Source organism: Paenirhodobacter sp. (assembly GCF_047600745.1).
Lineage (GTDB): Bacteria > Pseudomonadota > Alphaproteobacteria > Rhodobacterales > Rhodobacteraceae > Rhodobacter.
The window spans coordinates 1,866,605-1,912,500 of the sequence record NZ_JASGKI010000004.1 but is presented as its reverse complement, the minus strand read 5'-3'; the positions used below and the strand labels follow the sequence as shown (position 1 = coordinate 1,912,500).

General features: G+C 66.5%; 46 protein-coding genes, 1 tRNA gene and 2 pseudogenes (2 of these 49 running past the window's edge). 31 read left to right on the top strand and 18 right to left on the bottom strand.

The genetic code is table 11. The annotated features are described in order from the left end of the window. The 3 genes from QM789_RS18125 to QM789_RS18115 all read right to left on the bottom strand — a co-directional run. Positions 1-532, bottom strand: partial view of a GAF domain-containing protein gene (locus tag QM789_RS18125; protein WP_420353216.1) — the 5' portion only. Its footprint begins 437 nt before the window's first position; 532 of the gene's 969 nt are visible here — the first part of the coding sequence; the start codon lies at positions 530-532; its stop codon lies off the left edge, out of view. Between the two features lie 92 nt (positions 533-624). After that, complete coding sequence (locus tag QM789_RS18120; protein ID WP_420353215.1) at positions 625-1,368, bottom strand: RlmE family RNA methyltransferase; 744 nt, start codon at positions 1,366-1,368, stop codon at positions 625-627. Continuing rightward, positions 1,368-2,483 (bottom strand): Ppx/GppA phosphatase family protein, encoded by a 1,116-nt coding sequence (locus QM789_RS18115; RefSeq protein WP_420353214.1) that lies wholly within the window; start codon positions 2,481-2,483, stop codon positions 1,368-1,370. Before QM789_RS18115 ends, QM789_RS18120 begins: the two co-directional genes overlap by 1 nt. A gap of 119 nt (positions 2,484-2,602) precedes the next feature. Here QM789_RS18115 and QM789_RS18110 point away from each other — a divergent pair, with 119 nt between their 5' ends. The 5 genes from QM789_RS18110 (at position 2,603) to QM789_RS18090 (ending at position 7,318) form a co-directional block, all read left to right on the top strand. Continuing rightward, the gene (locus tag QM789_RS18110) at positions 2,603-2,767 is read left to right on the top strand and encodes a hypothetical protein (protein WP_420353213.1); all 165 of its coding nucleotides are present in this window, start codon (positions 2,603-2,605) and stop codon (positions 2,765-2,767) included. 1 nt (position 2,768) lies between these two features. After that, positions 2,769-3,947, top strand: a complete 1,179-nt coding sequence (locus tag QM789_RS18105) for a vWA domain-containing protein (protein ID WP_420353212.1) — start codon at positions 2,769-2,771, stop codon at positions 3,945-3,947. A 39-nt stretch (positions 3,948-3,986) separates the two neighbouring features. Continuing rightward, positions 3,987-4,667 carry a M48 family metallopeptidase gene (locus tag QM789_RS18100; protein WP_420353346.1) on the top strand — a complete coding sequence of 227 codons (681 nt, stop codon included), beginning with the start codon at positions 3,987-3,989 and terminating at the stop codon, positions 4,665-4,667. Between the two features lie 129 nt (positions 4,668-4,796). Continuing rightward, positions 4,797-5,981, top strand: coding sequence for a hypothetical protein (locus QM789_RS18095; RefSeq protein WP_420353211.1), 1,185 nt, complete (start codon positions 4,797-4,799; stop codon positions 5,979-5,981). Then, on the top strand, positions 5,978-7,318 hold the full coding sequence (locus QM789_RS18090; RefSeq protein WP_420353210.1) for a cytochrome P450: 1,341 nt from the start codon (positions 5,978-5,980) through the stop codon (positions 7,316-7,318). Before QM789_RS18095 ends, QM789_RS18090 begins: the two co-directional genes overlap by 4 nt. On the opposite strand, the gene QM789_RS18085 is transcribed toward QM789_RS18090, so the two are convergent. The 4 genes from QM789_RS18085 to QM789_RS18070 all read right to left on the bottom strand — a co-directional run bounded on the left by QM789_RS18085 (position 7,296) and on the right by QM789_RS18070 (position 12,720). Further along, the gene (locus QM789_RS18085) at positions 7,296-8,762 is read right to left on the bottom strand and encodes a carboxypeptidase M32 (protein WP_420353209.1); all 1,467 of its coding nucleotides are present in this window, start codon (positions 8,760-8,762) and stop codon (positions 7,296-7,298) included. The genes QM789_RS18090 and QM789_RS18085 overlap by 23 nt on opposite strands. Continuing rightward, a complete protein-coding gene (ctaA, locus tag QM789_RS18080) occupies positions 8,759-9,907 on the bottom strand; it encodes a heme A synthase (RefSeq protein ID WP_420353208.1) in 1,149 nt (382 codons plus the stop codon). Before ctaA ends, QM789_RS18085 begins: the two co-directional genes overlap by 4 nt. 69 nt (positions 9,908-9,976) lie before the next feature. Beyond that, positions 9,977-11,950 (bottom strand): protein meaA, encoded by a 1,974-nt coding sequence (locus tag QM789_RS18075; RefSeq protein WP_420353207.1) that lies wholly within the window; start codon positions 11,948-11,950, stop codon positions 9,977-9,979. Positions 11,951-12,063: 113 nt separating this feature from the next. Next, positions 12,064-12,720, bottom strand: coding sequence for a LysE family transporter (locus tag QM789_RS18070; RefSeq protein WP_420353206.1), 657 nt, complete (start codon positions 12,718-12,720; stop codon positions 12,064-12,066). 266 nt (positions 12,721-12,986) lie between these two features. Between QM789_RS18070 and ccrA the strand changes: the two genes are divergently transcribed. Beyond that, positions 12,987-14,282, top strand: a complete 1,296-nt coding sequence (gene ccrA / locus QM789_RS18065) for a crotonyl-CoA carboxylase/reductase (protein ID WP_420353205.1) — start codon at positions 12,987-12,989, stop codon at positions 14,280-14,282. A gap of 374 nt (positions 14,283-14,656) precedes the next feature. Here ccrA and QM789_RS18060 read toward each other — a convergent pair whose 3' ends face one another. The 3 genes from QM789_RS18060 to QM789_RS18050 all read right to left on the bottom strand — a co-directional run bounded on the left by QM789_RS18060 (position 14,657) and on the right by QM789_RS18050 (position 16,713). After that, positions 14,657-14,932 carry a DUF6525 family protein gene (locus QM789_RS18060; protein WP_420353204.1) on the bottom strand — a complete coding sequence of 92 codons (276 nt, stop codon included), beginning with the start codon at positions 14,930-14,932 and terminating at the stop codon, positions 14,657-14,659. Between the two features lie 89 nt (positions 14,933-15,021). Beyond that, positions 15,022-16,245, bottom strand: coding sequence for a GTP-binding protein (locus QM789_RS18055; protein ID WP_420353203.1), 1,224 nt, complete (start codon positions 16,243-16,245; stop codon positions 15,022-15,024). 393 nt (positions 16,246-16,638) lie between these two features. Continuing rightward, a tRNA-Gln gene (locus QM789_RS18050) sits at positions 16,639-16,713 on the bottom strand. Between the two features lie 650 nt (positions 16,714-17,363). Here QM789_RS18050 and QM789_RS18045 point away from each other — a divergent pair. Genes QM789_RS18045 through QM789_RS18020 form a run of 6 tightly spaced genes read left to right on the top strand, consistent with a single transcriptional unit; the run spans position 17,364 to position 23,835 of the window. Next, the gene (locus QM789_RS18045) at positions 17,364-18,398 is read left to right on the top strand and encodes a rod shape-determining protein (protein ID WP_420353202.1); all 1,035 of its coding nucleotides are present in this window, start codon (positions 17,364-17,366) and stop codon (positions 18,396-18,398) included. 4 nt (positions 18,399-18,402) lie between these two features. Then, positions 18,403-19,287, top strand: a complete 885-nt coding sequence (gene mreC, locus QM789_RS18040) for a rod shape-determining protein MreC (protein WP_420353201.1) — start codon at positions 18,403-18,405, stop codon at positions 19,285-19,287. Continuing rightward, on the top strand, positions 19,280-19,819 hold the full coding sequence (locus QM789_RS18035) for a rod shape-determining protein MreD (RefSeq protein ID WP_420353200.1): 540 nt from the start codon (positions 19,280-19,282) through the stop codon (positions 19,817-19,819). The genes mreC and QM789_RS18035 overlap by 8 nt, the downstream gene beginning before the upstream one ends. Before the next feature lie 10 nt (positions 19,820-19,829). Next, positions 19,830-21,773, top strand: a complete 1,944-nt coding sequence (gene mrdA, locus QM789_RS18030; protein WP_420353199.1) for a penicillin-binding protein 2 — start codon at positions 19,830-19,832, stop codon at positions 21,771-21,773. Then, positions 21,770-22,909, top strand: a complete 1,140-nt coding sequence (gene rodA, locus QM789_RS18025; protein WP_420353198.1) for a rod shape-determining protein RodA — start codon at positions 21,770-21,772, stop codon at positions 22,907-22,909. Before mrdA ends, rodA begins: the two co-directional genes overlap by 4 nt. Next, the gene (locus tag QM789_RS18020; protein WP_420353197.1) at positions 22,909-23,835 is read left to right on the top strand and encodes a 2-hydroxyacid dehydrogenase; all 927 of its coding nucleotides are present in this window, start codon (positions 22,909-22,911) and stop codon (positions 23,833-23,835) included. The genes rodA and QM789_RS18020 overlap by 1 nt, the downstream gene beginning before the upstream one ends. On the opposite strand, the gene QM789_RS18015 is transcribed toward QM789_RS18020, so the two are convergent. After that, a complete protein-coding gene (locus tag QM789_RS18015) occupies positions 23,836-24,309 on the bottom strand; it encodes an Lrp/AsnC family transcriptional regulator (protein WP_420353196.1) in 474 nt (157 codons plus the stop codon). It abuts the gene before it with no gap. 223 nt (positions 24,310-24,532) lie between these two features. Here QM789_RS18015 and QM789_RS18010 point away from each other — a divergent pair, with 223 nt between their 5' ends. The 6 genes from QM789_RS18010 to QM789_RS17985 all read left to right on the top strand — a co-directional run bounded on the left by QM789_RS18010 (position 24,533) and on the right by QM789_RS17985 (position 28,880). After that, positions 24,533-24,985: an Rrf2 family transcriptional regulator gene (locus QM789_RS18010; protein ID WP_420353195.1), complete on the top strand. Its 453-nt coding sequence runs from the start codon at positions 24,533-24,535 to the stop codon at positions 24,983-24,985. Positions 24,986-25,227: 242 nt separating this feature from the next. After that, positions 25,228-25,413 carry a hypothetical protein gene (locus QM789_RS18005; RefSeq protein WP_420353194.1) on the top strand — a complete coding sequence of 62 codons (186 nt, stop codon included), beginning with the start codon at positions 25,228-25,230 and terminating at the stop codon, positions 25,411-25,413. A 77-nt stretch (positions 25,414-25,490) separates the two neighbouring features. Further along, positions 25,491-26,477, top strand: coding sequence for a sulfate ABC transporter substrate-binding protein (locus QM789_RS18000; RefSeq protein WP_420353193.1), 987 nt, complete (start codon positions 25,491-25,493; stop codon positions 26,475-26,477). Next, positions 26,478-27,308, top strand: coding sequence for a sulfate ABC transporter permease subunit CysT (gene cysT, locus QM789_RS17995; RefSeq protein WP_420353192.1), 831 nt, complete (start codon positions 26,478-26,480; stop codon positions 27,306-27,308). It abuts the gene before it with no gap. Then, positions 27,301-28,152 carry a sulfate ABC transporter permease subunit CysW gene (cysW, locus tag QM789_RS17990; protein ID WP_420353191.1) on the top strand — a complete coding sequence of 284 codons (852 nt, stop codon included), beginning with the start codon at positions 27,301-27,303 and terminating at the stop codon, positions 28,150-28,152. The genes cysT and cysW overlap by 8 nt, the downstream gene beginning before the upstream one ends. A gap of 8 nt (positions 28,153-28,160) precedes the next feature. Beyond that, positions 28,161-28,880 carry a sulfate/molybdate ABC transporter ATP-binding protein gene (locus tag QM789_RS17985; protein ID WP_420353190.1) on the top strand — a complete coding sequence of 240 codons (720 nt, stop codon included), beginning with the start codon at positions 28,161-28,163 and terminating at the stop codon, positions 28,878-28,880. Here the strand turns inward: QM789_RS17985 and QM789_RS17980 are convergent, their stop codons facing one another. Next, positions 28,881-29,774: a LysR family transcriptional regulator gene (locus tag QM789_RS17980; protein WP_420353189.1), complete on the bottom strand. Its 894-nt coding sequence runs from the start codon at positions 29,772-29,774 to the stop codon at positions 28,881-28,883. 165 nt (positions 29,775-29,939) lie between these two features. On the opposite strand from QM789_RS17980, the gene QM789_RS17975 reads away from it, so the two are divergent. The 7 genes and pseudogenes from QM789_RS17975 (at position 29,940) to QM789_RS17945 (ending at position 37,419) form a co-directional block, all read left to right on the top strand. Then, entirely contained in the window at positions 29,940-31,139 is a 1,200-nt protein-coding gene (locus QM789_RS17975) for an ABC transporter substrate-binding protein (protein ID WP_420353188.1), read from the top strand. A 62-nt stretch (positions 31,140-31,201) separates the two neighbouring features. Further along, positions 31,202-31,975: an ABC transporter ATP-binding protein gene (locus tag QM789_RS17970; RefSeq protein ID WP_420353187.1), complete on the top strand. Its 774-nt coding sequence runs from the start codon at positions 31,202-31,204 to the stop codon at positions 31,973-31,975. Further along, a pseudogene (locus QM789_RS17965) lies at positions 31,972-32,674 on the top strand (ABC transporter ATP-binding protein). The gene QM789_RS17970 and the pseudogene QM789_RS17965 overlap by 4 nt, the downstream one beginning before the upstream one ends. A gap of 1 nt (position 32,675) precedes the next feature. Further along, entirely contained in the window at positions 32,676-33,563 is an 888-nt protein-coding gene (locus QM789_RS17960; RefSeq protein ID WP_420353186.1) for a branched-chain amino acid ABC transporter permease, read from the top strand. Between the two features lies 1 nt (position 33,564). After that, the gene (locus tag QM789_RS17955) at positions 33,565-34,563 is read left to right on the top strand and encodes a branched-chain amino acid ABC transporter permease (RefSeq protein ID WP_420353185.1); all 999 of its coding nucleotides are present in this window, start codon (positions 33,565-33,567) and stop codon (positions 34,561-34,563) included. A gap of 59 nt (positions 34,564-34,622) precedes the next feature. Further along, on the top strand, positions 34,623-36,218 hold the full coding sequence (locus QM789_RS17950; RefSeq protein WP_420353184.1) for a GMC family oxidoreductase: 1,596 nt from the start codon (positions 34,623-34,625) through the stop codon (positions 36,216-36,218). 130 nt (positions 36,219-36,348) lie between these two features. After that, a complete protein-coding gene (locus QM789_RS17945) occupies positions 36,349-37,419 on the top strand; it encodes an ABC transporter substrate-binding protein (RefSeq protein ID WP_420353183.1) in 1,071 nt (356 codons plus the stop codon). Between the two features lie 100 nt (positions 37,420-37,519). On the opposite strand, the gene fmt is transcribed toward QM789_RS17945, so the two are convergent. Genes fmt through def (QM789_RS17930) form a run of 3 tightly spaced genes read right to left on the bottom strand, consistent with a single transcriptional unit; the run spans position 37,520 to position 39,456 of the window. Next, the gene (gene fmt / locus QM789_RS17940) at positions 37,520-38,413 is read right to left on the bottom strand and encodes a methionyl-tRNA formyltransferase (protein WP_420353182.1); all 894 of its coding nucleotides are present in this window, start codon (positions 38,411-38,413) and stop codon (positions 37,520-37,522) included. Positions 38,414-38,416: 3 nt separating this feature from the next. Continuing rightward, complete coding sequence (gene def / locus QM789_RS17935) at positions 38,417-38,914, bottom strand: peptide deformylase (RefSeq protein ID WP_420353181.1); 498 nt, start codon at positions 38,912-38,914, stop codon at positions 38,417-38,419. Beyond that, positions 38,914-39,456, bottom strand: coding sequence for a peptide deformylase (gene def / locus QM789_RS17930; RefSeq protein ID WP_420353180.1), 543 nt, complete (start codon positions 39,454-39,456; stop codon positions 38,914-38,916). Before def (QM789_RS17930) ends, def (QM789_RS17935) begins: the two co-directional genes overlap by 1 nt. Before the next feature lie 124 nt (positions 39,457-39,580). Here def (QM789_RS17930) and QM789_RS17925 point away from each other — a divergent pair, with 124 nt between their 5' ends. After that, positions 39,581-40,756 (top strand): MalY/PatB family protein, encoded by a 1,176-nt coding sequence (locus tag QM789_RS17925; protein WP_420353179.1) that lies wholly within the window; start codon positions 39,581-39,583, stop codon positions 40,754-40,756. After that, on the top strand, positions 40,757-41,284 hold the full coding sequence (locus tag QM789_RS17920) for a L,D-transpeptidase family protein (RefSeq protein WP_420353178.1): 528 nt from the start codon (positions 40,757-40,759) through the stop codon (positions 41,282-41,284). Here QM789_RS17920 and QM789_RS17915 read toward each other — a convergent pair. Further along, the gene (locus QM789_RS17915; protein ID WP_420353177.1) at positions 41,274-41,615 is read right to left on the bottom strand and encodes a hypothetical protein; all 342 of its coding nucleotides are present in this window, start codon (positions 41,613-41,615) and stop codon (positions 41,274-41,276) included. The two genes, QM789_RS17920 and QM789_RS17915, sit on opposite strands and share 11 nt — an antisense overlap. A 275-nt stretch (positions 41,616-41,890) precedes the next feature. Here QM789_RS17915 and QM789_RS17910 point away from each other — a divergent pair, with 275 nt between their 5' ends. Together QM789_RS17910 and QM789_RS17905 are read left to right on the top strand one after the other, a co-directional pair. Next, positions 41,891-42,634, top strand: coding sequence for a VacJ family lipoprotein (locus tag QM789_RS17910; protein ID WP_420353176.1), 744 nt, complete (start codon positions 41,891-41,893; stop codon positions 42,632-42,634). Continuing rightward, entirely contained in the window at positions 42,618-43,232 is a 615-nt protein-coding gene (locus tag QM789_RS17905) for an MlaC/ttg2D family ABC transporter substrate-binding protein (protein WP_420353175.1), read from the top strand. The genes QM789_RS17910 and QM789_RS17905 overlap by 17 nt, the downstream gene beginning before the upstream one ends. 30 nt (positions 43,233-43,262) lie before the next feature. On the opposite strand, the pseudogene QM789_RS17900 reads toward QM789_RS17905, so the two are convergent. Then, positions 43,263-43,863: pseudogene (locus QM789_RS17900) on the bottom strand (DNA-3-methyladenine glycosylase I). Between the two features lie 123 nt (positions 43,864-43,986). Between QM789_RS17900 and QM789_RS17895 the strand changes: the two are divergent. Further along, a complete protein-coding gene (locus tag QM789_RS17895) occupies positions 43,987-44,382 on the top strand; it encodes an acyl-CoA thioesterase (protein ID WP_420353174.1) in 396 nt (131 codons plus the stop codon). A 39-nt stretch (positions 44,383-44,421) separates the two neighbouring features. Next, on the top strand, positions 44,422-45,672 hold the full coding sequence (locus QM789_RS17890) for a DNA polymerase IV (RefSeq protein WP_420353173.1): 1,251 nt from the start codon (positions 44,422-44,424) through the stop codon (positions 45,670-45,672). Here QM789_RS17890 and QM789_RS17885 read toward each other — a convergent pair whose 3' ends face one another. Further along, positions 45,673-45,896: the 3' end of an N-formylglutamate amidohydrolase gene (locus tag QM789_RS17885; RefSeq protein WP_420353172.1), read on the bottom strand. Its footprint extends 640 nt past the window's final position; the window shows 224 of its 864 coding nt (coding positions 641-864); its start codon lies off the right edge, out of view; its stop codon occupies positions 45,673-45,675.

Genomic DNA, 45,896 nt, shown 5'->3' with positions numbered 1-45,896 from the left:
CGTCGATCACCCCCGCCAGTTCCCCCGCCGCGCCGAACACCGGCGCCCCCATGCAGACCAGGCCGGTATTCGTCGCGCGGAAATGCTGATCACGCCAGACGGTCACCGGCCTCCCCTCGGCCAGACAGGTGCCGATGCCGTTTGTGCCTTCCGCCCCCTCGGACCAGTTGCTGCCCGGCGCCAGATTCGAAGCGTGAAACTCGCGCCGGTCCCCATCACGGACGCGCTCGTCCAGAACCATCCCCTCGGGATCCGAAAGCAGCACCGTGCAGCCCGCCTCGCAGGCCGCGCGCGCCAGACGGTCCAGAACCGGCGTGGCGATCCGCAGCAACAGCCCCGCCGCCTCGCGCCGCGCGCGCATTTCGGGCGCAGGGACGCGCTCGCCCGGACGCGCCCGGGACGGATCAAGTTGATGATGGATCAGAGAGCGGCGCCAACTGGCCGCGAAGCCCGCGCGCCCCACGGCGGACGAGGCAACGACAGACTGCACGATCTTCGCATGGTCGCGCGGAACGCCAACAGGCAGTGGCATGACGAAAAGCCTCCCCTCTTTCCGGTGCCGATGCGGAAAGATAGCCCGGTTTCGCACAGTGTAAACTGCCGATCCGCGCGGGGGGATGCGACTTAGGTCGGGTCTTCTCCGTCCGTCTCGTGGCGCTTGCCACGGAACCCCGTCGCCACAACGAATTTCTCGGAACTGTCCTTGCGCGAGGCCGGGGGCTTCATATTGGCGACTTTGGTGAAATTCTTCTTCAGGATCGCCTGCAACTCCTGCTCCGCGCCACCGGCCAGAACCTTCGCCACGAAGGTGCCGCCTTCTTCCAGCACGTCGAAGGCGAAATAGGCCGCATGTTCGCACAGGGTGATGATCCGCAGGTGGTCGACCTGCTGATTCCCCGAAGCCGCCGCCGCCATGTCCGACATCACCACATCGGCCTTGCCGCCCAGCCAGCCCTTCACCTTCTCGTCGGCGTCATCTTCGAGAAAATCCAGTTGGTGGATTTCGGCCCCGGCGATCGGCGCCACTTCCTGAAGATCGACGCCCAGCACCGTGCCGACCTTCTTGCCCGACTTCTCGCCAAGCGCATTCACCCGCTGCACCGCCACCTGGCACCAGCCCCCCGGCGCACAGCCAAGGTCCACCACCCGCGCGCCCGGCACGAGGAACCGGAACTTGTCGTCGAGCTCAAGGATCTTGAACGCCGCCCGGCCGCGATAACCTTCCTTCTTCGCCCGCTGCACATAGGGGTCGTTCAACTGCCGCTCCAGCCACAGGGTGGAACTCAGCTTCCGTCCCTTCGCGGTTTTCACCCGCACCCGCAACTCGCGCTGGCCACGGCCCGACGTGCCCCCCGGTGTCTTCGCCATCAGATCGGTCCCATCTCTTCGAGCACGCCATCGGCGGCCATCTGTGCATAAAGCAGCCCCTCGCGCAGGCCGCGGTCGGCCACCGACATCGCTTCCGTCGGCCAGACCCGCATCAGCGCCTGGAGGATCGCCGCCCCGGGCATGATCAGCGTGTGCCGGTCGCGCCCGATGCGCGGATCGGTGCGCCGTCCCTCGGGGCCGAGCGACAGGAAGCTGCGGATCACCTGATCAATCTGCCCGGAGGTCATCGTCAGCCCATCCACCCGCGTCCGGTCATAACGGCGCAGGCCCAGATGACAAGCCGCAACCGTCGTCACCGTGCCCGAGGTGCCGATGATCTGGAACCCGTCGCGCGGCGCGCCGCAGGAATAGGTCGAGAAATTCGACAGCTTTTCCTCGAAATACCACGACATCAGGGCGAACCGCGCGGCATCGTCCTCGACATCGGCGAAATGGTCCTTCAGCGTCGCGACACCGAGCGGGACGGAAATCCAGTCCACCACCTTCGCGCCCGGCACCGTGCCCTCGGGCTGGCTCAGCCCGTCCGAAATCCGCATGATCGCCCGGCCGCGCTCGCAGGGCTCCACCCCGGAGACGTCGATCCACACCAGTTCGGTCGAACCGCCGCCGATATCCACCACCAGCACCTGCTCCGCCTGCCGCGAAACCAAGGGCGCGCAGGAGATCACCGCGAGCCGCGCCTCTTCCTCCGCCGGGATGATTTCCAGCGGCAGGCCGGTTTCACGCCGGACATAGCGGATGAAGTCGCGCGCATTGCCCGCCCGGCGACAGGCCTCGGTCGCGACCAGCCGCATCCGCGTCACGCCATGCGATTCAATCTTGCGGCGGCAGATCTGCAACGCCTGCACCGTGCGCGCCATCGAACTGCGCGACAACCGGCCCGAGGCTTCGAGCCCCTGCCCCAACTGGACAGCCTTGGAAAAGCTGTCGACGACCTGAAACTGGTCGCCCTTGGGCCGGGCGATCAGCATCCGGCAAGAATTCGTGCCGAGATCCAGCGCAGCATAAAGCTCGCCGGACTCGGCGTATTTGGTCGCGGGTTGCTCTACCGCTTTCGGGAACGCGCCCGCAGACCGGGGACGCCTGGGCGCCATCGTCACGCCCTCCGATATCAAGTTGTCCCCAAACTAGTCGCTAGACCGGCACCATTCAAGACGGCTTCGCTCGACAGCCCCGCGCCCGCGCGCTAATCCTGTGACAAAGGGAGGTGGGCATGCTGATCATTGCGGGAACGCTGGTGGGGATCATTCTGGGCATACGCCAGGCACGAGCGCGCGGCGGCAACCGCCGGGACCAGGCGCTTCAGGCCACGGTGCAGGGGATCATCCTCGGGATCTGCGGTCTGTTGCTGACGATCATCCTGAACCGGATGGGCTGAGATGTTCCTGCCCTTCTTCGAGGCCCTGCGCCGGGGCGGCATTCCGGTTTCGCTGCGCGAATACCTGGGCTTTCTCGAAGGGCTGTCGAAGGGGCTGTGCACCTACGATCTGGATGGGTTCTATTACTTCGCCCGCGCCGCGATGGTGAAGGACGAACGGCACCTGGACCGTTTCGACCGCGCCTTCGCCGAAGCCTTCGCGGGGGTGGAGGCGATCCCGCCGGAAGCGGTGCTTGAGGCGCTGGACCTGCCCGAAGACTGGCTGCGCAAGATGACGGAGCGCCATCTGAGCGCCGAGGAAAAGGCCGCGATCGAGGCGCTTGGCGGTTTCGACAAGCTGATGGAGACGCTGAAGCAGCGGCTGGCGGAGCAGAAGGAACGCCATCAGGGCGGCAACAAATGGATCGGCACGGCGGGCACCTCGCCCTTCGGCGCCTATGGCTACAACCCCGAAGGCATCCGCATCGGCCAGGCGGAGTCGCGCCACAAGCGCGCCGTGAAGGTCTGGGACAAGCGCGAATTCCGCGATCTCGACGATACCGTCGAACTGGGCACGCGCAATATCAAGGTCGCGCTGAAACGGCTGCGGCAATGGGCGCGGCAGGGGGCGGAGGAGGAACTCGACCTGCCCGGCACGATCCGCGCCTCCGCCGAGGCGGGCTATATCGACGTGAAGACCCGGCCCGAGCGGCGCAATGCGGTGAAGGTGCTGCTGTTCCTCGACATCGGCGGCTCGATGGATGCGCATGTGAAGATGGTGGAGGAGCTGTTCTCCGCCGCCCGCTCGGAATTCAAGCATCTCGAACATTACTACTTCCACAACTGCCTTTACGAAGGGGTCTGGAAATCCGCGCGGCGCCGGTGGGAAGAGGTCACCCCGACCTGGGAGGTGCTGAACCGCTTCGGCCCGGATTACAAATGTATCTTCGTCGGCGATGCCGCGATGTCGCCCTATGAGGTCACCCATGCGGGCGGCGCGAACGAACACTGGAACCCGGAACCCGGCGCGCTCTGGCTGTCCCGCGCGCGGGAGCAGTGGCCCGCGAATGTCTGGCTCAACCCCGAGCCGGAATTGCAATGGGTCCATACCCGATCCACCGGCCTGATCCGCGAGATTTTCGAGAACCGGATGTTTCCGCTCACCCTCGACGGGATTACCCGCGCGATGAAGGCGCTCTGACTTGACGCGCCCCGGCCCGGCCCCCAGATCCATCGCATGATCCTGCGCCTTTTGCCCCTGCTGCTCGCCATCGGTTACGGCCTCGTGCTGTGGCACTTCTCCGCGCGCAACATGAAGCGGCAACTGGACAACCGCTCGCGTCGGCTGCGCGATACCGGGCTTGAGCCGATCCTCGACCGCCTCGCCGCGGCGATGGGCGTGGCCGAGGTGCCGGTCCATGTCTATGAGGTCGATCCGGTCAATGGCCTCGCCGCGCCGGATGGGCGGGTTTTCCTGACCGAGGGTTTCATGCGCCTTTACCGCGAAGGCCGGGTCAGCGCCGAGGAACTGGCCTCCGTCATCGCGCATGAGCTGGGCCATGTCGCCCATGGCCATGCCCGGCGGCGGATGATCGACTTCACCGGGCAGAACGTGCTGCGCGCCGTGCTGGTGCCGCTTCTGGGTCGGCTGGTGCCCTTTGCCGGGGTCTTGCTAGCGGGGCTGATCTCCTCCGCGCTTGCCGCCCGGCTCAGCCAGCGCGACGAATACGAGGCCGACGCCTTCGCCACCGCCCTGCTGATCAAGGCGGGGCTGGGCACCGGGCCGCAGATCTCGCTGTTTCACAAGCTCGACGCGCTGACCGGGGCGCCCGGCGCCGCCGCGCCCGCCTGGCTGCTGACCCATCCGAAGACCGAAGCCCGGATCGCCGCGATCCGCGAACGCGAGTCCCGCTGGACCTGAGCCACTTTTTCCCGTTCAAGGACATTGTAGCCAGTCCGGATTCATCGGGCGGTAATCGTTTCTTGGTCTCGTGCAAGTCACGCTCCAGTTTTTCCGAATACGTTCCAATTTTTCGCCATCGAGTCCTGAATGTCCGCAGCCCCAGCCCAGACCGTTCGCCGCCGCCGGGTGTTCTACATTCCGGGCTACGATCCATTCCATCCCCGCCGCTACCGCGAGCTGTATCGCCGTGAGGGGGCGGAACAGGCGCGGATCTCAGGCTACGGCCTGCGCCTGCTGCCCGGACAGGGCGGACGGGGCTGGTCCGTCGTCTCGGAGCAGGACGGTATGGAAACCCGGACGGAATTCGAGGTTCTCACCTGGTCGGACATCGTGCGCGCCTCGATGGGCGGTTCGGTCGCGGCAACCTATGCGCAGATGGTCCGCACCGCCTGGGTCTATGTCACCACGGGCGCGCTGTTCCGGCTGATGCGGCTGCGCCGGGGGCCGATCCTCGCGGCGCTCTACCCGGTCGTGGCGCTTCTGGTGCAGGCCCTCGTCGCGCTGGCGGCGGGGCTGGCCGTTTTCGCGCTGCTCCCCGGGGTGGTGGGGCTGATCGGGCTTGCGGTCACGGTGATCCTCGTGCTGAACGGCTTCCGGCGCCATGACCGCCGGTTCTTCGCCTATTACCTGATGCACGACTATGCCTTCACCGCCCGCTGGCGTGGCGCCTATCCGCCGGATCTCGACGCGCGGCTGGCCGAATTCGGCGACCGGATCGCCGCCGCCGCCGAACAGGACTGGGACGAGGTTCTGCTGATCGGCCATTCCTCCGGCGCGCATCTGGCGGTGTCGGTGCTCGCGCGGCTCTTGCAACAGGGTCGCCTGCCGCCGGGGGCGAAGGTCTCGCTCCTGACCCTTGGGCAGGCGATGCCGATGGTCACCTACCTGCCCGAAGCCCGCGCGCTGCGCGCCGATCTGGCGCGGATGGGGGCGCAGGAGCGGATCTTCTGGCTTGATGTCACCGCACCGGGGGATGCCTGCGCCTTTGCGCTGTGCGATCCGGTCGCCGTTTCCGGGCTGGTCCCCACCGGGGCCGCGCCGCTGGTGATCTCGGCGGCCTTCCGCAAGACGCTTTCGCCCGAACGCTGGCGGGCGCTGCGCCGGCGCTTCTTCCGGCTGCATTTCCAATATCTCTGCGCCTTCGACCGGCCCGATGCCTATGACTATTTCCGCATCACCGCCGGACCGCGCCGCCTGCCCGAGCGTTTCGCCGAAGCCCGCCCCTCGCGCAGCCGGATCACACGTTCAGCCAACAGGTTCACCGCGACATGACCCCGCCGAAGCCCGAACCCCGGGACACGTCGGCCGGGCTCTGGCGGCTGATCGCGCTGTTCCGGCGCGATCTGCTCTCGGCTCTGCCCGCGCGGCTCTATCATGCGTGGATGGCAGAGTACCGCACGCCGTTCTTCCATTCCTTCCTGTGCAACGATCCCGCGCTGGTGGACCTTGTGCTGCGCGAACGGCCGATGGACTTCCCGAAATCGCCCCGTCTGCGCGCCGGTCTGGCGCCGCTGTTGCGCAACAGCGTCTTCGTCACCAATGGCGAAACCTGGGCGCGACAGCGGCGGATCATCGACCCGGCCTTTGACACCGGCCGCCTGCACGGCAGTTTCCCCGCGATGTGGGCGGCGGGCGAGGCCTGCCTGAACCGGCTGCGCACGGCGAAAAATCCCGTCGAGATCGAACATGAAACCGCCCATGCCGCGGCGGATGTGATCTTCCGCACGCTGTTCTCGATCCCGATCGAGGACGAGACCGCCGCCGCCGTCTTCACCGCCTTCCGCGCGCATCAGCGCACGCAGCCGATCCTGAACGCGCGCGCCTTCCTGCCCTGGCTGCCGCGCCTGCATTCGCGCCGCACCCGCCGCACCGCCGCCCATATCCGCGCCCTGATCGCCCGGTTGACCGAGGCCCGCGCCCGGGACATCGCGGCGGGCACCGCGCCCGACGACCTCGCGACCCGGATCATGACCACGCCGGATCCGGACACCGGCAAATGCTTCGACACCGAGGAGATGATTGATCAGGTCGCGATCTTTTTCCTCGCGGGGCACGAAACCTCGGCCTCTGCGCTCGCCTGGGCGCTGTGGCTGATGGCGACGCATCCCGAGTGGCAGGACCGCGTGGCCAGCGAGGCGCAGGCCCTGCGCCCGGACTTCGCCACCCTCGCCACCCTGCGCCTCAGCCGGGCGGTGTTCCGCGAAACGCTGCGCCTGTATCCGCCGGTGCCGATGTTCGTGCGCGAAGCCACCTGCCCCGAAACCTTCCGCGGACGTCCCGTCCCGAAGGGCGCGCAGGTGGTCATCAGCCCCTGGCACCTGCACCGGCACGAGCGGCTGTGGGACAACCCGGACGGCTTCGACCCGGGCCGCTGGCTTGGCCCCTGCCCCGCCGCGCGGCAGGCCTATATCCCGTTTTCCGCCGGGGCGCGGATCTGCCCCGGCGCGGGCTTCGCCATGGCGGAGGGGCCGCTCCTGCTGTCGATGATCCTGCGCGACTTCCACATCGCGCCCGCCAGAGCCGCCCCCGTCCCCGTCGCGCACCTGACGGTGCACAGCCGGGACGGGATCTGGCTGACCCTGACGCCTAGAGCCGATAGATCGCCGTGAACTTCGCTTCGAGGTAATCGAGCAGCGGCCCTTCGCTGGGCGCAAAGCCGCAGGCGGCGGTGATCGTCTCCACCGGCGGGCGCAGGCCGCCGTGCCGGTGCAGGTTCTCGCGCAGCCATTCGACGGCGGGCGCCGCCGTCCCTTCGGCCAGCGCCTCGGCATAGTCCGGCACGGCCTCGCCCAGGGCCTTGAACAGGCAACCCGCATAGATATTGCCAAGCGCATAGGTCGGGAAATAGCCGAACAGCCCCACCGGCCAATGCACATCCTGCAAGAACCCCTGCGAGGGCTGCGTGACCTTCACCCCGAAATCCTGCGCGAAGCGGGTGTTCCAGGCCTCTTCCAGATCCTCGACCTCCAGCGTCCCGGCGATCAGCGCGCGTTCGAGGTCGAAGCGCATCATGATGTGCAGGTTGTAATGCAGCTCGTCCGCTTCGGTGCGGATGAAGCCCGGGCTGACGCGGTTCACGCAGGCGTGGAAATCCTCCGCCCCCACGCCGAAATCGCCGAAGGCATCCACCATCCGGGTGTGCAGCCAGCCGGTGAACGCGGGCGAGCGACCCAGCTGGTTTTCAAAGATCCGGCTCTGGCTTTCATGCACGCCCATCGACACGCCGTGCCCGATCGGGGTGAACAGATAATCCGGGTCGATGCCCAGCTCATAGACCGCATGGCCGGTTTCGTGGATCGTCGAATACAGGCAGTTGAACGGATCGCTTTCCACCACCCGCGTGGTGATCCGCACATCGCGGCCCGACCCCGAACAGAACGGATGCACCGCCCGATCCATCCGCCCGTGGTTCCAGTCGTAGCCGAAGGCCATCGCGCATTTCCGCGCCAGCCGAAGCTGCGCCGCCTCGGGGAAAACATGGTTCAGCACGGGCGGCGCATAGCTCGCCCCCAGCACCTTTTCCCGCAGCGCGACCAGACGCGGCCGCATCCGGTCGAACACCGCCGCGATCTGCTTCTGCGTCACGCCGGGTTCGTAATCGTCGAGCAGCGCGTCATAGCTGTTGCCGTCGGAAATGCAGTTCGCCTCCTCGCGCTTCAGCCGCACCACCTCGCGCAGCGTCGGCAGGAAGGCGGCCGGGTCTTCCGCCGCCCGCGCCTCGGCCCAAAGGCCCTGACTGCGCGAGGTCAGCCGCGCCAGTTCCGCCGCCAGCCGCGCCGGCACCCGGGTGTTGCGGTTGTAGGACCGCGCAACCATGTCGAGGATCCGCGCCTCGGCCGGGGTGTCGGCCTCGGCCCGCGCCAGCCAGTCCTCGATCCGGGGATCCGTGCGGCGGGCGTGCAGCACGCCTTCGAGTGCGCCGATCTCCTCGGCCCGCTGATCGGCGGCGCCGCGCGGCATCACCGTTTCCTGATCCCAGCCCAGCCGTTCGGCAACGGAGGCCAGCGCCTCGGTCTCGCGTTGAAAGGCGATGAGGTCCTGAAGTGCTGTCATTTGCTCCCCCTGATCGACTGAACGACCGGATACCGCGCGAGAAACCGCGCCCGAAGAATAAGAACGAAGGCGACCACCGCCCCCAGCTGATGCACAAGGCCAAGGTGCATCGGCGCGCCATGCAGCAGCGTGACGATGCCCAGCCCGACCTGCACCAGCAGCCAGGTGCCCATCCAGGCAAAGGCCACCCGCGTCGCCGCCTGCGGCGAACGCCGCCCCAGCACCGCCACCACCGCGCCGAAGAGCAGCACGAGATACCCCGCCATCCGGTGGATGAACTGCACAAGGCCCGGATCTTCAAAGAAATTGCGCCAGACGGGCGTGATCGCGAAGGGATCTGGCGGCAGGAACTGCCCCCCCATCAGCGGCCAGTCGGTAAAGCCGCGCCCGGCGTCGATCCCGGCGACCAGCGCGCCGAGCAGGATCTGAAGGAAGGCCAGATGCAGCACCCCCGTCGCCATGCCGAACAGCTTTGGCTCCGCCAGACGGCGGGCCTGCAACAGATCCGCCTGCGTGCGCCCGAGCAGCATCACATACCAGGCGATGAAGCCGAGGATCGCGAAGGCCAGCCCCAGATGCACCGCCAGCCGGTAGGAGGCGACCGAGGTCATCTCCCCCACCAGACCCGACGACACCATCCACCAGCCGATCGCGCCCTGAAGCCCGCCCAGAACGCCGATCCCCAGAAGCCGCGGCACCCATCCGGGCGGGATCCGCCGCGTGAGCGCAAAGCCCACGAAGCCCAGGGCCCAGACCAGCCCGATCAGCCGACCCAACTGCCGGTGCCCCCATTCCCACCAGTAGATGCCTTTGAACTCCGGCAACGTCATGTCCCGGTTCATCAGCGCATATTGCGGCGTCGCCTGATATTTCGTGAATTCCGCCGTCCAGGCGGCCTCGTCCAGTGGCGGCACCGCCCCGGTCACCGGCTTCCATTCGGTGATCGACAGGCCGGAATCGGTCAGCCGCGTGGCCCCGCCGACACCGATCATCACCACGACCAGCGCGAACAGGATCATCAGCCAGATCCGGATCGCCCGTCGCGCGCCCTTTGGCCGGGCGTCGATCAGGTTCCCCTTTGGCGTGGCGCGGGTGGCCGGGGCTTCCGCGCCGACCTCCTCGAAAATGCTGCGTTTCGGGCTCATGCTGGCCTCCGTCCTCTGGCCCCGGACACTAGGCACGGCGGCGGGCGCAGGCAAGGGGGGCCAGTCGTCTCAGGCTGCTTCGGGTTTCGGCGTGGCCAGCACGACGATATCCATCATGATCCGGTTCAGTTCGAAATCCTTGGGCGTATAGACCCGCGCGACACCGAACCCCAGAAGCGTCGCGGCATCGTCATCGGGGATGATCCCGCCCACCACCACCGGCACATCCGAAAGCCCGGCCGCGCGCATCCGCTCCATGACTTCCTCGATCAGCGGCAGGTGCGAGCCCGACAGGATCGACAGCCCGACGATATGGGCCTCGGTCTCCACCGCCTGCGCGACGATCTGTTCGGGCGTCATCCGGATGCCCTCATAGGTGATGTCCATGCCGCAGTCGCGCGCGCGGAAGGCGATCTGCTCGGCACCGTTCGAATGACCATCCAACCCCGGCTTGCCGACCACGAATTTCAGCCGCCGCCCAAGCTGCACCGAAACCGCGTCCACCGCCGCGCGGATCTCGTCCAGCCCCTCGGTCCGGTTCGAGGGTGCGGTGCTGACCCCGGTCGGGCCGCGATATTCGCCATGCACCGCGCGCATCACCCCCGCCCATTCGCCCGTCGTCGCCCCGGCCTTCGCCGCCGCGATGGACCCCGGCATGATGTTGCGCCCGGCCCGCGCGTCAGCGGCCAGCCGGTCCAGCGCGCTACGCACCGCCGCTTCGTCGCGGGCATCGCGCCATTTCACCAGCCGCGCGACCTGATCAAGCTCCACCGCCGGATCGACCACCATGATCCCGCCATCCCCGGCGGTGAGCGGCGAGGGCTCGCCCTGCTGCCAGCGGTTCACGCCGACGACGATGGTTTCGTTCGTCTCGATCCGGCCGATCCGCGCCGCGTTCGATTCGACCAGCCGCGCCTTCATGTAGTCGATCGCCGCGATCGCGCCCCCCATCGCGTCCAGCGTCTCCAGCTCGGCCCGCGCCCCGGCCTTCAGCTCCTCGACCTTGCGCGTCACCGCCGGGTTGCCGTCGAACAGGTCGCCATATTCCAGAAGGTCGGTCTCGTAGGCCATGATCTGCTGCATCCTCAGCGACCATTGCTGATCCCAGGGGCGCGGCAGGCCAAGCGCCTCGTTCCAGGCCGGAAGCTGCACCGCGCGCGCGCGCGCGTTCTTCGACAGCGTGACCGCCAGCATCTCGATCAGGATCCGGTAGACGTTGTTCTCCGGCTGCTGCTCGGTCAGGCCGAGGCTGTTGACCTGCACGCCATAGCGGAAGCGGCGGTATTTCTCCTCCTCGATGCCATAGCGCTCGCGGCAGATCTCGTCCCAAAGCTCGGTGAAGGCGCGCATCTTGCACAGTTCGGTCACGAAGCGGATGCCCGCGTTGACGAAGAACGAGATCCGCCCGACCATTTCCGGGAAGCTCTCCGGGGGCACCTTGCCCTTCAGATCGTCCAGCACCGCGATCCCGGTCGCGAGCGCAAAGGCCAGTTCCTGCTCCGGCGTCGCGCCCGCCTCTTGCAGGTGATAGGAACAGACGTTCATCGGGTTCCACTTCGGCAGGTGCTCGCGCGTATAGGCCGCCACGTCCGTGATCATCGCGAGGCTCGGCTTCGGCGGACAGATATAGGTGCCGCGGCTGAGGTATTCCTTCACCAGATCGTTCTGCACCGTGCCCTGAAGCCGCGAGACATCCGCGCCCTGCTCCTCCGCCACCGCGATATAAAGCGCGAGCAGCCAGGGCGCCGTCGCGTTGATCGTCATCGAGGTGTTCATCTGTTCGAGCGGGATCTGATCGAACAGCGCGCGCATGTCGCCCAGATGGCAGACCGGCACGCCGACCTTGCCCACTTCGCCCCGCGCCAGAACGTGATCCGAATCATAGCCCGTCTGCGTCGGCAGGTCGAAGGCCACCGAAAGCCCGGTCTGCCCCTTCGCCAGGTTCATCCGGTAGAGCGCATTCGACTTCTCCGCCGTCGAATGGCCGGCATAGGTGCGGAACAGCCAGGGCTTTTCCTTCGCGGGGCGCATCGTCTCGTTCATCGGGTCTCTCCGGGCCGGAAAATTCACGGGCAACAATATTGCCATTTAATGCCTAATATCGGCAATAATATGTCCCTGTCAATTCTCTGCAATGCGGCGTGACCGGCGCCCCGTCAGGCAAGCGCCGTCATCATCAGGCGCAGCGACCACCAGATCAGCACAAGCCCCACGATGGGCGTCACCAGGCCACCGTAGCGCTGCGCGGCGGCCCGCATCAGCGGCTGCGATGCCGCGAGCGCCACGCCCCCGAACCAGACCACGGCCACGATGAAGGTGCCGATGGCCCCGGCGGAGGCGCGCGGAACATCCAGTCCGCCCCCCGTGCCCCGATGGCCGGAGACCGCCGTCCCGATCATGAAGGCCAGCGTCACCGGGTTGCTGAGCGCCGTGCAGAGCCCCGCGAAAAGGCAATAGGTCGCGGAAGACGGAGACCTCCGCACACCCACGGGCGCCGGAGCAGCCCCGCGTTGGCGGATGCTGCGCCCGATGGTCCAGATCGCCCGCACCCCGATCGACAGGAGCAGCACCGCGAACACGGCTTGCAGGACATGCAGCAGCGGGCCGCCCCCGGCATCCGACTGCGGCAGAAGCTGGGCCACCGCGGACAGGCTGGCCACCCCCGACGAAACGCCGAACGCGGCACAAAGCGCATGGCTGCGCGGATGGTTCAGGCCCATGAAGCTCACGAGCATGAAGTTCGGGCCGGGAATCAGGGCGATGACCGCATAGGATCCGCCGAAGAACAAGGCGTCGCTGACTGTCGAAAGCATCTCGGAACACCCTTCGCGAAACTTCCGAGAAAATATGAAAAACGGCGTTGAAAAATAGCTATGTGCGGATGCTACCACCGTTTCGGTGACCGTTCGAGAACAATCAGAGCGACAGGTAGAATTGAAGCAATCTTGCGCGCAAGATAATTACCAAAACGATCTAAATATCATTGCAAAGTTTCGCGCAGAAAGCTACTTCTCGCGTAAGCAGCACGATTCTGCGCCGCGGCATCGCCGTGCGCAGACCCCTACACGAGGAGACGCCCATGGCGCTGGATACTCATCCCGCAATCGCCCCCTACGAAGCGCCGGAGAAAGACCTGTATGAAATCGGCGAGATGCCGCCGCTCGGCTATGTGCCCAAGAAGATGTATGCTTGGGCGATCCGGCGCGAGCGGCATGGCGAGCCGGAGCAATCCTTCCAGGTCGAGGTCGTCGACACCTGGGAGATAGATTCCAACGAGGTGCTGGTGCTCGTCATGGCCGCGGGCGTGAACTACAACGGTGTCTGGGCCGGCCTCGGCGTGCCGATCAGCCCCTTCGACGGCCACAAGCAGCCCTATCACATCGCCGGGTCGGACGCCGCCGGGATCATCTGGAAGGTGGGCGAAAAGGTCACCCGCTGGAAGGTCGGCGACGAGGTGGTGATCCACTGCAACCAGGACGATGGCGACGACGAGGAATGCAACGGCGGCGATCCGATGTTCTCGCCCAGCCAGCGGATCTGGGGTTATGAGACGAACGACGGCTCCTTCGCGCAGTTCACCCGGGTGCAGGCGCAGCAGCTGATGCCGCGCCCGCGCCACCTGACCTGGGAGGAATCGGCCTGCTACACGCTGACGCTGGCCACCGCCTACCGGATGCTGTTCGGCCACGAGCCGCATGACCTGAAACCCGGCCAGAACGTGCTGGTCTGGGGCGCGTCGGGGGGGCTCGGCTCCTTCGCGATCCAGTTGGTGAATGCGGCGGGGGCCTCGGCGATCGGGGTGATCTCGGACGAGGACAAGCGCGAATTCGTCATGTCGCTCGGCGCGAAGGGCGTGATCAACCGCAAGGATTTCAAGTGCTGGGGCCAGCTGCCCAAGGTCAACAGCGAGGAATACAATACCTGGCTGAAAGAGGCGCGCAAGTTCGGCAAGGCGATCTGGGACATCACCGGCAAGGGCGTGAGCGTCGACATGGTGTTCGAGCATCCCGGCGAGCAGACCTTCCCGGTCTCCGCGCTGGTGGTGAAGAAGGGCGGCATGGTGGTGATCTGCGCGGGCACCTCGGGTTTCAACTGCACCTTCGACGTGCGCTATATGTGGATGCACCAGAAGCGCTTGCAGGGCTCCCACTTCGCCCATCTGAAGCAGGCTTCGGCAGCGAACAAGCTGATGATCGAACGCCGGATCGACCCCTGCATGTCCGAGGTCTTCCCCTGGGCGGAGATCCCGCTCGCGCATACCAAGATGCTGAAGAACCAGCACAAGCCAGGTAACATGGCGGTGCTGGTGCAGGCGCCGCGCACCGGGTTGCGCACCTTCGAGGATGCGCTGGAGGCCAGCCGCGAGCGTCCGTGAACCGCGCGGGGCGCGGTCGCAATGACCGCCCCCGGCGAAAAGGCCACCGGCAGGCTTCGCCGAACAGCTATCAGACCCGCACTGGATCCGTATCCGGCCAGAATGTTGCCTGCGACAGGGCCGTATGTCGATGCCCGATCAGGGACAGTGGCCCGGGTTCCCGATCCTGTTTCAGCGGCCCGCCGGGGAAATACCGTTGAGCCTCCGATCTCCACCCTTTCCCGTGGCGATTTCGGCCAGCCCGCGCATCCGTTGGAGCATCTCCACGCCAGTACCGTGCGGCGACGGAAACCGGCGGTCCGCCCCGATAACCTGTCCGGCTTCGGGAAGGATCGCGCAGCCTCCTGACCTGCAACCCGTCCCGGCGGCACCTTTCAGCACAGCGTGGCCGGATAGCTCTCGCCCCAGACCTTCGGGCGGTCCTTCGCCAGCATCCTGCGTTCGGCCAGATCGAGCCGGGCAAGCGCGGCCATGGTATCGCCCTGCGTCTCCCGCAGGTGCCGCTCCCAAAGGCGCGCAACGGATTGCGCGCTCCACGGCAGCGCCGCGCGGGCCAGCCAGCCGCGCAGTTCGGGCGGCAGACGGTCGTAGCGATCCATCGGCCGCGACCGGGCCTTGCACCGGAGCGAGGTGGTCAGATTGCCCGCCATCAGTGCCCCCCGGCCTTGGCGTCACACCCCGGCCGAAGCCCTGCGCGACCCGCGATCATTCCCGAACCTGCGTTCTTCACTGCACCCCCCTATGCCACGCGCCGTTGACCCCATTGCGGGAAGGGGTCGGGCAGGTTGGTCCAGGCCTCCGGGGTGAAGTCGCGGGTATCGACCAGCGCGGCGTTCAGCCTTTCGCTGATCGCCTCGCGGTCGAGGCCGACGCCGATGAAGACGATCTCCTGCCGCCGGTCGCCCCAGGGCTCGGCCCAGTTCTTCGCGATTTCCGCCTGCGCATCGGGATGGGTCGGCAGCCGCTCTGCCGGGATCGACGCCCACCAGCGCCCGAGCGGCGTGATCGAGGCCGAGGCCCCCGCCAGGCTGAACTCCACCGCCCAGTCGGGCCGCGTCGCGATCCAGAAATGCCCCTTCGCGCGGATCACGCCCGGCAGATCGCCCGACAGCACCGCCTCGACCTTCGCCGGATCGAACGGCTGGCGCGCGTGGTAGACGAAGGACGAAATCCCGTATTCTTCGGTCTCCGGCACATGGTTCGCGAAACCATACAGTTCCTTGGCCCAGAGCGGGTGTTCATAGGCCTTGTCGAAATCGAAAAGCCCGGTGTCGAAAATCGCCTCCGGGGCGACACGGCCGAAATCGGTCTCGATCACCTTCGCATCGGGGTTCAGCGCCCTGACGATCTGGCGTGCCTTGCGCAGCCGTTCCGGCCCGGCATCGGTGACCTTGTTCAGCACGATGACATCGGCGAATTCCATCTGATCCGTCAGCAGGTTGACCAGCGTCCGCTCGTCCTGGTCGCCCAGCGATTCCCCACGGTCGGCGATGAAATCCTGGCTCTCGAAATCTCTGGTCAGGTTGATCGTATCGACCACCGTCACCATCGTATCGAGCCGCGAGACATCGGACAGGCTTGCCCCCTGCTCATCGCGGAAGTCGAAGGTCGCGGCGACCGGCAGCGGCTCGGCGATCCCCGTGCCCTCGATCAGCAGGTAGTCGAACCGGCCTTCTTCGGCCAGCTTGCGCACACCCTGAAGCAGGTCGTCGCGCAGCGTGCAGCAGATGCAGCCGTTGGTCATCTCGACCAGCTTTTCCTCGGCACGGTTCAGCTCGGCGCCCTCGCGGATCAGGTCGGCGTCGATGTTCACCTCCGACATGTCGTTGACGATGACGGCGACCCGGCGCCCCTCGCGGTTGTTCAGGACATGGTTCAGCAGCGTGGTTTTTCCCGCGCCAAGAAACCCGGACAGGACGGTGACGGGCAGGCGCTTGTCGCGCTGTTGCGGACTGGCTGACATGGCATCCTCGCTATGTGATATTATTACATATACACCTAGTCAGATTCCCCTGCCCGTGCAAGCGCCGAAATAGCCGCCCCGCTTCCCACCGGCCCGGACGCGCCTTCAGTCGGGCATGCACTCGCAGCCCAATTCCCTGTAATCGCGTCAGATGCGGGTCTTCCGCCGCCTCTATCCGCCCCTCCAGAGAGGCCGATACAGCCCACCACCAAGGCGGCAACAACCGCATGCCAATAGTCACGATGATGTGTCTGCCAGCCGGCTCAGGGGGCGTCTGGCCGGACCAGCCAGAACCGGGGCATGCCAGAGGAGACAGCGCGACAGCACTGCCCGGGCGAGTCATCAGGCCACCGACACGGACTCTATTCGACTGGCTATTCTGAGAAGATGAGATGGCTGGGGCGGTAGGATTCGAACCTACGGTACACGGTACCAAAAACCGTTGCCTTACCACTTGGCCACGCCCCAACTGCGGCGCTGTGTAGCCAAGCCGATGGGAGGCTGCAAGTGAAAAGTGACGGGGCTCTCCGGAATCCGGATCTGTCCCTTCGCCGGGCTTCCCCGGGCGGCGCCGATCCGGAGATTGCGCGCGGCCCCCGCCATACCCGGCACCGGGGTTCGGGCCGGACGGCAGTGCAAAAGCCCGGCCCGGAGGCGAGGGGCTGTTGCGGGATGCCGCGCCCGACGAGGGGTGTGGTCTGCCGCCTCCGCAGGCGCGGGGGATCGACCACCGCACGAAACACCAAAGGAAAACCGAAAGGGCCGTTCCCACAGGTGCGCGGGGCCGACGATCACACCCGGCCAGCCGATCTCCGGTCAGCAGCCCCTGCGGGTGGGCGGGGCCGAACGGATGCGCGACGGATCGGACCCGAACCGGAGACGAAGATTGCACGCTTTCGTGACAGATCCGAAAACGGCAAGGATCTCCCGAATCCCCCCCCCCACGACACAGCGAATGTTGAAAAAGTGATAGCTCTGCTGCGGCATTTTGCGGAATGCCGCCGGGGGGCAGGGCCTCGGCTGCAAATCGCCTTCCGTCGCGGGGAGCCTTTGCCTATATGGGCGCGAGACCGTACTCGGGGCGAGTCGCGGCGCAGGGCAAGCGGGATTGGTGACGAATGGGACTGGGCGGGATCTTTTCCTCGGACATGGCGATCGACCTCGGGACGGCGAACACGCTCGTCTACATGAAGGGCAAGGGCATCGTCCTGAATGAACCTTCGGTCGTGGCCTACCACGTCAAGGACGGCAAGAAGCAGGTGCTGGCCGTGGGCGAGGACGCGAAGCTCATGCTGGGACGCACACCCGGCAGCATCGAGGCGATCCGCCCGATGCGCGACGGCGTGATCGCCGATTTCGACAGCGCCGAGGAAATGATCAAGCATTTCATGCGCAAGGTCCACCGCCGCTCGACCCTGACCAAGCCGAAGGTGATCGTCTGCGTGCCGCAGGGCGCGACCCCGGTGGAAAAGCGCGCGATCCGGCAATCCGTCCTCTCGGCGGGGGCGCGGCGCGCGGGCCTGATCGCGGAACCGATCGCGGCGGCCATCGGCGCGGGCATGCCGATCACCGACCCCACCGGCAGCATGGTCGTCGATATCGGCGGCGGCACGACCGAGGTGGCGGTGCTCTCGCTGGGCGATATCGTCTATGCCCGCTCGATCCGCGTCGGCGGCGACCGGATGGACGATGCGATCATCTCCTATCTGCGGCGCAACCTGAACCTTCTGGTGGGCGAAGCCACCGCCGAGCGGATCAAGACCACGATCGGCACCGCGCGGATGCCCGACGATGGCCGCGGCGCCAGCCTGATGGTGCGCGGGCGCGACCTTCTGAACGGCGTGCCGAAGGAAGTGGAAATTACCCAGGCGCAGATCGCCGAGGCGCTCTCCGAACCCGTGCAGCAGATCTGCGACGCGGTGATGCAGGCGCTCGAAGCGACACCGCCCGACCTTGCGGCGGATATCGTCGACCGGGGCGTGATGCTGACGGGGGGCGGCGCGCTGCTCGGCGATCTGGACCTGAGCCTGCGCGAACAGACCGGGCTGTCGATCTCGATCGCCGATCAGACGTTGAATTGTGTTGCCCTCGGCACCGGCAAGGCGCTGGAATACGAGAAGCAACTGCGCCATGTGATCGACTACGACAGCTGAGGGGATGGCCCGGGAGCGCGACGAGGATTATGCCGGCCCGCTGCGCCGGATCGCGATCGCGATCCTGGCGCTGGCCTTGGCCGCGACCTTTCTGGTCTGGCGCATCGACAGCCCCCGGGTCGAACGGTTCCGCTCGGCCTTCATCGACCGTTTCGTGCCGACCTTCGACTGGGCCATGGTGCCGGTGGCGAAGGTTCTGGGCATGGCCGAGAATTTCCAGTCCTACGCCCGGATCTACGAACAGAATCAGGAACTGCGCCGCGAATTGCAGCAGATGCGCGCCTGGAAGGAGGCCGCCGTCCAGCTGGAGCAGCAGAACGCCAAGCTGCTGGCACAGAATCAGGTGCGGCTGGACCCGAAGCTGACCTCGGTTTCGGGCGTGGTGCTGGCGGATAGCGGCTCGCCGTTCCGGCAGTCGGTGCTGCTCAATGTCGGCGCGCGCGATGGCATCGTGGACGGCTGGGCGACGATGGACGGGCTGGGGCTGGTGGGCCGGATTTCCGGCGTGGGCAATTCGACAAGCCGGGTCGTGCTGCTGACCGATACCTCCAGCCGGATGCCGGTGACGATCCAGCCCTCCGGCCAGAAGGCGATCCTGACCGGCGACAACAGCCCCTTCCCCGTCATCGACTTTCTGGAGAACGCCGATCAGGTGCGCCCGGGCGACCGGGTGATCAGTTCGGGCGACGGCGGCGTGTTCCCGGCGGATCTGCTGGTCGGGCAGGTGATGCAGGGGCAGGACCGGCGCCTGCGGGTGCGGCTCGCGGCGGATTACGGGCGGCTCGATTTCCTGCGCGTGCTGCGCTCGCATCCGGCGGAACAGTTGCACGACGCCGGGCCGCTGATCCCGCCCCCCACGCCCCCCTTGCCCGGAGGCGGCAATGGTTGATCCGCTCAGTTCGCGCCGGATCGCCCATATGGCGCTGTTCGCGCTCATCGCGGCGGGGACGATGTTCCTGCGCCTGCTGCCGATCAGCCCGGTCACCCATGGCGTGCCGGGGCCGGATCTGATGCTGGCCTTCGCCGTCGCCTGGCTGCTGCGGCGGCCCGATTATGTGCCCACAGTTCTGATCATCGCGGTCTTCGTGCTGGAGGATCTGATCTACTGGCGGCCGATCGGGCTCTGGCCGTTGATCGTTCTGGGCGGGACCGAATTCCTGCGCAGCCGGGTCCGGCCGAACCGCAGCCTGTCCTTTCCGGCCGAACTGGCGATCGTCGCGGGGGTGATGCTGGTGATGTTGCTGGTGAACCGGCTGGTTCTGGCGCTGTTCATGGTCGATCAGCCGGTGCTGGGGCTGGAACTGCTGCGTTATCTGATGACCCTTGTCGCCTATCCTTTCGTCGTGGCACTCTCGGCACTGGCCTTTGGGCTGCGCCGCCCGGCACCGGGCGACGACATTGCCTTCGGTCGCAGATTGTGAGGAGGCGCGGATGAAGAAATCATCAAAGGACGCCCGTGCGAGCCGGTCCTCCGTCACCCGCCGGGCGCTGATGCTGGGGGTGGCGCAGGCGGCGGTCATCGCCACGCTGGGCCTGCGGATGCGCCGGATGCAGCTCGAACAGGCGGATGACTACCGCCTGCTGGCGGATGGCAATTCGATCAAGATCCGGCTGATCCCGCCCGCGCGCGGGCTGATCTACGACCGCAACGGCGTGCTGCTGGCGGGGAACGAGCAGAACTTCCGCGTCACCATCACCCGGGAGGAGGCCGGAGATGTGGAGAAGGTTCTGGCCGATCTGCGCCGCCTGATCCCCGTCACCGAAGCGCAGGCCGAAGACGTCCTGGCCGAGATCAAGCGCCAGCCGCCGCATGCGCCGGTGCAGGTCGTGGACCGGCTGAGCTGGGAGGAGTTTTCGCGCGTGGCGGTGAACGCCCCCGCGCTCCCCGGTGTCACGCCCGATGCCGGGCTGTCGCGGATCTATCCGCGCGGGGCTGAATTCGCGCATGTGCTGGGCTATGTCGGCGCGGTGTCGGATTACGACCTGAAGAAGATCGAGGATCCGGACCCCCTGCTGCGGATTCCGAAGTTCCAGATCGGCAAGACCGGCGTCGAGGCGAAGCTCGAAGACGATCTGCGCGGACGCGCCGGGCAGCGCCGGATCGAGGTCAATTCGATGGGCCGCGAAATGCGCGAGATCGACCGGCGCGAAGGCGAGCCGGGCGTCACGCTGCAACTGACGCTGGACGCGCGGCTGCAAAATTTCGCGCATGAGCGGATGAAGGGCGAATCCGCCGCCGCCGTGGTGATGGATGTGACGAACGGCGACATTCTGGCGATCGCCTCGGACCCGTCCTTCGATCCCAACATGTTCGTGCGCGGGATCAGCTCGGCCGATTACAAGGCGCTGATGGAGAACGACCACCGCCCGCTCGCCGACAAATCGGTGCAGGGCCTCTATCCGCCGGGATCGACCTTCAAGATCGTCACCGCGCTGGCGGCGCTGAGTGCCGGGGTGATCGGGCCGGAGGATACCGTCTATTGCCCGGGCTATTACGAAATGGGCGGGCGCAAGTTCCACTGCTGGAAGCATTCGGGCCATGGCCGCATGAACGTGGTCCAGAGCCTCGAACAATCCTGCGACGTGTTCTATTATGATGTCGCGCAGCGCGTCGGCATCGACAAGATCGCCGAAATGGCGGAGCGGATGGGCGTGGGCGTGCGCCACGACCTGCCGATGTCCGCCGTGGCCGAGGGCGTGGCGCCGTCGAAGGCGTGGAAGAAGGCGCGCTACGACAAGGACTGGCGGATCGGCGACACGATCAACGCGTCGATCGGGCAGGGCTATGTGCTGGCCTCGCCGCTGCATCTGGCGGTGATGACGGCGCGGCTGGCCTCGGGCCGGATGATCGAGCCGCGTCTGGTGCGCTCGCGCAACGGGGTCGAAGTGCCGGTGGCCGATGCGCCGCCGCTCGGACTCCGGGAAAGCTGGCTCGATCAGGTCCGCAAGGGCATGGTCGCCGTGGTGAACAACAGCCGCGGCTCGGCGGCGAAATCAAAGGTGGTGATGGCCGGCTGGAAGATGGCGGGCAAGACCGGCACCAGCCAGGTGCGCAACATCTCCGCCGCCGAACGCGCGCGCGGGGTGATCCGCAACGAACAACTGCCCTGGATCCGGCGCGACCATGCGCTGTTCGTCTGCTTTGCGCCCGCCGACAATCCGAAATACGCCGTCAGCCTGATCGTCGAACACGGCGGCGGCGGCTCCACCGTCGCGGCGCCGATCGCGCGCGACATCCTGTTGTTCGCGCTGGCGGGCGGGCTGCCGCCACTCGACGCCTATCCCTCCAGCCAGCGCGACGGCGTTCAAAGCCGCTTCGACAGCATGAAGCTGGTCGATCCCGAAACCCCGGGCGGCACGAGGACGCGGGCATGAGCTATCTGGAAAGCAACCTGAAGACGGTCCCCACCGGGCTGCGCAAGGTGCTGTATCTGAACTATCCGCTGATCATCCTGCTGACGGCGGTGTGCTGCACCGGCTTTCTGATGCTGTATTCCGTGGCGGGGGGCGATGTCAGCCGCTGGGCCGAGCCGCAGATGGAACGCTTCGCGGGCGGGATGGTGGCGATGCTGATCGTCGCCTTCACGCCGATCTGGTTCTGGCGCAACATTTCGGGGGTGGCCTATATCGTGGCGCTGCTGCTCTTGCTCGCGGTGGAACTGGTGGGCGAGATCGGCATGGGCGCGCAGCGCTGGCTCGACCTCGGGCCGTTGCGGTTGCAGCCGTCCGAGCTGATGAAGATCGGGTTGGTGATGCTGCTGGCGGCCTATTACGACTGGCTTCCGGTGGAAAAGGTCTCGCGCCCGGTCTGGGTGCTGATCCCGGTGGCGCTGATCCTGACGCCGACGTTTCTGGTGCTGACGCAGCCGGACCTTGGCACGGCGGTGATGCTGGTGCTGGGCGGCGGCTTCGTGATGTTCGCGGCCGGGGTGAGCCTTTGGTATTTCGGCACGGTTCTGGCGCTGGTCGTCGGGCTCGTCTTCGTGGTGATGGAAAGCCGCGGCACCGACTGGCAATTGCTGCACGATTACCAGTATCGCCGGATCGACACCTTCCTCGACCCGACGCAGGATCCGCTCGGCGCGGGCTACAACATCATGCAGGCGCAGATCGCGCTTGGCTCGGGTGGCTGGTCGGGGCGCGGCTACATGCAGGGCACGCAGTCGCGGCTGAACTTCCTGCCCGAAAAGCACACCGACTTCATCTTCACCACGCTGGCCGAGGAATTCGGCTTCGTCGGCGCCTTCGGACTGCTGATGCTCTATGCGGGGGTGATCGCCTTTTCGATTCAGGCGGCGCTGGTGAACAAGGACCGGTTTTCGAGCCTGCTGACACTGGGCATCGCGGGAACGTTCTTCTTCTTCTTCGCGATCAACATGGGCATGGTGATGGGGCTGATGCCGGTGGTGGGGGTGCCGCTGCCGCTGGTCAGCTATGGGGGAACGCAGATGATGATCCTGCTCGCCGCCTTCGGGCTGGTGCAGAGCGCCAATGTCCACAGGCCGCGCTGATGGTGACGGTTCTTTATGCCGGTGAAGCGGCGGACTGGCCCGATTACGCCCCCGCCCTGCGCACCGCCCTGCCCGGGGTGCGGCTGGTGCTGCCGGGCGAAGTGCCGCCCGACACGGTGGATTACATCGTCTATGCGCCCTCGGGCCCGGTGCAGGATTTCACCCCCTATACCCGGGCGAAGGCCGTGCTGAGCCTTTGGGCCGGGGTCGAGCGGGTGGTGGGCAACCCGACCCTGACGCAGCCCCTGTGCCGGATGGTGGACGAGGGACTGGAACGCGGCATGGTCGAATGGGTGACGGGCCATGCGCTGGCCGCGCATCTGCGGATCGGCTTCTGGGCCGGGGCGCAGGATGGGATCTGGCGCAACGATCAGCCGGCGCCCTTGGCCTCCGAACGCGGGGTGACGGTGCTGGGGCTGGGCGCGCTTGGCGCCGCCTGCGCGCGGACGCTCTCCGGGCTGGGCTTTCGCGTGACGGGCTGGAGCCGGTCGCACCGGGACGTGCCGGGGGTGACCTGCCTGAGCGGAGCCGAGGGCCTGCGCGCCGCGCTGGCTACGGCGGAGATAGTGGCGCTGATCCTGCCGAACACGCCCGAAACGGCGGATCTGCTGAATGCCGAAACGCTGGGCTGGCTGCCGCGCGGGGCGGTGGTGCTGAACCCCGGGCGCGGGACGCTGATCGACGATGCCGCGCTGCTGGCGGCGCTGGATGCGGGACAGGTCGGCCATGCGGTGCTGGACGTGTTCCGGACCGAACCCTTGCCGCCCGATCACCCCTATTGGGCGCATCCGCGGGTAACGGTCACGCCCCATATCGCGGCGGCAACGCGGCCCGGATCGGCGGCGCGGGTGATTGCCGAAAACGTCCGGCGGGGCGAGGCGGGAGAGCCCTTCGTGCATCTGGTCGACCGGGCGCGGGGCTATTGATCACCAGTTCCTGGTATCGACCGGATAGGCGGTGGTGAACTTCATCCGCTCCATCGCGAAATGCGAGGTGACGTTCTTGATCGGCACCGCATCCGTCAGGCGGCGATAGAGCAGATCATAGGCCGGCATGTCCGGCACCGCGACGCGCAGCAGATAGTCCATCTCTCCGGCCATGCGGTAGACCTCCATGATTTCCGGGATCTCCGCGATCGCCTTGACGAACCCGTCGCGCCATTCGCCGGAATGGTCCGGGGCCTCGATCTCGACGAAAACCGTGAGGTTGAACCCGAGTTTGCCCGGACTGGCCAGCGCCACCCGCCCGGTCAGCACCCCGGACGCCTCCAGCTTCTGGATCCGCTTCCAGCAGGGCGTCTGCGACAGCCCCACCTTGTCGGCGATCTGCGCGACGGGCTGCGTCGCGTCGCGCATCAGCTCCGCGACGATCTTGCGGTCGATGAGATCCAGCTCGGCCAAGGTCGATCCTCCTGCGGGTTCCGGGTGGAACGGGTCATGCGTTAAGACTGCCAAGAAAAATCTTTTTGTCTACCTATCTTGTCGTGATTTACGGAGATTTCTTACAACACACTGGAATAACGGTATAATAAATACGCACCACCCCGGCCATCCGCTCCGGAGAGAATCACGCCCTTGCCAGTCGTGGATTGATTCCCCATCGGTGCGCCCGTAGATCTGGACCATGCTGACCCAGAAGATGAAATATGCGCTCAAGGCCCTTCTGACGCTCGCCGACGAGGCCGCGCGGGAGACTCCGGAGGCCCTGACGATCGAGGAGATCGCGCGGCGTTCGGATGCGCCGAAGCGTTTTCTGGAGCATATCCTGCTGGAAATCCGCAAGACCGGCGTGATCGCATCAAGCCGGGGCCGGAGCGGCGGCTATACCCTGGTCCGGAAGCCCTCGGAGATTTCGATCTCGGACCTGCTGCGCCGGATCGACGGGCCGATCGCCCCGCTGCCCTGCCTGTCGCGCTCGGCCTATCAGCGCTGCGAGGATTGCGCGGACGAGGCCAGTTGCCGCATCCGCCGGGTTTTCGCCGAGGTGTTCTGGTCCTATCTCGTGCTGATCGACTCGCTGACGCTTGAGGACATGATGCGCTCGGGCGCCGTGGCCGAGCAGATCGTGGGCGAATAGTTCTCCGCAAGACAGCAAGATTCTTCCCGGAACTGAGAATTTTATTCTCTTACGGGGTGTATTTTCACCCGATATTTTCCGTTGCTAAAAACGACAAACTCGGTCGATATTAACCTCATGGACCCCGACGGCCTCGGCCCGACAGCCAAGGCCCCCAGCCCAGGAAGGAGTTGCCGCCATGACGTTCCCCGTCCCACCGCGCCCCAGCCGAGGCGCCCCCATGACCTGCATCGGAGGCTGAGATGGGCCAGACCTATTCCGTGAGCCTCGTGGACCGCCGCACCGGCCGCCCGCATCGCGTGAACGGCACGCCACTCGCGCTGTTCACCCGCAACCCCGAGGAGGCGGCGCAGGAGCTTCTGCGCCATCGCGACAGATCGCTGTGGGACATCCGCGTCGACGTGCTGGCCACCAGCGCGGCGCGATGAGCCCAAGGCCGCCGGGCCATCCGGCGGCCCCCCGCAATCCAGGCCCGACATCAGGCCCCCGAAAAACAGGGACTCCCATGACCGTCATCCCCACTCTCCTGCGCGGCGCGCTTGCGGCCATCGCCCTTGCCGCGCCCGTGCATGCGGAAAACCTGCTGAACGTCAGCTATGACCCGACACGGGAGCTTTACCGCGCCTATAACACGCTGTTCGAACAGCATTGGGAAGCGCAGGGCAACGCCCCCGCGAAGGTCGAAACCTCGAACGGCGGCTCCGGCGCGCAGGCCCGTGCGGTGATCGACGGGCTGAATGCTCAGGTGGTGACGCTGGCGCTGGCCTCCGACATCGACAAGATCGCGGCCACGGGCAAGCTGCCGGCGGATTGGCAATCGAAGCTGCCGCACAATTCCTCGCCCTATACCTCGACCATCGTCTTTCTGGTGCGCGAAGGGAACCCGAAGGGGATCAAGGACTGGGGCGATCTGGTCAAGGACGGCATCGAGGTGATCACGCCGAATCCGAAGACCTCGGGCGGGGCGCGCTGGAACTACCTCGCCGCCTGGGCCTGGGCCGAAAAAGCCGGGCAGGATCCGAAGGCCTTCCTGAAGGATCTGTTCGCCCATGTGCCGGTGCTGGATACCGGGGCGCGCGGATCGACCAACACATTCGCTCAGCGCGGCATCGGCGATGTGCTGCTGGCCTGGGAAAACGAGGCCTATCTGGCGCAGCAGGAGCTGGGCGAGGATCAGTTCGACATCGTTGTGCCCTCGGTTTCCGTTCTGGCGGAGCCGCCCGTCGCGCTGGTGCCCGGCAATATCAAGGGTGCCGAGCAGGAGAAGCTGGCGACCGAATACCTGACCTACCTCTATTCGCCCGAAGCACAGGCGCTGGCCTTCAAGCATTTCTACCGCGCCTGGGACACGTCGAAGGCCGATCCGGCGGATGTCGCCCGGTTCCCGAAGCTCGATCTGGTGACGATCGAGGATTTCGGCGGCTGGGCCAAGGTGCAGCCCGAACATTTCGGCGACGGCGGCATCTTCGACCAGATCTATACGGCGAAATAGATGGCGCTGGTCCGGAAATCGCCGATGCCGGGGCTGGGGATCAGCCTCGGCATCACCGTGTTCCTGCTGTCGCTGGTGGTGCTGATCCCGATCGGGGCTCTGATCCTGCGCGGCGTGATGTTCGGCCCCGCCGAGATCTGGCAGGTGGTCAACCGCGAACGGGTCTGGGCGGCGCTGCTCCTGTCGTTCCGGCTGGCGTTTCTGGCGGCGGCGTTCAACCTGGTGTTCGGAGGGATTCTGGCCTGGGTGCTGGCGCGCTACCGGTTTCCGGGGCGGCGGATTTTGGATGCGGCGGTGGACCTGCCCTTCGCGCTGCCCACCGCCGTCGCCGGGATCGCGCTGACCGCGCTATATGCGCCCAACGGCGTCTTCGGCAGCCTGGCGAAGGAAATCGGCTGGAAGATCGCCTATACCCAATGGGGCATCTTCCTCGCGCTGGTCTTCGTCGGCCTGCCCTTCGTCACCCGCACTGTGCAGCCGGTGATCGAGGAGATCGAGCGCGAGGTCGAGGAGGCATCGGCCACGCTCGGCGCCTCGCGGTTCTATACGCTGCGCCGGGTGGTGCTGCCGATGCTGGCGCCCGCCGCGCTCACGGGCTTTGCGCTGGCGCTGGCGCGGGCGGTGGGGGAATACGGTTCGGTGATCTTCATCGCGGGCAATATCCCGCTGCGCACCGAAATCGCGCCGCTCCTGATCGTGATCCAGCTTGAAGAATTCAACTATGACGCGGCAGCGGCCATCGGCCTCGCCATGCTGGTGATTTCCTTCGCGTTGCTGCTGGCGATCAACCTGATCCAGATCTGGAGCCGCAGGAGGATCGGACATGTCTAAGCGCTTTCGCAATGCAACCGAGGAACCCCGGGCGGTCCGGCTGGCGCTGATCGCGCTCGCCGTGCTGGGGCTGGGCGTGCTGATCTTCGCGCCGCTGGCCGTGGTCTTTGCCGAGGCGCTGGCCAAGGGCTGGGCGGCCGCGCTCGATGCGCTCACGCAGCCCGATGCGCTGGCCGCGATCCGGCTGACGCTGCTGATCGCCGCGATCTCGGTGCCGGCGACGGCGGTGTTCGGGCTGGCCGCCGCTTGGCTGATCACCAAATTCGACTTCCGCGGCAAGGCGTTCCTGATCACGCTGATCGACCTGCCGTTTTCGGTTTCGCCCGTGGTGGCGGGGCTGTGCTTCGTGCTGGCCTTCGGGGCGAATACGGCGGTGGGCGGCTGGCTGGTGGCGCAGGGCTGGCCGATCGTCTTTGCCCTGCCCGGCATCGTGCTGGCGACCATGTTCGTCACCTTCCCCTTCGTCGCGCGCGAGTTGATCCCCGTCATGATCGAACAGGGCCGGGCCGAGGAAGAGGCCGCGCTGACGCTCGGTGCTTCGGGCTGGCGGGTGTTCCTGACGGTGACGCTGCCGAATATCCGCTGGGCGCTGCTTTATGGCGTGCTGCTGTGCAATGCGCGCGCGATGGGCGAATTCGGTGCCGTGGCGGTGGTTTCGGGCAAGATCCGGGGCCAGACGGTGACCATGCCGCTGGGGATCGAGATGCTGTATAACGAATATCTGTCCGTCGCGGCCTTTTCGCTCGCGGCGCTGCTTGCCACGCTCGGGCTGGTGACGCTGCTCGTCAAGACCGCGCTGGAACTGCGCTATGCCGACCAGCTTGCCGCTACCCATCGCCATTGAGGGCCGCCATGCATATCGAGATCGACGAAATCGCCAAGACCTTCGGCACCACCGCCGCGCTGCATCCGGTGTCCCTCACCCTCCCGAGCGGGGCGCTGGTCGCGTTGCTCGGCCCCTCTGGATCGGGCAAGACGACGCTTCTGCGCATCCTCGGCGGGCTGGAATATCCCACATCCGGGCGCGTGCTGTTCGACGGTCATGACGCCACCGGCCTGACGGTACAGGACCGCCGCGCGGGCTTCGTGTTCCAAAGCTACGCGCTCTTCCGCCACATGACGGTGTTCGAGAACATCGCCTACGGCCTGCGCGCCCGCCCCCGTGCAAGCCGCCCGCCGCGGGAGGAAATCACCCGCCGGGTGGGGAAACTCCTCGACCTGATCCAACTGCCCGAGATCGGCCCCCGCTACCCGTCGCAGCTTTCGGGCGGGCAGCGGCAGCGGGTTGCGCTGGCCCGGGCGCTGGCGATCGAGCCGCGGATGCTGCTGCTCGACGAACCCTTCGGCGCGCTGGATGCGAAGGTGCGCAAGGAACTCCGCCACGGCCTGCGCGAGATCCACGACACCACCGGCCTGACCACGATCTTCGTCACCCATGACCAGGAAGAGGCGATGGAACTCGCCGATCTGGTGGTGGTGATGTCGATGGGCCGGATCGAACAGATCGGCCGTCCGCAGGACATCCGCGCCCGCCCCGCCACGCCCTTCGTGCGCGACTTCATCACCGCCTGATCAGCCCGCGTGCCGGAGCATCCCGGCCCGCGACCGCAGCCCCTCCATCATGAAGGCGATGACCGCGCGTTCACGCCGCGCCTGCCGCACGTCGCGGTGGCAGGTCAGCCAGTAGGTCCGGTGCAGTTCGACCTCCTCGGGCAACAGCAGCCGCAGCGCCGGATAGCGGCAGGCCAGGAAATCCGGCAAGATGACCACCCCCAGCCCGTGCAGCCCGGCGGTCAGCTGGTTGAAGATGCTGGCGCTCTTGATCTCGGGGCGGAGGTCGGGATGGACATCGCGCAGATAGTCGAGCCCGGGCGCGAAGATCATCTCCTCGATATAGCCGATGAAGCGGTGGGCGGGCAGATCGGCGCGGCGCAGGATCGGCGGATGCGCGGCCAGATAGGCCTCGGTCGCATACAGGTGCAGCGTGTAATCCACGATCTTCTCCGACCGGTAGGGCCCGCTTTTATAGGGGTCGAGCGTGACGGAAATATCCGCCTCCCGCCGCGACAGCGCCAGAACCTGCGACAGCGCCACCATTTCGAGCGAGATCCGCGGAAACCGGCTGACGAATTCCGGCAGCAGATTGGCCGCGAAAAACCGCCCGAAGCCCTCCGGCATGGCGATGCGCATCGGCCCCGCCTGCCCCGCACCCGCGCCCTGCGTGGCGGTGACCTCGCTCGCCGCCGCCTCCATCCGCTCGGCCTGATCCACCATCCGGCGGCCCGCGGCGGTGAGTTCATAGCCGCGCGGGTTGCGCTCGAACAGCCGCAGGTGCAGCGCCTCTTCCAGCCGGTCGATCCGGCGCGACACGGTGACATGCGAGGTGTTCAGCAGCCGTGCCGCACGCGACAGCTGCCCCTCCCGCGCGACGGCGAGGAAGAATTGCATGTCATCCCAACTGAACATCCGCCCCCCTGTTCAAAAACGTTCGGAACCTGTGCGAAATCAATCAGTCCTGAACTCTTGTGTCAAAGCATGATTGCCCGCACAGTGACGCAGGGGGCGCGGAGAGGAGCCGCAGCCCGCGACGAATTGCCCCACCACGGGGCAGCGTTCTCAGGGGAGAGAAACATGCGCAAACTGCTTCTGTCCGCGACATCGGTCGCGGCACTGGCCGTTCCGGCCCATGCCGAAGTGTCCGACGGCAAGGTGAAGATCGGTATCCTGAACGACCAGTCGGGCGTTTATGCCGATTTCGGCGGGAAGTTTTCCTATGAGGCCGCGAAGATGGCGGCGGAGGATTTCGGCGGCAAGGTGCTCGACGCGCCGATCGAGGTCGTCACCGCCGACCACCAGAACAAGGCCGACATCGCCTCGAACATCGCGCGGCAATGGTATGACACCGATCAGGTCGACAGCATCATGGAACTCACCTCGTCCTCGGTCGGGCTGGCGGTGCAGGCGCTGAGCCTTGAGAAGAAGAAAATCACCATCAACACCGGCGCCGCGACGACGGAACTGACCGGCAAGCAATGCTCGCCCTACGGCTTCCACTGGGCCTATGACACCCATGCGCTGGCCGTGGGCACCGGCGGCGCGCTGGTGCAGGCGGGCGGCGACAGCTGGTTCTTCCTGACCGCCGACTATGCCTTCGGCTACTCGCTCGAAGAGAACACCGCGAATTTCGTGAAATCGCAGGGCGGCACGGTCGTCGGATCGGTGCGCCACCCGCTGGCGACGACCGATTTCTCCTCCTTCCTGCTCCAGGCACAGGCCTCGGGCGCGAAGATCGTCGGCCTCGCCAATGCCGGGGCGGATACGCAGAACGCGATCAAGCAGGCGGCCGAATTCGGCATCACCCAGGGCGGGCAGAAGATGGCCGCGCTGCTGTTCACCATCGCCGAGGTGAACGGCATCGGCGCCGAGGCCGCGCAGGGTCTGAACCTGACCGAGAGCTTCTACTGGAACATGAACGACGAAACCCGCGCCTTCGCGCAACGGTTCTTCGAGCGCACCGGCGCGATGCCGAACATGGTCCATGCCGGCACCTATTCCGCCGTGACCTCCTATCTGAAGGCGATTCAGGCGGCGGGCACGGACGAAACCGAGGCCGTGGCGGCGAAGCTGCACGAACTGCCGGTGGATGACGTCTTCACCCATACCGGCAAGGTGGCGCCGAACGGACGGATGATTTCGGACGTCTATCTGATGGAAGTGAAGGCGCCGGGCGAGATCACCACCCCTTGGGATTACTACAAGGTCATCGCCACGATCCCGGGCGATCAGGCCTATCTGGACCCGGCCAAAAGCGGCTGTCCGCTGGTGAAATGAGCGCCACCTGCCGGGCCCCACGGGTGCCCCGGCAGGTTCCGAACAACAAGGGAGGAACAACCATGGCACTGGACAGTCCGGCCTCCGAACCCCGCGTTGTCTTGTCTGCGCGTGGGTTGGGTCGGGATTTTGGTGGGTTCACGGCTGTGAACAACGTGGATCTGGATGTGCATCATGCCCGGATCCATGCGTTGATCGGGCCGAACGGAGCGGGGAAAACCACGGTTTTCAACCTGCTGACGAAATTCCTGCAACCGACGCGGGGGCAGATCACGCTTCTGGGCACGGATATCACCCGGACCCGTCCGGATCGGGTGGCGCGGATGGGGCTGGTGCGGTCGTTCCAGATCTCGGCGGTGTTTCCGCATCTGACGGTGCTGGAGAATGTCCGCGTGGCCTTGCAGCGGCCGAACAACCTGGCAACGCAGTTCTGGCTGCCGATGTCGGCGCTCGACCGGCTGAACGAACGGGCGGAGGTGCTGATCGACGATCTGGGGCTCACGCAATACCGCGACACGCGGGCGGCGGATCTGAGCTATGGCCGCAAGCGGGTGCTGGAGATCGCCACCACGCTGGCGCTCGATCCCGAGGTGCTGCTGCTCGATGAACCGCTCGCGGGGATGGGGCAGGAGGACGTGCGGATGGTGGCCGAGATCATCCGCGAGGTCGCCCGCCACCGCGCCGTGCTGATGGTCGAGCACAACCTCAGCGTCGTCGCCGACATCTGCCACACCGTCACCGTGCTGCAACGCGGCGAGATCATCGCCGAGGGCGACTATGCCCATGTCTCGGCCGATCCGCGCGTGCGCACCGCCTATATGGGGACCGAAGCATGACGGCGCTTCTGGACGTAAGGAACCTGCACGCCTGGTATGGCGAAAGCCATGTCCTGCACGGCGTGACCATGAATGTCGCCGAAGGCGAGATGATCTGCATCCTTGGCCGCAACGGCATGGGGAAGACGACGACGCTGCGCACGATCATGGGGCTGCTGCGCAAGCGCACCGGCGACATCACCTTCGCGGGCAAGGACATGATGTCGGTCCCGCTGCATCACACGGCGCGCGCGGGGCTCGGCTTCATCCCCGAGGAGCGCGGGATCTTCGCCAGCCTGACGGTGGAGGAAAACCTGATGCTGCCGCCAAAGGTCGCCGAGGGCGGCATGTCGGTGGCCGAGATCTACGAGCTGTTCCCGAATCTGAAGGAACGCCGTAGCAGCCCCGGCACGAAGCTTCTCGGGCGGGGAGCAGCAGATGCTGGCGCTGGCGCGGATCCTGCGCACCGGCGCGCGCTGCCTGCTGCTCGATGAACCGACCGAGGGGCTGGCCCCGGTGATCATCCAGGCGATCGGCGATGTTCTGGTCAAGCTCAAGCAGCGCGGCATGACCGTGGTGCTGGTCGAGCAGAACTTCCGCTTTGCCGCCAAGGTCGCCGACCGCTTCTATCTGATGGACCATGGCCAGATGGTGGCCGAGTTCCCGGTGGGCGAACTCGCGCAGAACATGGACCTGCTGCACCGCGAACTGGGGGTGTGAGATGACAATGATTTTCGGCGTCCCCCTCCAGGCCCTGATGGGGCAGCTGCTGGTGGGGCTGATCAACGGCAGCTTCTACGCGCTGCTGTCGCTGGGGCTGGCGGTGATCTTCGGCCTGCTCCGGGTGATCAATTTCGCCCATGGCGCGCAATACATGCTCGGCGCCTTCGCGGCGCTGCTTCTGGCGAAATTCGCGGGCGTGAACTACTGGATCGCGCTGGTGCTCTCGCCGCTGCTGGTCGGCCTTGGCGGCGCGGTGATCGAACGCACGATGCTGTCGCGGCTCTATAAACTGGACCATCTCTATGGCCTGCTGTTCACCTTCGGCCTCGCGCTGACGATCGAGGGGACGTTCCGCTATTTCTTCGGCGCCTCCGGGCAGCCCTATGCGCCGCCGAAGGCGCTGACGGGCGCGGTGAACCTAGGCTTCATGTTCCTGCCGATCTATCGCGGCTGGGTGGTCGTGGCCTCGCTCGCGGTCTGCATCGCGGTCTGGCTGGTGATCGAAAAGACGAAGCTGGGCGCCTACCTCCGGGCGGCGACCGAGAACCCGACCCTGGTGCAGGCCTTCGGGGTCAACGTGCCGCTGCTGCTGACGCTGACCTATGCGCTCGGCGCGGCGCTCGCGGCCTTCGCGGGGGTGCTGGCGGCGCCGGTCTATCAGGTCTCGCCGCTGATGGGGACGAACCTGATCATCGTCGTCTTCGCGGTGGTCGTCGTCGGCGGCATGGGCTCGATCCTGGGCGCCATCGTCACCGGCTACCTGCTGGGCGTGGCCGAGGGGCTGACCAAGGTCTTCTATCCCGAGGCCTCCAACATCGTGATCTTCGTGATCATGGCAATCGTGCTGATCCTGCGGCCCGCGGGCCTGTTCGGGAAGGAGAGCTGAGATGGCGCATGAATCCAAACCCGCCGCGGCTCCGGTCGTGGCTGTCAGCCCGGCGGCCGGGGCGCTGAAGACCGTGGTCCTGCTGGTGCTGCTCGCGGCGCTGCTGGCGGCACCGTTCTTCGTCTATCCGATCTTCGTGATGAAACTGCTGTGCTTCGCGCTCTTCGCGGCGGCCTTCAACCTGCTGCTGGGCTATACCGGGCTGTTGTCCTTCGGCCATGCGGCGTTCTTTGGCGGCTCGGCCTATTTCACCGCCCATGCGGTGAAGGAATGGGGGCTGACGCCGGAACTCGGGCTTGTCGTCGGCGTCGCCGGGGCGTCGGTTCTGGGCCTGATCATCGGCGCGATCGCGATCCGCCGGCAGGGGATCTATTTCGCGATGATCACGCTCGCGCTGTCGCAGATGTTCTACTTCTTCTGCCTCCAGGCGAAGTTCACCCATGGCGAGGATGGCATCCAGTCGGTGCCGCGCGGCCATCTGTTCGGCCTGATCGACCTGAGCCAGACGATGAACATGTATTACTTCGTACTGGGCGTGTTCCTGGTCGGGCTCGCGGTGATCTGGCGCTTCGTCAATTCGCCCTTCGGCATGATCCTCAAGGCGATCCGCGAGAACGAACAGCGCGCCGTCTCGCTCGGCCTGTCGGTGGTGCAATACAAGCTCGGCGCCTTCGTGATGTCGGCCGCCCTCGCGGGCCTCGCCGGAGGGGTCAAGGCGCTGGTCTTCCAGTTCGCCACCCTCACCGATGTCGGCTGGCAGATGTCGGGCGAAGTCATCCTGATGACGCTGCTCGGCGGCATCGGAACCCTCGCCGGACCGGTCTTCGGCGCGGGCCTGGTGGTGACGCTGCAAAACTACCTCGCAACCTCCGACTTCCCCGTCACCATCATCACCGGCCTCGTCTTCATGATCTGCGTGCTGCTCTTCCGGCGCGGACTCGTCGGCGAGTTCTACGCAACAAAAATCGCCAAAAAACTCGGATACAAAGCAGACAACTGAAGGACCGCGATCCGCGCCTTCCCAGCCCCCCTGCCCCGCGCAGGGGGAGGAGACCAGACATGGACAGCTACGACTATATCATCATCGGCGCCGGCAGCGCGGGATGCGTGCTGGCGAACCGGCTCTCGGCCGATCCGCGCAACCGGGTTCTGCTGCTTGAGGCCGGAGGCCGGGACAACTACCACTGGATCCATATCCCGGTGGGTTATCTCTACTGCATCGGCAATCCGCGCACCGATTGGGGGTTCAAGACGGAACCCGATCCGGGGCTGAACGGGCGCGCGCTCGTCTATCCGCGCGGGCGGGTGCTGGGCGGCTGCTCGTCGATCAACGGCATGATCTACATGCGCGGGCAGGCGGCGGATTACGACCACTGGCGGCAGATGGGCTGCACCGGCTGGGGCTGGGACGATGTGCTGCCGCTGTTCAAGGCGCAGGAGGATTTCTACCGCGGCGCGTCCGATCTGCATGGCGCGGGCGGCGAATGGCGGGTGGAAAAGGCCCGGGTGCGGTGGGACGTTCTGGATGCCTTTCTTGAGGCCGCGGTGCAGGCGGGCATCCCCCGCACCGAGGATTTCAACTCCGGCGACAACGAGGGCGGCGGCTATTTCGACGTGAACCAGCGCTCGGGCATCCGCTGGAACACCTCGAAAGCCTTCCTGCGCCCGGCGGCGGGGCGGGCGAACCTGCGCGTGCTGACCGGCGCGCAGGCCGAACGGCTGATCATCGAGACGGGTGAGGTGAAGGGCGTCGTCTTCCACCACGAGGGCCAGCGCAAGGAGGCCCGCGCCGCGCGGGAGACGATCCTGTCGGCGGGGGCGGTCGGCTCGCCGCATCTGCTGGAACTGTCGGGCGTGGGCCATGGCGCGGCGCTTCAGGCCGCCGGGATCACGCCGCAGGTCGAGGTGCCCGACGTGGGTGGCAACCTTCAGGACCATCTGCAACTGCGGATGGTGTTCAAGGTCACCGGCGTGCCGACGCTGAACGAAAAGGCGTCGAGCCTGTTGGGCAAGGCGTCGATCGGGCTCGAATACCTGCTGAAACGCTCGGGGCCGATGTCGATGGCGCCAAGCCAGCTTGGCATCTTCACCCGCTCCGGCCCGGACAAGGCGACGGCGGATCTGGAGTTCCACGTCCAGCCGGTCAGCCTCGACAAATTCGGCGATCCGGTGCATCCCTTCCCGGCAATGACGGCGAGCGTGTGCAACCTGCGCCCCGAAAGCCGCGGCACGGTCCATGCGAAAAGCCCGGATTTCCGCGCCCATCCGGCGATCGTGCCGAATTACCTCTCGACCGAGGGCGACCGCGAGGTGGCCGTGCGCTCCCTGCGCCTGACGCGGCACATCGCGGAACAGCCCGCCTTCGCCCGCTTCCGGCCCGAGGAATACAAGCCCGGCGCCGCCTGCCAGAGCCATGACGAACTGGTGAAGGCGGCGGGCGACGTGGGCACCACGATCTTCCACCCCGTCGGTACCTGCCGGATGGGGGCGGATGAGGGGTCGGTGGTGGATCCCCGGCTGCGGTTCCGCGCGCTCGGGCGGCTGCGGATTGCGGATGCCTCTGTCATGCCGACGATCACCAGCGGCAACACCAATTCGCCGACGCTGATGATCGCCGAAAAGGCGGCGCGGATGATCCTGGAGGATGCGCGCTGATACCATGATCCAACATGACGGCTTGACAGCGAGCCACCGGATGGCGTCCGCTCTGACTGTCGAAGCGGATTCCGCCCCGGCCAAACAGAAAGCGCGCCGAAGCGCAGATTGAATGCAGTTGGAGAACCAGATGAGAAGAACCCTCACCCTGACCACCGCGCTCGGCCTTCTGGCCTCGCCGGGGTTCGCGGATGTGAACCTGTTGTCCTGGGGCGGCGCCTATGGCAACAGCCATGTTCAGGCCTATGTCCGGCCGTTCGAGGCCGAGACCGGGATCAAGGTCACGGTTTCCGACGCCGACAACCCCGCGACGCCGATCAAGGCGATGGTCGAGGCCGGCAATGTCAGCGCCGATGTCGCCTCGGTCGAATATGCCGATGCGGTGCGTCTGTGCGACGAGGGGCTGCTCGAACCGATCGACCCGGCGATCCTGACCCCGGCGCCCGACGGCACCCCGGCGGCGGACGATTTCATCCCCGGCGCGATCACCGAATGCTTCATCGGCACCGATGTCTATTCGATGGTCCTGACCTATGACGACAGCAAATTCCCCGAGGCGAAGCCCACGACGCCTGCGGATTTCTTCGACACCGCGAAATTCCCCGGCAAGCGCACGATGCGCAAGGGCGCGAAGTTCAACCTCGAACTGGCGCTGATGGCCGATGGCGTGCCCGCCGCGCAGGTCTATGAGGTGCTCGGCACGCCCGACGGGGTGGAGCGGGCGTTCAAGAAGCTCGAAGCGATCAAGAAGGACGTGATCTGGTGGGAAGCGGGCGCGCAGCCGCCGCAACTGCTCGCCGATGGCGAAGTGACGATGGCCTATGCCTTCAACGGCCGGATCTTCAGCGCCGCGCAACAGGAAGGCAAGCCGTTCAAGATCATCTGGGACGCGCAGATCTATGAGATGGAGGGCTGGGTCATCCCGAAGGGCGCGCCGAATGCCGCGGATGCGATGAAATTCATCACCTATTCGACCTCGACCGCGCCGCAGGCCCGGGCGGCGGAATTCATCAGCTACGGCCCGCCGCGCAAATCGGCCGCCGCCACGGTCGGCAATATCGAAGGCACCGACGTGCCGATGGGCCCGAACCTGCCGACCTTCGAGGCGAACATGACCAATGCGCTGGCGTCGAACCTCGACTTCTGGGTCGATCATGACGCGGAACTGAACGAGCGCTTCATCAGCTGGCTCGCCAACTGACAACCACGCCGCCCCGGGGGTGACCTTCGGGGCGGCAGGGCCCAACATCGCGTTTGGCGCGGGCCGAGGCGGCGGCGTCAGTTCGGCGGCAGGCAGCCCGTCACACCAGACAGTCCGGCAGGCTGAGGCCCTTGAGGATCTCCGCCGCAGGCATCGGGCGCTTGCCCTCGCGCTGCGCCTCAAGAATGTCGAGCGCGCCGGTGCCGCAGGCGATCCGGAACCCGTCCAGCACCGCCCCCGGCGCCCCGGCGCCCAGCGCGGGCGCGGCGCGCAGCAGCTTCACCCGCTCGCCCCCGATCATCGTCCAGGCGCCCGGGAAGGGCGACAAGCCGTTGATCTGCCGCACCAGTTCCGCCGCAGGCCGGGTCCAGTCCACCCGCGCCTCGGCCTTGTCGATCTTGACGGCATAGGTGACGCCCGCCGCGTCCTGTGGCACCTCTGGCAGCGGCATCCGCTCCAGCGCCCCGATGATCAGCCGCGCGCCGATCCGGCTCAGCCGGTCGTGCAATTCGCCGGTGGTTTCGGTCGCGCCGATCGGCGTCGCCTCGCGCAGCAGCACCGGGCCGGTATCCAGCCCCGCCTCCATCCGCATGATGCAGATCCCGGTTTCCGCATCCCCCGCCATGATCGCGCGGTGGATCGGCGCCGCCCCGCGCCAGCGCGGCAGCAGCGAGGCATGAATGTTCAGGCAGCCCTGCGCGGGCGCGTCCAGCACCGCCTGCGGCAGGATCAGCCCATAGGCCACCACCACGGCAATATCGGCCTGCAACGCGGCAAATTCCGCGCGCGTTTCCTCGGCCCGGAAGTTCAGCGGCGTGTGAACGGGCAGGCCCAGTTCCAAGGCCCGGGCGTGAACCGGCGAGGGGCGATCCTTCTTGCCGCGTCCCGCCGGGCGGGGCGGCTGCGAATAGACGGCGATCACCTCATGATGCGCGGCCAGCGCCTCCAGCACCGGCACAGAAAACTCCGGCGTGCCCATGAACACCACGCGCATCTTTTACCTCTGCTGTTTTTTCGCCTTTTGCACCAGCATCTTGCGGCGAAGCGGCGACAGGTGGTCGAGATAGGTCCGACCGTTCAGATGGTCGATCTGATGCTGCACCGAGGTCGCCCAAAGGCCGACGAAATCACGTTCCTCGACCTCGCCCCGGTCGTTCAGGAACCGCACCGTCACCGCGCGGGGCCGTTCGATCACCGCCGAAACGCCCGGCAGGTTCGGCGAGGCTTCGTCATGCTTGCGCAACTGCACCGAGGCATGGAGCACCTCGGGATTGGCCATCCGCACCGCCTGCCCGCGCTTGTCCGAGGCGTCGACAACCGCGAGCCGCAGCATGATTCCGATCTGCGGCGCCGCAAGGCCGACGCCCGGCATCGCCTCCATCGTCTCAATCATGTCGTCCCAGATCATCCGAACCGTTTCGGTCACCGCTGTCACCGGCTCCGCCGGAGTATGCAGCCGCCGGTCGTCATAGGGGATATAGGGACGCACGGCCATCAGGCGAGGCCCTGTTCCTTTGCCGCCCGCGCCCGTTCGCGCTTCAGCTTTTCCATCTTCCGCGTGATCATCTGCCGCTTCAGCGGGCCGAGGTAGTCGATGAACAGCTTGCCATCCAGATGGTCGTTCTCATGCTGCGCGCAGGTCGCCCAAAGGCCGTCGAACTGCTCTTCATGCAGCTTGCCATCAAGGCCGAGCCAGCGCATCCGCACTTCCTTCGGCCGGGTCACTTCGGCATATTGCTCGGGGATCGAGAGGCAGCCTTCCTCGTAGACATTCGTCTCTTCGGATTGCCACAGGATTTCGGGGTTGATCAGCACCATCGGATCGGGCGCGGCGGCCTTGTCCTTGACGCAATCCATCACGAAAAGCCGCGCCATCACCCCAACCTGCGGCGCGGCAAGGCCGACGCCGGGCGCGTCATACATCGTCGCCAGCATGTCATCGGCGAGCTTGCGGATCTGGTCGTCCACGGCTTCGACCGGAGCGCACTGCTTCTTCAGCCGGGGATCGGGATGGATGAGGATCGGGCGGAGTGTCATGCCCCCGATTTAGGCGATGCCCGCCCGCCGCGCAATGGGCACGCGCCTTTGTGCGCGGAACAATTGCGCATTTGCACAGGCCGCGCGGGCATGGTCAATTGCCCGCAACAGGAAAGGACGGATCATGGCCCAGACCCCCGACTTTGACGAGATCATCAACCGCATCGGCACCCATTCCAACAAATGGGACGAAATGGAGCGCGTCTTCGGCGTCAGCCCGCAGGACGGGATCCCGATGTGGGTGGCCGATATGGACTTCCGCCCGCCCGCCTGTGTTCAGGCCGCGCTGGAGGGGATGATCCGGCAGGGGATCTACGGCTATTGGGGCGACAATGACGACTATCTGGCCGCGATCCGCTGGTGGCTCGCCACGCGCCACGGCTGGCAGGTTCAGGACGACTGGATCTTCACCACCCACGGGCTGGTGAACGGGGTGGGCCTCTGCGTCGATGCCTTTACCGCGCCGGGGGAGGGGGTCGTGCTGATGACGCCGGTCTATCACGCCTTTGCGCGCGTGATCCGCGCGGCGGGGCGCAGGGTGGTTGAATGCCCGCTCGCGCTGATCGAGGGCCGCTACCAGATGGATTTCGACCGCTGGGATAGCCTTGTCGGGCCCGATGCGAAGATGCTGATCCTGTGTTCGCCGCATAATCCGGGCGGGCGGGTCTGGACCGAAGACGAATTGCGCGGCGTCGCGGCGTTCGCGAAACGGCACGGGCTGGTGCTGGTGTCGGACGAAATCCACAACGATCTGGTGATGCCCGGCCACCGGCATGTGCCCATGGCCATGGTGACCGACGATCCGGTGGTGATGATGACGGCGGCGACCAAGACCTTCAACATCGCGGGCGGGCATACCGGCAATGTGATCATCGCCGATCCCGGGCTGCGGGCGAAATTCGCCGGGCGGATGGCGGCGCTCGGCCTCTCGCCGAACAGTTTCGGCCTCGCGATGGCCACCGCCGCCTTCAGCCCCGAAGGCGCCGCCTGGGTCGATGCGCTGGTCACCTATCTCGACGGCAACCGCAGGCTGTTCGACGCCGGAGTGAACGCGATCCCGGGGCTGCGCTCGATGCCGCTGGAGGCGACCTATCTCGCCTGGGTGGATTTCTCCGGCACCGGCATGAGCCCCGCCGAATTCACCGCGCGGGTGGAGAAGGACGCGAAGATCGCCGCGAACCACGGGCCGAGCTTCGGCACCGGCGGCGAAAGCTGGCTGCGCTTCAACCTCGCCACGCCGCGCGCCCGGGTGGCCGAGGCGGTCGAGCGGCTGAGCCGGGCCTTTGGCGACCTGCAATAGATGCGGTTCCTGGCGGGGCTGTTCTCGTTCCTGACGCTCGCCGTTCTGCTGGCGGCGGCCTGGTTCGCGCTGCGCCCGCCGCCCATGCCACGGCCCGAGGCGCTGACAGGCCCCGTCACCCGGATCGTGGTAGAAAAGGCCGCGCGCCGGATGACGGTCTATGTCGGGGACAAGGCCGCGCGGGTCTGGCCGATCGCGCTTGGCTTTACACCCACGGGCGCGAAGGACCGGCAGGGCGATGGCCGCACACCCGAGGGCCGCTTCCGCATCGACCGGCGCAATGCCGCCAGCGCCTATCACCTGTCGCTCGGCATCGACTATCCCCGCCCCGAGGACCGGCAGCGCGCCCGGATGGCCGGGGTCTCGCCCGGCGGCGACATCTTCTTTCACGGCCAGCCGAACGGGCGGCCAGAGGGCGAGGTGCTGGCCTATGACTGGACGGCGGGCTGCATCGCGCTATCCGATGCGCAGATCGCGGAACTGTTCGCCGCGACCCCGATCGGCGCCGAGGTCGAGATCAGGCCCTGAACGGCAGCAAACCCGCGGGCGCGGACTCGGCGCGCTCGAAATCGAGCGGCGCGTGGTCGGTCACCGGGGTTTCGCGCTTGACGGTGCAGATCAGCTCGCCGCCTTCGACATCCGACGCGACGATCAGGCAGGTCGAAAGATGCCGCGCCCCGTCATACAGGTCCACCAGCCCGCGCAGATGCCGGATCTGTTCGGCATCGAGCGAAAATCCCCCGCGCCAGCAGCGCAGCACCGGCAGGATGTCCCCTCCGGTCCGGATCCGCAGCCGCGATCGCCGGCCAGCATCCGCGCTGCGCAGCCCATCCACGATGTCCTTTGAAAGAATCTCCATCGCATGGCCTCCCCGTTGCGACATATCCCGAAGTGTGAGGCATTAACGTAAAATCACAACAGATTCCTTGCGAAACAGTGACATCTTCCGCATGCCCCGCCCGCCCCGCGCCTGTGCAGATCCCGGCCCGCCCTGCACAATTGCCGGGTTGCATGCGCGCCACAGAACGGAAATCCCGACCGGATGCCTTGTTTCCGGCGGGCCGCGCCCTTAATCCTAAACGTCGATCGGTTTGATGCGGCAGCCCATCGGGGCGACCAGGACAGGAGCGAAGGATGGTGGGCAGAGGGCTGTGTGGCGCCTTCGTCGTGACAGCGGCATTGGCAGGATGTGGCGTGCAGGATCCGCAGCCGACGGGGGTGGATGACCCGCACGAGGGCTTCAACCGCAATATCCATGCCTTCAACAAGGGCTTCGACACGGTGGTGTTCAAGGCCCCGCCGGGCAAGCCCCGGTCGATCGACAATGGCTTCACCCGGTCGGTGTCGAATGTCGGCTCGAACCTCGGCCTGCCGGGCAAGGTGGTCAATTCGCTGTTGCAGGGCCGCCCCGAACCGGCGGTAAAGAACACCTTCCGCTTCCTGATCAACTCGACCATCGGGCTGGCCGGGATCTTCGATCCGGCCGGGTCGTCCTTCGCCCTGCCGGAGGAGGACACCGATTTCGGCGAGACCCTCGCCGTCTGGGGCATGCACGAAGGCCCCTATGTCGAATTGCCTTTCTATGGACCCTCGACGGGGCGTGACACGTTGGGGACCGTGGTCGATATCGCGATGAACCCGCTCGGCGCCATGCTACAGGGCAGCGCGGTCACCGCAGCTTCGGCCACGCGGGTGGCGGGAAAGGCCGCCGACCGCAAGATCCACGGGGATGTGATCGAATCCATCCTTTACGACAGCGCGGACAGTTATGCACAAGCACGTCTGCTGTATTTGCAGAACCGGCGCTATCATCTGTCCGGACAGGAGAACAACGATGCCGATGCCTGGGATCCCTATTCCGATGAACCGCAACATTAATCTGAACCGCCGCGCGCTGATGGTTTCCGCGCTGGCGGGGGCGGCGCTGGTCGCCGTGCCGCGCGGGGCCTTTGCCGCGCTCGACACCGCGCAGGCAAGCGCGCTGATCACCCGCGCGGTGAATGACGTGAATGCCGCCATCGCCTCCGGCCAGACGGGGCCGAAGCTCTATGCCCGGTTCGAGACGATCTTCAACACCTATGCCGATGTGCCGACGATCGCGCGTTCGGCCCTTGGCTCCGCCGCGCGGCAGGCGAGCCCGGCGCAGCTGAACGCCTTCACCGCCGCCTACCGCAGCTATCTCGCGCGGAAATACGGCAAGCGGTTCAACGAGTTCCGCGGTGCGAAGTTCCAGGTTCAGAACGCCCGTCAGGTCAAGACCTTCTACGAGGTCGCGACCACCGCCATCCTGCCGGGGCAGAAGCCCTTCCAGGTACAATGGCAGGTGTCGGACAAATCCGGCAAGAACCTGTTCTTCAACATCATCGTCGAGGGGGTGAACATGCTCGCCTCCGAACGCACCGAGATCGGCGCGATGCTCGACCAGCAGAAGGGCAGCATCGACGGCCTGATCCAGGCGCTGAACAGCGCCGGCTGACGGATCGGCCCGCCCCCGTGGCGGGCCTTTTCATTTCGGAACGGTGAAGGCCGCGCGGCGGCGGGCGACCTCGGCCCGGATCTCACAGCCCTCGGCATGGTCATTCACCATGCCCATCGCCTGCATGAAGGCATAGACCGTCGTCGGCCCGACGAATTTCCAGCCGCGCTTGCGCAGCGCCTTCGACAGCGCCTCCGATTCGGGCGAGGTCGGGCGCACCGTCGGCCCTTCGTCCCGCTCCGGCGCGAAACGCCACAGGAAGGCGGCGAGCGATCCTTCCTGCGCCACCATCTCCTCGGCCCGCTGCGCATTGTTGATCACCGCCTCGATCTTGCCGCGATGGCGCACGATGCCCCTGTCCGCCAGCAGCCGCTCGACATCCGCCGCCCCGAACCGCGCCACCTTGCGGAAGTCGAACCCGGCAAAGCCCGCGCGGAAATTCTCCCGCTTCTCCAGAATGGTGCGCCAGCTCAGCCCGGCCTGAAACCCTTCGAGCGAGAAGCTTCTCGAACAGGCGGATGTCGTCATCGACCGGAAAGCCCCATTCGTGATCGTGATAGGCTGTGTATCCGGGCGTCGCCGCGCACCAGCTACAGCGCATACGCCCATCGGGTCCGGCAAACAGCGTCATGACATCCTCCATTCGTTCACAGAATGTTCACCGGAATTTGGCCCGCGTCAATGCCCGGCACCGGTTGCACAGCGGCGCCAACCGTGCAAAGCCGGGTTCAGGGAGGCCGAGAAGGAGACACAGATGAGTGACCTCAACGCGCCCGAAGGCATGGACCTGACCCTGCGCACGCTGGCGATGCCCGGCGACACCAATGCTTCGGGGGATATTTTCGGCGGCTGGGTGATGTCGCAGATGGACCTTGCCGCCGCGATCCGCGCGAATGAACGCTGCAATGGCCGGACGGTGACCATTGCCGCGAATGAAATCATCTTCAAGCAGCCGGTGAAGGTGGGCGATACGCTGTGCGTCTATACCGCGGTGGATCAGGTCGGCCGGACGTCGATGGTGATCCGGATCGAGGTCTGGGCCCGGCGCAGCTATACCGCTGTGCGCGAAAAGGTGACCGAGGCGCGCTTCACCATGGTCGCCGTGGACAAGAACGGCCGCCCGCGCCCGGTGGACACACCCGAAGCCTGAACGGGTTTTCCCCGCGCCGCCGCCGCGCTACTCTGGGCCATGCCTGCCCTTTGCCGCGATTGCCTGAGCCTGTTCGACGCCGGTCCGCGCTGCCCGTCCTGCGGGCGCGGGCGGGTGCTGGCGCATCCCGAACTGTTCACGCTCAGCATCGCGCATCTGGATTGCGACAGCTTCTATGCCTCGGTCGAAAAGCGCGACAATCCGGAGCTCGCCAGCCGCCCGCTGATCGTTGGCGGCGGCACGCGCGGGGTGGTTTCGACCTGCTGCTACATTGCGCGGATTTCCGGCGTGCGCTCGGCGATGCCGATGTTTCAGGCGCTGAAGCTCTGCCCCGATGCGGTGGTCGTGCCGCCGCGCATGGCGCATTATGCCGAGGTGTCGCGCGCGATCCGGGCGAAGATGGCGGCGCTGACGCCGCTGATCGAACCCTTGTCGCTTGATGAGGCGTTTCTGGACCTGACCGGCACGGCGCGGCTGCATCACGCGCCGCCCGCGCTGCAACTCGCGCGGCTGCTGCGCGAGATCGAGGAAGAGATCGGCGTGACGGCCTCGGTCGGGCTGTCGCACAACAAGTTTCTGGCGAAGATCGCCTCGGATCTGGACAAGCCGCGCGGGTTTTCGGTGATCGGGCGCGGCGAGACGGCGAATTTCCTGCGCGACAAGCCGGTGTCGATTCTGTGGGGCGTGGGCGAGGCGACGCGCGCCACGCTGGGCCGGGCCGGGTTGCGTACGCTGGAGGACATCCGCCGCGCCGGGGTTCGGCGGCTGGTCGAGCGGCTCGGCTCCTCGGGCGAGCGGCTGTGGCATCTGGCGCGGGGCGAGGATCCCCGCCGCGTGACGCCGGATGCGCCGGTGAAATCGGTCTCGAACGAAACCACTTTCGAGAGCGACATCGCCGACCGCGCCGCGCTGGAACGTCACCTGTGGATCTGCTGCGAAAAGACCGCCGACCGGATGAAGGCGAAGGGGGTGCAGGGCCGCACCGCCGTTCTGAAGCTGCGCCGGGCGGATTTTTCCCTCCTGACCCGGCAACAGCGGCTGGAGGAGCCTTCGCAGCTGGCCGATACTCTGTTCCGGGTGACGCAGGCGCTGATGGCCACCCTGCCCGAGGCCGGGCCGTTCCGGCTGATCGGGGCGGGGTATGGCGACCTGAGCCCGGCGGACGGGCGCGACCCGGTGGGCGATCTGCTCGACCCGCAGGCCGGGGCGCGCGCCGGAGCGGAACGCGCGATGGATGCGATCCGCGCGAAATTCGGCAAGGATGCGATCATGCGCGGGCGGGGCTTCTGATCACTCCGCCGCCATCCGGCCCTGCGCCCGGCCGATCTCCGCCAGCCCCGCCACCGCCCGCGCCATCAGCGCGGCAAAGGCCTCGTAATCGGCCGAAGGCGCCACGGCGGCCTCGTCCAGATAGAGGCCGCGGTTGATCTCGATCTGCACCACGTCGATCCCCTCCGCCGGGCGGCCGTAGCGCTGCGTGATATAGGCCCCGGCAAAGGGATTGTTGCGCGCCA

Coding starts and splice junctions, on each gene's coding strand:
- QM789_RS18045 (WP_420353202.1), top strand. CDS start 17,364: ATGGGACTGGGCGGGATCTTTTCCTCGGACATGGCGATCGACCTCGGG.
- fmt (WP_420353182.1), bottom strand. CDS start 38,413: ATGCGCGTGGTGTTCATGGGCACGCCGGAGTTTTCTGTGCCGGTGCTG.
- cysT (WP_420353192.1), top strand. CDS start 26,478: ATGGCGCTGGTCCGGAAATCGCCGATGCCGGGGCTGGGGATCAGCCTC.
- QM789_RS17960 (WP_420353186.1), top strand. CDS start 32,676: ATGACAATGATTTTCGGCGTCCCCCTCCAGGCCCTGATGGGGCAGCTG.
- QM789_RS17985 (WP_420353190.1), top strand. CDS start 28,161: ATGCATATCGAGATCGACGAAATCGCCAAGACCTTCGGCACCACCGCC.
- def (WP_420353181.1), bottom strand. CDS start 38,914: ATGGCCGTGCGTCCCTATATCCCCTATGACGACCGGCGGCTGCATACT.
- QM789_RS17975 (WP_420353188.1), top strand. CDS start 29,940: ATGCGCAAACTGCTTCTGTCCGCGACATCGGTCGCGGCACTGGCCGTT.
- QM789_RS17895 (WP_420353174.1), top strand. CDS start 43,987: ATGAGTGACCTCAACGCGCCCGAAGGCATGGACCTGACCCTGCGCACG.
- QM789_RS18035 (WP_420353200.1), top strand. CDS start 19,280: ATGGTTGATCCGCTCAGTTCGCGCCGGATCGCCCATATGGCGCTGTTC.
- cysW (WP_420353191.1), top strand. CDS start 27,301: ATGTCTAAGCGCTTTCGCAATGCAACCGAGGAACCCCGGGCGGTCCGG.
- QM789_RS18000 (WP_420353193.1), top strand. CDS start 25,491: ATGACCGTCATCCCCACTCTCCTGCGCGGCGCGCTTGCGGCCATCGCC.
- QM789_RS18075 (WP_420353207.1), bottom strand. CDS start 11,950: ATGAACGAGACGATGCGCCCCGCGAAGGAAAAGCCCTGGCTGTTCCGC.
- QM789_RS18055 (WP_420353203.1), bottom strand. CDS start 16,245: ATGTCAGCCAGTCCGCAACAGCGCGACAAGCGCCTGCCCGTCACCGTC.
- QM789_RS18010 (WP_420353195.1), top strand. CDS start 24,533: ATGCTGACCCAGAAGATGAAATATGCGCTCAAGGCCCTTCTGACGCTC.
- QM789_RS18070 (WP_420353206.1), bottom strand. CDS start 12,720: ATGCTTTCGACAGTCAGCGACGCCTTGTTCTTCGGCGGATCCTATGCG.
- QM789_RS18020 (WP_420353197.1), top strand. CDS start 22,909: ATGGTGACGGTTCTTTATGCCGGTGAAGCGGCGGACTGGCCCGATTAC.
- QM789_RS18095 (WP_420353211.1), top strand. CDS start 4,797: ATGTCCGCAGCCCCAGCCCAGACCGTTCGCCGCCGCCGGGTGTTCTAC.
- QM789_RS17945 (WP_420353183.1), top strand. CDS start 36,349: ATGAGAAGAACCCTCACCCTGACCACCGCGCTCGGCCTTCTGGCCTCG.
- ctaA (WP_420353208.1), bottom strand. CDS start 9,907: ATGAGCCCGAAACGCAGCATTTTCGAGGAGGTCGGCGCGGAAGCCCCG.
- QM789_RS18105 (WP_420353212.1), top strand. CDS start 2,769: ATGTTCCTGCCCTTCTTCGAGGCCCTGCGCCGGGGCGGCATTCCGGTT.
- def (WP_420353180.1), bottom strand. CDS start 39,456: ATGACACTCCGCCCGATCCTCATCCATCCCGATCCCCGGCTGAAGAAG.
- QM789_RS18085 (WP_420353209.1), bottom strand. CDS start 8,762: ATGACAGCACTTCAGGACCTCATCGCCTTTCAACGCGAGACCGAGGCG.
- QM789_RS18060 (WP_420353204.1), bottom strand. CDS start 14,932: ATGGCGGGCAATCTGACCACCTCGCTCCGGTGCAAGGCCCGGTCGCGG.
- QM789_RS18090 (WP_420353210.1), top strand. CDS start 5,978: ATGACCCCGCCGAAGCCCGAACCCCGGGACACGTCGGCCGGGCTCTGG.
- mreC (WP_420353201.1), top strand. CDS start 18,403: ATGGCCCGGGAGCGCGACGAGGATTATGCCGGCCCGCTGCGCCGGATC.
- QM789_RS17920 (WP_420353178.1), top strand. CDS start 40,757: ATGCGGTTCCTGGCGGGGCTGTTCTCGTTCCTGACGCTCGCCGTTCTG.
- QM789_RS18110 (WP_420353213.1), top strand. CDS start 2,603: ATGCTGATCATTGCGGGAACGCTGGTGGGGATCATTCTGGGCATACGC.
- mrdA (WP_420353199.1), top strand. CDS start 19,830: ATGAAGAAATCATCAAAGGACGCCCGTGCGAGCCGGTCCTCCGTCACC.
- QM789_RS17980 (WP_420353189.1), bottom strand. CDS start 29,774: ATGTTCAGTTGGGATGACATGCAATTCTTCCTCGCCGTCGCGCGGGAG.
- QM789_RS17905 (WP_420353175.1), top strand. CDS start 42,618: ATGAACCGCAACATTAATCTGAACCGCCGCGCGCTGATGGTTTCCGCG.
- QM789_RS17915 (WP_420353177.1), bottom strand. CDS start 41,615: ATGGAGATTCTTTCAAAGGACATCGTGGATGGGCTGCGCAGCGCGGAT.
- QM789_RS17950 (WP_420353184.1), top strand. CDS start 34,623: ATGGACAGCTACGACTATATCATCATCGGCGCCGGCAGCGCGGGATGC.
- QM789_RS17925 (WP_420353179.1), top strand. CDS start 39,581: ATGGCCCAGACCCCCGACTTTGACGAGATCATCAACCGCATCGGCACC.
- QM789_RS18120 (WP_420353215.1), bottom strand. CDS start 1,368: ATGGCGAAGACACCGGGGGGCACGTCGGGCCGTGGCCAGCGCGAGTTG.
- ccrA (WP_420353205.1), top strand. CDS start 12,987: ATGGCGCTGGATACTCATCCCGCAATCGCCCCCTACGAAGCGCCGGAG.
- QM789_RS18115 (WP_420353214.1), bottom strand. CDS start 2,483: ATGGCGCCCAGGCGTCCCCGGTCTGCGGGCGCGTTCCCGAAAGCGGTA.
- QM789_RS18005 (WP_420353194.1), top strand. CDS start 25,228: ATGGGCCAGACCTATTCCGTGAGCCTCGTGGACCGCCGCACCGGCCGC.
- rodA (WP_420353198.1), top strand. CDS start 21,770: ATGAGCTATCTGGAAAGCAACCTGAAGACGGTCCCCACCGGGCTGCGC.
- QM789_RS17955 (WP_420353185.1), top strand. CDS start 33,565: ATGGCGCATGAATCCAAACCCGCCGCGGCTCCGGTCGTGGCTGTCAGC.
- QM789_RS17890 (WP_420353173.1), top strand. CDS start 44,422: ATGCCTGCCCTTTGCCGCGATTGCCTGAGCCTGTTCGACGCCGGTCCG.
- QM789_RS17910 (WP_420353176.1), top strand. CDS start 41,891: ATGGTGGGCAGAGGGCTGTGTGGCGCCTTCGTCGTGACAGCGGCATTG.
- QM789_RS17970 (WP_420353187.1), top strand. CDS start 31,202: ATGGCACTGGACAGTCCGGCCTCCGAACCCCGCGTTGTCTTGTCTGCG.